The organism is Arthrobacter silviterrae (assembly GCF_011045165.1).
GTDB lineage: Bacteria > Actinomycetota > Actinomycetes > Actinomycetales > Micrococcaceae > Specibacter > Specibacter silviterrae.
In genome coordinates this window covers 1-57,671 of sequence record NZ_JAAKZI010000002.1, presented here as the reverse complement: position 1 = coordinate 57,671, position 57,671 = coordinate 1, and the positions used below count along the sequence as shown (strand labels likewise).

The following is a 57,671-nucleotide window of genomic DNA, read 5'->3' as shown; positions in this document are numbered from 1 at the left end:
CTGGAGGATCCCCATGGCCCTTGAGCCCACCCGCGACGACAAATTTTCCTTCGGCCTCTGGACCGTGGGCTGGGAGGCCCAGGACCAGTTCGGCCAGGCCACCCGCCCCAAGCTGGACACCGTGGAGGCCGTGAACAAGCTCAGCGAGCTGGGCGCCTACGGCCTGACATTCCACGACAACGACCTGTTCCCCTTTGACGCCACGGCCGCGGAGCGCCAGCATGAGATTGACCGGCTCAAGGGCGCCCTCGACGCCACCGGCATGGTGGTCCCCATGATCACCACCAACCTGTTCAGCCACCCCGTGTTCAAGGATGGCGGCTTCACCAGCAACGACAGGGGAGTGCGCCGCTTCGCCCTCCGCAAGGTCATCGAAAACCTGGACCTCGCCGCAGAGCTGGGCGCCGAAACATTTGTCATGTGGGGCGGTCGCGAGGGCAGCGAATACGACGCCGCCAAGGACATCCGCGGCGCCCTGGAGCGGTACCGGGAGGCCGTGAACCTGCTGGGCGACTACGTCACGGACAAGGGCTACAACATCCGCTTCGCCATCGAGCCCAAGCCGAACGAACCCCGCGGCGACATCCTCCTGCCCACCCTGGGCCACGCCCTCGCCTTCATCGAGACGCTGGAACGCCCCGAATTGGTGGGCATCAACCCGGAAACGGGCCACGAGCAGATGGCGGGGCTGAACTTCACCCACGGAATTGCCCAGGCGCTCTACCAGGGCAAGTTGTTCCACATCGACCTCAACGGCCAGCGCTCCATCAAGTTTGACCAGGACCTGGTGTTTGGCCACGGCGACCTGCAAAACGCGTTCTCCCTGGTGGACCTGCTGGAATTCGGCGGCCCCAACGGCGGCCCCTCCTACACCGGTCCCCGCCACTTCGACTACAAGCCCTCCCGCACCGAGGACATCAACGGCGTCTGGGACTCGGCCGCCGCCAACATGCGCACCTACCTGCTGCTCAAGGAGCGCGCCGCGGCGTTCCGCGCCGACCCCGAGGTCCAGGCCGCACTCGCCGCCTCCCGCGTTGCGGAAATCAACCAGCCCACCCTGAACGCCGGGGAAGGCTGGGAGGCGTTCCGTGCCGACACGTCCGCTTATGAGGACTTCGACGCCGACTCCTACTTCGGCGGAAAGGGCTTCGGCTTCGTCAAGCTCCAGCAGCTGTTCATCGAGCACCTCCTCGGCGCGCGCTAACCATGGTGCTCGTTGCCGGCGTCGACTCCTCGACCCAAAGCTGCAAGGTCACCATTGTCGACGCCGGCACGGGCCGCACCGTGCGCACAGGCAAGGCCGCCCACCCGGACGGGACGGAGGTAAACCCGTCGCACTGGTGGTCCGCGCTTCTTGAGGCAGCTGACGACGCCGGTGGGCTGGGTGATGTGGCCGCCGTCGCCATTGCCGGCCAACAGCACGGCCTGGTGCTGCTGGATTCCGGCGGGCGGGTGCTGCGGGACGCCCTGCTGTGGAACGACACCCGTTCCGCGGAGGCGGCCGGCGCCCTCGTGGCCGAACTGGGGCCGGTGGCCCTGGCCCGCCGCTGCGGGTCCGTGCCGGTGGCCTCCTTCACCATCACCAAGTTGCGCTGGGTGCGGGAGAACGAACCGGACATTGCCGCCCGGGTGGCCGCCGTGGCGCTCCCGCACGACTGGCTCACGTGGCGGCTGCGCGGCTTTGGCCCGGCCGGCGAAAGCCCGCTGGGGCCTGAGCTCGAAGAGCTCTCGACGGACCGGTCAGACGCCAGCGGCACCGGCTACTGGCAGCCCGCCGGCGGCAGCTATGACCTGGAACTGTTTGAGGTAGCGCTGGGCCGCCCGGCGCGGGAAGCCGGCCGAACACCGGGCGGCCAGGCAGCGGAAACTGTCATTTTGCCCAGAGTCGCCGCCCCGTCGGAGACCGTGGGGACGGTGGCGGCCGGGCTGCTGGACGGGGTGCCCGCCAACGCCGTAAAAATCGGTGCAGGCGCCGGGGACAACGCCGCCGGTGCGCTGGGGCTCGGCGCCGTCCGGGGAGACGTGGTGGTCTCGATCGGCACCAGCGGCACCGTATTCGCCGTCTCCGACACGCCCCCCAACGACCCCTCGGGCACGGTGGCGGGTTTTGCCGACGCGGCCGGCGCGTTCCTGCCCATCGCCGTCACCCTCAACGCCGCACGCGTGCTCAGCACCACTGCGGCACTGCTCGGCGTTGATTTCGGCGGGCTCGCGGAGCTGGCGATGGCAGCGCAACCCGGCAGTGCCGGCGTCGTGCTGGTGCCTTGGTTTGAGGGGGAACGGACGCCCAACCTGCCGCACGCACAAGCCAGCCTGCACGGACTGAGCATCGCCTCCACCACCCGTGAAAACCTGGCGCGGGCGGCCATCGAGGGCATGCTGTGCGGACTCGCGGACGGGCTCGACGCAGTTGCCGCCACCGGGGTGTCCGCCCAGAGGGTGCTGCTGATTGGCGGGGCCGCGCAAAATCCGGCCGTCCAGGCGGTGGCGGCGCAGGTGTTCGGCGTGCCGGTGGCCGTGCCGCAGCCCGGCGAGTACGTGGCGCGCGGGGCCGCCGCGCAGGCCGCCTGGCTGCTGTCGGGGGAGCGGCCGCAGTGGCCGCTGGCATTCGCCGGCGAGCCGGTGCAGGACGGCCGCCCGGAGGTTCGCCGGCAATACGGGGAGTACCGTCGGCAGGCGGCAGGCGCAGCAAATAATGCGGCCCCGGGAGGTGCGCTGCCGCGGGGCTGAGGCCGGCTTGCACGGAATTGGGAAAATGACTGGAGTAACGGCGCCGGTGTGGGTTAGTGTTGGTAATTGTGAGTTAGATAACGCAGCCCCCGATGACCGCTGATCGCACCGCCCCTGTGGCGTGCTTGATCGCGTCTGTTCCGCCTGCCAATCCACCATTTTGTTAGAAGGCACTTGTGCGTTCATTTCCCTATTCCGGCTCCGGCTCCGTTGACCTCCGCTCCCCGGCCCGCTACCTGTGGTGGCTGGCCCGGGAGGAACGCGGCACGCTGGCGGCCGGCGTGCTGTACGGCTCGGTGTGGACTGCCTGCCAGGCCCTGACGCCCTATGTGCTGGGGAAGGCCGTGGACCAGGGGATCGTGGCGGGCAACTTCTCGCGACTCACCTATTGGGTGGTGCTGCTGGTGGGCCTCACGCTCATCCAGTCCGTGTCCGCCACGCTGCGCCACCGCACGGCCGTGAGCTGCTGGATGCAGGCCGCCTTCCGTTCCGCGCAGCTGGTGGGGCACAAGGTGACCCGCAGCGGCGACGCCCTGCCGCAAAAGTTTTCCACCGGGGAGGTGGTGTCCACGGCGGCCTCGGACGCCATGCGCATCGGCGAAATTTACGACGTCGCAGCCCGGCTGGCCGGCTCCGTCATCGGCTACCTGCTGGTGACGGTGCTGGTCTTCCAGTCGTCATGGCAGCTGGGCCTGGTGGTGCTGCTGGGCGTGCCGTTCTGCGGCGCCATGCTGCTGTTTGTGATCCGCCCGCTGCAGAGACGGCAGAAGGAACAGCGCGAGGCCGCCGGGAAAATGACGGCCCTGGGGGCGGACACCGTGGCCGGGCTGCGGGTGCTGCGCGGCATCGGCGGGGAGCACATCTTCGTGGAGCGCTACCGCGAGCGGTCCCGCGAAACGCAGCTTGCCGGCAACAAGGTGGCGTACTCGCTGGCCGATCTTGACGCCGCCCAGGTGCTGGTGGTGGGCGTGTTCAGCGTGGCGTTCACCTGGATTGGTGCGCTGCAGGCGCTGTCCGGCCAGATTGAAACCGGGCAGCTGGTGGCCCTGTACGGGTACGCCGTTTTCCTCGTTTCGCCCATCCGCACCGCCGCCGACGCAGTGTCCCGCTTCATCCGCGCCCATGTGGGCGCCCGGCGCATCATTGACGTGCTGTCCACCCCGTCCGCCGTGCACGACGGCGGCACCACAGTCCCGGCGCCGGCGGCAGCCAGCGCTTTGGTGGACACGGCAACGGGCGCGGTCATCCAGCCCGGCCGGCTCACGGCCGTGGTCTCCTCCGACCCCGACGATTCGGCCGGGCTGGCCCGGCGGCTGGGGCGCTTTGAGGACGCAGTGCCGCGCGAAGCCACGGTGCGGTGGGGGTCCGCCGTGCTGCACCACGTTCCGCTTGCGGACGTGCGCTCGCGCATCGTGGTCTCCGACGCGGACCCGCAGCTGTTCACCGGCACCCTCCGGGAGGAGCTGGATCCCGCCGGGCGCCACAGCGACACGGAGATCATGGCGGCCATCGAGGTGGCCAGTGCCGACGACGTCTTTGACGGCCTGGAACACGGGCTTGATGACGAGGTCACGGAGAAGGGCCGCGGTTTTTCCGGCGGCCAGCGCCAGCGCCTGGCACTGGCCCGCGCCGTGCTGACCGAGGCGGAGGTGCTGGTGCTCATTGAGCCCACCAGCGCCGTGGACGCGCACACCGAATCCCGCATTGCCGCAGCCCTCCGCGCTTCCCGGGGCGCCGGGGCCAACACCACCGTGGTGGTCACCGCCAGCCCCCTGATGCTCGGCGCCATGGACACCATCCTGTTCCTGGAGGGCGGCGAACTGCGCGCCCAGGGCACCCACCGCGAACTGCTTGACACCGTCCCGGCGTACCGCGGCACGGTGATCCGAGGGCAGGGCATGGACGGGCACGGCGGCTCCGGCCCCCTGCACGACGGCTCCGGCCCCCTGCACGACGGCGGCCCCCTGCACGGCGGCTCCGGCCCCATGCACGACGGCGAAACACTGGGCACCGCCTCAACCCTGGCAACAGATTCAACCTTGGCAACAGAGCCAACCCTGACAACAGAAGGGCAGCGCCCATGACTGGCAACCTGCTTCCCGTGGCCGGGTCCGCCCAGGTGCGGGCCGAGGGCCTGCGGCTGATGCGCCAACACCGCAAGCCGCTCTTCCAGGTGGTGGGCCTTTACGTGGTGGCCGCCGTCGCCGGCCTGGCCGGTCCGTTCCTGCTGGGCCGCCTGGTGGACGCCATCACCCACGGAACCACGGCCGGTTTTGTGGCTGCCGTGGCGCTGGGGCTGGCCGGCTTTGTCCTGGTCCAAACCCTGCTGGCCCGCTGGGCCCGGCGCACGGGCATGGTCCTGGGCGAGAAGGTCTTTGCCCAGCTGCGCGAGGAATTCATGGAGCAGGTGACCAGCCTGCCGCTGTCCACGGTGGAAAAGGCCGGCACTGGCGACCTGGTCACCCGCACCACCAACGACGTCGACTCCGTGTCCCATACCGTCCGCTTCGGCGTGCCCCAGGTGCTGGTGTCCGTGGCCACCATCCTGCTGACCGTTGCGGCGGCCGTGTTCACCAGCCCCGTGCTGGCCCTGGCGCTCCTGGTGGGGGCGCCGCTGCTGGTGCCGGTAACCCGCTGGTACCTCAAGCGCGCCACGCCCGGCTACCTCGCCGAGCGGGAAAGCTACGCGGTGCTCAACGGCGCCATCACCGAAACCATTGAGGGTGCCCGCACGGTTGACGCGCTCAGCCTGGGGCCGCTGCGGCGCACGCGCATTGACTCGGCGCTATGCGGCTGCTTTGAGCGCGAGAGGTACACGCTGGGCCTGCGCAGCGTCTTGTTCCCCGTGGCGGAGCTGTCCTTCTGGCTGCCCGTCGCCGCCGTGCTGCTGTGGGGCGGCTGGCTGGCCGCGGGCGGGGCGGTGACCCCGGGCATGGTGGCCACGGTGGCGCTTTATGCCATGCAGCTGATTGACCCGGTGGACACGCTGATCATGTGGATTGACGAAATCCAGGTGGGGGCGTCCTCGCTGGCCCGCATTGTCGGCATCCGTGACGTTCCCGGTGACCGCACCGCCACGGATGCCGTCCCTGCGGACGACTCATTGGTGGTGGACAAGGTCCGCTACGCCTACCGAGAGGGCCACGACGTGCTGCACGGCGTTGACCTGTCGCTGCGGCCGGGCGAGCGGCTGGCCATGGTGGGTCCGTCCGGCGCGGGCAAGTCCACGCTGGGCCGCCTGATTGCCGGGATCCACCCGCCCACGGGCGGTTCGGTCACCGTGGGCGGGGTGCCCCTGGTGGACCGTCCGCTGGACGAACTCCACGGCGAAGTGGCGCTCGTGACCCAGGAGCACCACGTCTTCGTGGGCACCCTGGCGGACAACCTCCGCCTGGGCAAGTCCGGCGCAACTGACGCCGAACTGGAAACTGCCCTGGCCGACGTCGGCTCCCTGGCCTGGGTGCGCGCCCTCCCCAACGGGCTGGCCACCGAGGTGGGGTCCGGCGCCCACACGCTCACGCCCGGGCAGGCGCAGGAGCTGGCGCTGGCCCGGCTGGTGCTGGCCGACCCCCACACGCTGGTCCTGGACGAGGCCACCTCGCTCATTGACCCTGCTGCCGCCCGCGAGCTGGAGTTTTCGCTCAGCGCCGTGCTGACGGGGCGCACGGTGGTGGCCATTGCGCACCGGCTGCACACGGCCCACGACGCCGACAGGGTGGCCGTGGTCGAAAAGGGCAGGATCACCGAGCTCGGCTCCCACGATGAACTGCTGGCGCAGGACGGGGCCTATGCGGCGCTGTGGAATTCGTGGCGGTCCGACGAATAACCCACCCGTGGTGCCGTGCGGAAAATGGGCGTAACGTTCAAACAGGGGACGATTTGGACCGCACGGCCCGAACCAACACTGTTTTTTATTTGCAGAGGAGCGTTCGTTCAATGCCTGACAAACAGCCACACCACCACGACCACAAGAAGATGGACAAGGGTCACGCCATCAAGGCCAAGCGGGCCGAGAAGAAGGCCCGGGGATCGGCGGACGAGTCCGCGGATCCCGTCTCACACATCATCAAGAAGCACTGATCACCTTAGGATCACCAGCACCAGCCCGGCCGGGTCCATGCAAATGCATGGAATAGCCCAGTGCCGGGCCGTGTTGTGCCAAACATGAAACGCATAGGCTTTCTTTCCTTCGGGCACTACGGCACCGGCCGCGGCTCGCAAACCAACAGTGCCGCCGATTCGCTGCTGCAGGCCATTGACCTGGCCGTTGCCGCCGAGGAGATCGGCATTGACGGCGCGTTCTTCCGCGTCCACCACTTTGCCCGCCAGCAGGCCTCGCCGTTTCCGCTCATGGCCGCCATTGCTGCGCGCACCAGCCGGATTGAAATTGGCACCGGCGTCATCGACATGCGTTATGAAAATCCCCTGTACATGGCCGAACAGGCCGCGGCCACGGACCTGATCAGCGGTGGCAGGCTGCAGCTGGGCGTCAGCCGCGGCTCACCCGAGCCGGCTGCCAACGGCGCGGCGGACTTTGGCTATTTCCCGGACGACGGCGAGAGCACGGCGGACATGGCCCGGCGGCACACCGCCCGGTTCCGTCAGGCCATTTCGGGTACCGGCGTGGCGGAGCCGGGGGAGCACGCCTACATGGGTGGGGAGCGGCTGCTGCGGATTGAGCCGCAGTCGCCCGGGCTGTCCCGGCGCATTTGGTGGGGAGCTGGCTCCCGCGCCACGGCCGTCTGGGCGGCGCAGCAGGGCATGAACCTCATGAGCTCCACGCTGCTGACGGAGGACACGGGTGTGCCGTTTGACCAGCTCCAGGCCGAGCAGATCCAGCTGTTCCGCGACGAATGGGCTGCGCAGGGCCATGACTTCACGCCGCGCGTCTCCGTCAGCCGCAGCGTGATCCCGGTGGTGGACGATGTCGACAGGATGTACTTTGGGCTGCGCTCGCAGGCGGAGAACAAGGACCAGGTGGGCATGATAGACGGCCTGCTGTCGCGCTTTGGCAAGAGCTACATGGGGGATCCGGAAGACATTGCCCGGGACCTGGCCGCGGATGCCGCGGTCCAGGCTGCGGACACGCTCATGCTGACCGTCCCGAACCAGCTGGGTGTGGACTACAACGCCAAGATGCTCGGGAACATCGCCAAGTACATCGCCCCGGCCATCGGGTGGACGCCGAACGCTGGTTGAGCGCGGTGGTCGAGCAGCGAGCTCTGCGAGCGCGTCGAGACCAGGCGCGTCGAGCCCGAGGAACCCCCGTCAGCCCCGCGCCTCGGCGAACCGCGGCGCCATGGATTCCATCTGCTCCATGACCAGCTTGATGGCCTCGGGCTGCTTGTCCGGCGGGTAGCCGTTGCGGACCAGCAGCCGCTTGATGGAGGATCGCAGCTTGGCCCGGACGTCGTCGCGGACGGTCCAGTCGGTGCGGATGTCGCGGCGCATCACGACCACCAACTGGCGGGCGATCTCCGCCAAGACCCCCGTCCCCATGACGTCGACGGCGGATTCATTGTCGGAGACGGCGTCGTAGTAGGCCAGTTCATCCTGGTCCAGGGGCGGGCTGAAGGACTTGCCCCGGTCACTTTCCTTGGATATTTCCTTCGCCATTTCCACCAGCTCCGCAATGACTTCGGCAGAGGTGAGCTGCTGGTTTGTGTACTTGCGCATCAGCTCGGTGATGCGTTCGGAGAAGGCCCGCTGGCGCACAATGTTGTTCCGCGTGGTGGCCACGGATTCCTCGGACACCAGCTTCCGCAAGGCTTCGATGGCCAGTTGCGGGTTCCGGGCGGACTTCGTCTTGGCAATGAACTCGGGCGTGAGGTCGTCCAGCGACGGCTTGGGCATCCCGGCGGCCGAGTAGATGTCCAGCACCTCGCCGGACGAGGTCGCCCCGGCGATCAAGTCGCCCAGCAGCCGCTGGATGTCCTCGGGTATTGGCTGGCCCGAAGCCTGACGGTCGGCGGCATCGAACTTGGCCATGTAGACGCGGATTTCCTCGTACATTTGCACCTCCGGCCGCAACCCGGCGAGTGCGGTGGAGCCGGAGCACAGCGCCCAGGCCCGTGACAGCTGCCCGCTGTAGCGGCGGTACTTGGAGGCCAGGGTTTCCTCGCCGTCCTGCGGTGCGTTTCCCGGTGTTGACGGGGACCGCAGGTAGGAGGTGGCCCCGGTTGCGGCATTGACCCATGCCTTGGGTCCGCCCTTGTTTAACTGCGCTTTCCAGTCATAACCGGACAGCAGCTGCCCCAGCGTCCCCAGCAGCGTCACCGTCATCGCAATGGCTTCGTCAACATTGCGGCCCACCGGCTTGTTGGCCTGGTCGGACTGCGTGTATTCGCCCAGCGCCTTGGCCAGGTTGTCGGCCAGCGGTGCGTAGGCCACCAGCAGCCCGTCCTCCTTGCCCCGGAAGGTCCGGTTCACCCGAGCCAGGGTCTGCATCAGCAGGGCGCCCTTGAGAGGCCGGTCCAGGTAGAGGGTGTGCAGCGGCGGGGCGTCGAAGCCGGTGAGCATCATGTCCTTGACGATCACCAGTTCCAGCTCGTCGTCGGGGTTCTTGAGCCGGGCCTTGATGGCGGCGTTTTGCGAGTCGCGCCGTACGTGCTTCGACACCGGGGGCACATCGCTGGCGTCGCCGGAGTAGACCACCTTGATCTTGCCGCCGTCGAGCTCGCCGGAGTGCCAGTCCGGGCGCAGCTCCACGATCGCCGTGTACAGGTTCGCGCAAATCTCCCGGGTGCCGCCCACGATCATGGCCTTGCCCGGCCCCTCAATGAATTTGTACATCGCGGCCCGCCGGCCCTCCCAGTGCCCCACCAGGTCCGCGGCCAGCGCGGCGATGCGCTGCGGCGCGCCATACACGGCATTGACGACGGCGACGCTCGCCTCGATGCGCGCCCGCTCGGTCAGGTCCAGGCCCACGGTGGCGTCGTCCGCGGCCGCATCCAGCTGCTCCTCGGTGACCGAGCCGGCCAGCCCCACCTTGATCAGGCGCGGCTCGAAATAGACGGGCACGGTGGCGCCGTCGTCCACGGCCCGGGTGAGGTCGTAGATGTCGATGTAGTCGCCAAAGACGTCGCGGGTGTTGCGGTCCTCGAAGGAGATCGGCGTGCCTGTGAACGCGATGAGGGTGGCGTGCGGCAGGGCGTCGCGCAGGTGCCGGGCGTAGCCGTCCAGGTCGTCGTAGTGGCTGCGGTGCGCCTCGTCCACCACCACGATGATGTTCCGCCGGTCGCTCAGCAGCGGGTGGTCGGTGCCCGCCTCCTTTTCGGCCTGGCTGCGGCCAAACTTTTGCAGCGTGGTGAAGTAGATGCCGCCGGTGGTGCGGTTGCCCAGCTCCTCGCGGAGCTCGGAGCGGCGGCGGATCTGGCGGGGCGCCTCCGGCAGCAGCTGGCTCTGCGCGAACGTCTCGTACAGCTGCCCGTCCAGCTCGTTGCGGTCGGTGATGACCACCACCGTCGGGTTTTTCAGCCGGGGGTGGCGGATCACGCGGTTGGTGTACAGCTCCATTTCCATGGACTTGCCGGATCCCTGGGTGTGCCAGACGACGCCGGCCTTCCCGTTCGATTCCACCGCCTGGACCGTGTTTCCCACGGCCTTGGTGACGGCGAAGTACTGGTGCGGCTTGGCGATGCGCTTGCTCAGCCCGTCCGCGTTTTCGTCGAAGGCGGTGAAGTCGTTGAGCAGTTGCAGGAAGCGGTCCTGGTTGTAGAGGCCCTGCAGGGCTGTTTCCATGCCGGTGACGGCTTCCCCGTCCAGGGTGAATCCCGGCGGGACGGGGACGCCGTCGTCGTCCACGTTCCAGGGGGAGAAGTGGTTGAACGGGGTGAAGGGGGTGCCGTATTTGGCTTGGATACCGTCGCTGGCCAGGGTGAAGACGCAGAAGCGGAAGGCCATGGGGAACTCACGCAGGTACGTCTGCAGCTGTGCGTGGGCGGCGGCGAGGTCGGCGTTGGCGCTGCCGGCCTTCTTCAGTTCCACGATGCTGACCGGCATGCCGTTGCAGTAGAGGACCAGGTCGAAGCGGCGCTTGTAGTCCCCGGCCACCAGCGTGACCTGGTTGACGGCGAGCCAGTCGTTGCGGTCCGGGTCGGCGCTGAGCAGGTGGACGGTGGCGTTGACGTCGGTGCCGTCGCTGTCGATGTAGCTGAGGCGGTACCCGTGGACCAGGTACGCGTGGATGCGCTGGTTTTCGGTGATGGCGTCGTTGGATTTGGGGGAGGTGATTTCGGCCAGGGCCTGCTTGAGGTACTGCAGGGGGACCGTGGGGTTGAGCTTCTGCAGGGCGGCGAGAATGCGGGGACGGATCAGCAACTCAGACCATGATTCGCGCTCATCCCGGCCCGGGGCGACCGCCTCGCCGCGCATGGGCTGCCAGCCCAGCGGCTCGGCCAGCTGTTCGAGGGCAAGGCCCTCCCAGTCGGCTTCCGAAAAGCCGGTGCCTGCCACTGCCATGTTTGTTCTCCCCACGTGAGTCTGGACCTGATGTTGACGGTACCAGCAGAGCGTGCAGCCGGTGCCGTTGTGGGCCGGTAGGAGGGGTTATCAGCAGCTTGGATGGCCACCCTAAACTCTAGAGATGCAGTTCCAGTTGGGAAGCCTCTAAGTTCTTGGCGCGCCAGGAACTTAATTGTCAGAGATTCACATAGTCCAATAATCGTTGAATACAAAGGGAAGTTTCGGTATTTTACTAAGTTGTTCAGGTTGTGATGCTAAGGTTTTGGCATGCAGAGCATTGAATTTCCGGACTTCTCCTTCAGCTCTCCGTTGGCTGGAACAATCATCGATCTGGAACGGATGCGCGGAGATCTTGGGGGCGGAACCACCCATCCAGCCGTGTTTCTACAGCTGAAGTCGCTGTTTCAACTGATGGCGAGCATCATGAGCGCGCGCATTGAAGGGAACAGGACATCCATCGTCGATGCTGTCGAGGGAGCCGCAACATACACGGGCATGGGCGACTCAACGGCGGCTGAAGGGGTAAAGGAAATTGTCCAGCTTCAGGAGGCGGCCGCCCTTATTGACCAAGTCGTTGAGCCCGGCAGTCCAATCACGCACGGCCTAGTCAGGGAACTTCACAAGATTGCAGTCTTGGGACTGAAACGAGAAGGCGACCGGACGCCGGGAGCATATCGGACCACTGACGTCACAATCGGCGGATCAGCCCATACTCCTCCGTCGCCGGTTGCGGTGCAGGGCGACATGAGTGAGCTGCTTGATTTTGTGAATCGACCGGTTGAGCGGAGCTATGACCTGCTCAAAGTGGCCATTGCTCATCACCGATTTGTCTGGATACACCCTTTTGGTAATGGAAATGGGCGGGTATGCAGGCTCTTTACATACGCGATCATGGTGTCCCAAGGCTTCACCGACACCACAAAGTATCGGGCGGTCAACCCGACAACTGTCTTCGGTGCGGACCGGTCCTTGTACTATCGAATGCTTGAAGACGCCGATTCCCTGAAGCCGGATGCCATTATCAGGTGGTGCCAATACCTTCTGGAAGGCATGCTCAATGATCTGCAGAAACTGAACAGACTCAGCGATGGGTCGTTTGTCCTGGACCGCCTACTTCGACCGGCCATCAAGCGTGGCGTGGACGCCGGTGCATATTCGATACGCGACGCCAGTGCTCTTGACATAGTGGCAAGGTTGACTGAAGTCAGGGCATCAGATCTAGAATCGGCCATTCCCGGGTCGATACCGGTACGCAGCCAGCACATCCGCAGGCTTGTCGATAAGAGGTTGATCCAACCGGTGGCTGAGGGAAAGCGAAGCTACCGGCTTGTCATGGCACCCGGGCCGCTCACGCCGTTCATCATCCGGCAGCTGGACGAGCTGGGTTTCCTCCCGAGCATTCTCCAGGATAACTTCGGAGGCATTCCCTAAAGGCTTGCTTGCGCTCTCGCCAGCAGTCACCCGCCGCGCAGTTCCGCCTCCAAGAGTTCGATGCTCGGCAGGCTGGATTTGAACTCCTCCGGCAGGAGAACGGCCTTGAAATTGCTGATGGCCTGTCCGGAACATTCGTGCAGCCGGATTTCGATTTGATGGACCAGCACGTTGCGGGACCAGCCATGTTCGACGACGGCCGCTGCGTACCAGAGGCGGGTATCGGGATCGCTGAGCTTCTGCATAAGCGCAATGTGGTGGTACCACGGCAATTGTGAAAGCTGCGCTTTCACAATTGCCGCAATGTCCCACTTTGGGGCGAACGAGCTTCTCCAACAACATGACGTTGTATCCTCATGGCAAAGTTGCAACAGCCTTTTGCAACTTCTTGAAGATCGGGCCAGGCCTCGGCAAACGACTTCATATAACGTAGGTATCGCGATGAGTATCCGCGTGCCTCAGGAAACTTTTCCTTAAGATCGGCAGCAAGCCGCAAGACCATCTTGGCACCCCAGCCCTCAGCAGCCATTTCCCGAACCAGAAGTTCCTTGCCCGCCGCCAGCCGGCCACCTGCCCCATGTGAAAGCATGGTGGGATGGCCAAGAAAACGACCCGCCCCAAATCAAAAACCGCCCACCGCAACGTGACGTCGGTCGGCGAACTGCGCGCATCCCGCGCCGTGGACGCCATCACGCCGGCGTTTGTTGATTGGTGCCGGGAGGCGGAGAACGTTCCTGCCGAAGACGCGCTGGTGTTGCTGGGTCCCGTCAAGCGTCTTGTTGCCGCCTATTTCCACGCATCGCCCGCAGCGGCGGCCACCAATTTTGAACCGGCCCCGTTCGGGCTCGCCATGGAGGCGGTCCTGTCCGAGCCCGACGACGAAGAAGACTGGGCCGGCTTCGCCTTCCACGCCGTTCACGTGTATCTGGAATTCCTCAGCGCAACGGACGCCTGGACCGGGACGGATGAGGACTTCGAGGCCGTGGATGACCTGTTTCACATGAAGGAGGAAAGGGTGCTGCCGCAAGTCACTCTCCCGATCCTGACGGAGCAGGAGGAACTGGCCGGCCTCGAAGGGACCGTGCTGGCCCAGAGGATGGAAGCGCTGCTGACGTGGATCGGCTCGGGCAAGGATGTCACGTCCACGGGTGCACTGCGCCTGAAGGACATCGAGGCGGCCGCAGCCGCCGTCGGGGTGGCGGCCAGGGGTGCCAAAGCCAACGCCAAGCGCGAGCAGCTGCCGTTCTTCAGCCTTGAACACGCACCGCCGGGCCATGTCCGCACGGTCAAGTCCATGCGGGAGCTCCCGCTGCTGGACAAGTTCTGGGTGGCCCTGGATGCAAGCGGGCTCGTCGATATCGGCTCCACCAAGGTCTGGCCCACCCCGCTCGCCGAGGAATTCCTGGTGCCCGGCCACCCCGGTCGTCTAGCCGTGCTGCGCGATTTCACCACCAAGTTCCTGGCCGTCGCCATCGTGGGCGAGGTGGAATGGGCACCGTGGGTTCCGGAGGCGGCCATGGCGCAGGCCTCGGTCCTCTTTGCGGCGTGTGCCAACGCGCCGGTTCCGGCCGCGGCCCTGTTTGACCCGGACAATCTGGAGGCCCTGGACGTCAATGAGTTCGGTGCCAGGCTCCTGCAGGAGCGGATGGCCGAGCTGGCCGAGCTGGGCCTGGTCACCATGGAAGGAATCATTGCCGTGCCGCCCGCCGTGGCGCCGTCGATTCTCGCCGTCGTGCATGCCGGTTTCCCTAACGACGACTCCTGGCCTGCGGAGCAGGCGCCCGAGCCGAAGATCGCCAAGCGCAAGCGGCGGAAATCCGGTGCCCCTGCCCGGCTGTTGCAGCTGAAGGTCATGCTCAAGGGGTCCAAGCCGCCCATCTGGCGCCGCCTGGTGCTGCGTTCCGACCTCACGCTGGACCAGATGCACCAGGTCCTGCAGCTGTCATTCGGGTGGATGGATTCGCACCTCCACGAATTCCAGGTGGGCGGCTACGGCGGGACGGCGTATGGGCCGGTGGGGCCCGAGTTCGACTTCGGCGACCCGATGCCCATCGACGAGTCGGCCGTGAAGATTGGCGAGCTGCTCTCGGCCGAGAAGGACGCCATCACCTACGTCTATGACTTTGGCGACGACTGGCAGCACACGGTCACCTTGGAGAAGGTCCTTCCGTACGACGGCGGTGTCCCCGCCGTCCGCTGTACCGGCGGCCGGGGTGCCGGGCCGGCCGAGGACAGCGGCGGCGTGTGGGGTTGGGAGTCCATGGTGGAAGCGGTCAACGATCCCAGCCATGAGCAGCATGACGAATACCGGGACTGGCTGGGCCTGGCCGCCGGGGAATTGCTGGATCCCAAGGCCTTTGACCCAGGTGAGGTGAACGTTAGGCTGCTCGCTTCGTTCTGACTGAAGTTGAGAACCCCTCCTTTCGACGGCCGCCTTGGCTGCCGGTGCATCCGGTGCCGGGGCGGTGTACGACTATTGGAAGCGCAAGAGCTCGACGCGCGCAAGTGCATCGCTTGTGGCGACATCCAGCATGGGGTGATCCCACCCTTCTTCAACAGCAACCTGCCGGACGCCGGGCAGTTCCTGGGTGAGAATGTCGAGTGTGCGCTTGATAGTCCTTTTGGCAACAGGCCGCCGCATGCCCCATGAAACCGCCTCCCGTTCAAGGTGAACGCCCCGAAGGTCGTCGAGAAATGCCTCGTCACCAATGCGCAGTGCCAATTCCCGGTCGTGGTCGGACCAAACGGCTGTTGGGACCACGTCATAGGCAGGTGTCAGCCCGATCTTCCCATCACGATGTAAGAGCGCCAGGTTCCTTGCATGCATGTCGCAATTGCCGATCGCGGCGTTGATGGTCACCAGTTCCAATAGCTCAATGAGGGACTGGGCTGGTGTCGTTGCATGGCTGGCGAGCAACGCTGCCGTGTCGATAAGCCGAGGCGGGGTGCTGTCGTCCCGCTGGTATTTTTCCTTGATTCCGAGGGCTTGGGCGAAATCCTCTTGGTGAATGCGTTGGACGTCCCCGGCGGCGTTGATTTCACGATCAAATCGCTTGACCAGAATTGCAGGCCGGCCAGAAATGTTGATCACGCGCGCACCGGCTGCATTGGCGGATACCCCTGCAGCGTGGGCCGCTCTAATGAGCCGCAGTCCCCAGGTCTCCAACTGGGCTATGCCTGGCCAGCGTTCCTGTCCTTTTTCGGTTAGCCGTGCCGGTTTGAGGATGTGTGTTGATGGTTGCCCATTGAGGGGTAAGCCAATACGGCCGCCGTCGACGACGACAACGAGCTTGCCTTGCAGGCCGCCCAAACTTGAACGCACTCCCGGGGTAACTGAGACTCCCAGCGGCGCCGAGGGGAGGTCGGCGACGGCGTCTGCAAGCTCAGTCTCGTTCAACCATCGGATGGTGCCGTTGCGGGCGGCTGCCTCCGACTCGGCGTCAAGCACTTGTATGGCCCCGGCGCAGTCCATGCCGTATGCGCGCAGCAGGCCATAGGAGTCGTCCGTGGCGACTCGGGCCTTATCTGCCAGCAGGGCCCTGATGTGGTCTTCTGGGAGCAAGCCGTCAATGAAGGCGCGGGTCATCGTTGCGGGGTACCTGTCGCCTGAGACCGGCAGCCGGACGGAGAGGAGAGGAAATCCCAACCCCCACCTCTCGATGGCCTCAGGCGTGTACGTGAGCGATGCGCCCCCACCGGGGCCGTCGGACGTTAGCGCAGCAACATGGACGCCGTTCAGCCAGACATTCAGAAAGTCATCCACGGCTGGTCCTCTTGACCCTGGTGCCCCTGGTTGTGCCTTGTTGGGATTCCTGGTTGTGGCGAATTTCGCGGGCCACTTTCTCTTCCCGGGCGAGCAGGAAGATGTCGAGCCCCAAGGCTTCCGACACTTCGAAAAGGAGCCTGGCGTTGCCGAATACTCCATTCTCCATGGCGCTGATCCTCGCCCTGGAAATGCCGAGCTGGTCGGAGAGGCCCGACTGTGACAATCCAAGGCTGATCCGCCGCGCGCGTAGTGAGGCGCCCACTCTTGTGGTTGTCGGCGTGCTCGTCATTGCAACCCTTTCGACGCCGTGGTTATGTACCTGATATTGGTACATAACCACCGTATCCAGATAATGTACTTGAAAACAGGTTCATTAGATGTAGAATTGATTAATGTAACAGAATCAAGTGCATTAGTCCTTTTTAGTGCTGGAAGTTATGGACAATGTGGCTGCCTGCCCACCGTCCAAGAAGTGACGATGCGTCCAGATGGCTTGCTCCCGGGATGCTTCGACCGTAGCCCAGTTGTAGGGTGCGGACCAGAATGTCCACACGGGGTGGCGCGTAAAAACTGCGTATGAGACAGCCGGCCTGACCCAACGCGAGCCTTCTGCCCTGACGGATATTTCGCAACGACCCCATTCCTGGATCGTGTCCGGCGACAGTGTGGCAAAGACCCGTGAATTGGTGGCTATTGCCCGTGCCACTAGTATTTCTGTTTCTGAGCTGACCGGATCCGGCGCAGCTGATCGGGTGCCTAATTACGGAGGTTGGCGATGTCGAAACACCGCCAACCTCGGGCTTAGATTGCCGCGGAGACGATCGACTCCAAGTCCTTGACGCGCAGCTTGCCTGACATCAGCTGGGGGAGCAAGGCGTCACGGGTTGCGGCGAGCTTGGTATTTTCCAAGAGGGCCATGCGAGCGGAATCATGCAAGGGTCTCGCCTGTTCAGTGAAGCCGGTTATGACGGAGTCGGCGGCAAGTCTAACTTTGAACTTCTTGAAGTTTCCTCGGCTGAGCTCCAGGAATGTGGCTCCATTCGCCAGCGAAATGAACTCGTCAACACGGCTCCGCATTTCATGGAAAATCCAATAGTCCAATGCTGGGTCGTTGGGCTGCACGACAATAAATCCCTGGTTGACCGCGGTAGGCAATTGCGCAATGGCAAACGCTCCGATAGTAGCCCGCGACGTCATGAGAATCGAGCCTTTCGGGTACAAAGGCGACGCGCATGCGGATAGGCCGTCGGCTGAAATAGTTCGCGACGTCGCCTCCAAATATGGGCCTTGAAGAGCGGTCAGATCGGTCGGGGTAGCCCACGGAATATCGCCATCCCAGTATTCCGGCGTCTTTGTGCTTGGTGTCCCGCCACCTGAGACTTGTGCCAAATCGGCGAAGGTCAGGTTGGACCATTCAGCCTCTTTGAGCGCTCTTTGGTAGAGTGACGCCGCCAACAGTTCAGCTGTCGCAGCGATTCTGGTGTTGGCGGCGATCTTGTCGTCGAGGGCGCCCAGGACTTCTGCGATGGCTTGCTGTTCGGCGTAGCATGGTGCCGGAATCTGAACTTTCTTCAAGGAAGGCTGTCTGATACCCAGTACGGTGGTACCCGTTGCGCGGCCTTGCAAATCAGCTTTGACGGCGGCGGTTTGGAACGCGTAATACAAGAATCTGCTATCCAAAATGCCGGGTTTTCCGCGGAGACCGAACACGCGTTGGGCTAGTACCAAAGGATCATCGGTGGGGACCAATGCGGCACGCCCCAACGGTGCTTCACTAGTCAGGACGACATCATTCCGCTTGGTGGGTTCAGGCATCCACTGCTGCCACGTCTCATGCGATACCCTTCTGGCGGAAGCGAGGTCAAGGACGCCAGGGCTAACTGTCATTCCGGAAACTGTTGGGACCCCGTCAGTCTCGTAGGGTGGGTTCTTCCCCCTATTGTCGATCAGAGCTTCAAGCGAAGCCCCAAGTTCTAAAGCTGTCCAGTCGCTCATGAAACCCTCCCCAGCTGCTCACGGACGACTGCGGCCAGACGGTCGGACTCGTCGAATTGGGCGAAGAGTTCGGCGGACAAGCGGGCGATCTTTTCTTCGATCGGCTCGCCGTCGTCCTCTACTTCTGCGGCGCCGACGTAACGGCCGGGGGTCAGGGCGTAGTCGGCGGCCTTGATCTCGGCGAGAGTGGCTGAGTAGCAGAAGCCCTGGATGTCGGCGTACGGGGTTTCGGGGAGGTCTGGGTCTCGACGCGCTCGCAGAGCTCGCTGCTCGACCACCGGGGTTTCGGCGGGCTCGACCACCGGGGTTTCGACAGGCTCAACCACCGGTGTCCCTCGCCAGGCGTGGAAAGTGTCCGCGATCAGTGCGATGTCCTCATCACTCAGAGCACGCTCGGCCCTGTCCACCATGTGGCCCAGGTTCCTGGCGTCGATGAACAGCACCTGTCCGGTCCTGTCCACGGAACCGTGCGCACCCACGGTCTTGTCCTTCGCGAAGAACCAGGTGCACACGGGGATGCCCGTGGAGCGGAACAGCTGCGTGGGGAGCGCGATCATGCAGGACACCAGATCAGCCTCAACGAGCTGCGCCCGGATTTCGCCCTCTCCGCCGGAATTCGAAGACATGGACCCGTTCGCCATGACCACGCCCGCCGAACCGCCCGGAGCCAACTTGGAAATGATGTGCTGGATCCACGCGTAGTTCGCGTTCCCGGACGGCGGAACGCCATACTTCCAGCGGGGATCGGACTCAGACCGGGCCCAGTCCTTGATGTTGAATGGCGGGTTCGCCATAATGAAGTCCGCCTGCATGTCCGGGTGCTGGTCCCGGGCAAAGGTGTCTCCCCAGCGCGAGGCCAGGTTGCCGTTGAGCCCGTGGATGGCCAGGTTCATCTTGGCCATCCGCCAGGTGCGCTCATTCAGCTCCTGCCCATAGACGGAGATTTCGGAGCCCTCCCGGTGGTGGGCCTCCAGGAACTTCTCGGCCTGGACAAACATGCCGCCGGAACCGCAGCAGGGGTCGTACACACGGCCGTGGTCCGGGCGGAGCACCTGCACCAGCACCCGCACCACGCCGGCCGGGGTGTAGAACTCGCCGCCCCTCTTGCCTTCGGCACGGGCAAACTTCTCCAGGAAGTATTCATACACCTCGCCCAGCAGGTCGCGGGCCTTCGTGGCGCCGTTGCCCGTGAACTTGGCGGAGTTGAACAGGTCCAGCAGCTCGCCCAGGCGGCGTTGGTCCACATTGTCCCTATTGAAGATCATGGGCAGGGTGGCGGCCAGCGTGGGGTTGGCACCCATGATGTACGCCATGGCGTCGTCGATCAGCTCGCCAATGCCCTTGGCGTGCTCGTCCAGGGTGGCCTGCGTTCCCTTGGCGTTCTGCGCCAGGTACGGCCAGCGGGCACGCGGCGGGACCCAAAACACGCCCCGTCCCGTGTATTCGTCGGCGTCGTCGATCAGCTGGCCCACCTGCTCCTCGTTCAGGCCGTCCGCCGCCAGCTCCGCGCGGATCTGCTCGCGCCGCTCGTCAAAGGCATCCGAGACATACTTGAGGAACACCAGGCCCAGAATGACGTCCTTGTATTGGGACGCGTCCATGGAGCCACGCAGCTTGTCTGCGGCCTTCCACAGGGTGTCCTTGAGTTCCTTCATGGTGGACGGGGCGGCATCCACTTTTTTCGCGGTGCTTTTCTTCGGTGCCATTGCTCAGCTTCCTTTGTGGGTCGTTTCGATCGTAGCGTCCACGGCCAGCCCGCCGGCGCTGACGCCGTCGCGCAGGAGCGTGGTGAGTTCTGTGAGGCGTTCCAGCCGGAGCCGGGCCGCGGTGCGTTCCTGCTCCAGCAGGGCCAGCACGGGCCGCAGTTCCTGCGCCGTGGCGTGCGGCACCAGCCGGAGCAGCCAGTGCCGCCAGTCCCTGGACCGGGCCGCATTGATGTCCGCTGCGAGCAGTTCCGGCATGAGCCCGCCCGGATCCGCCGCGCTGATGCGCAGCACCCGCGCCGGATATTCGACGACGGCCCCGCCGTCAGCGTCAACCATCGCCGACGGTGCCGGCGCCGTAACAAAGACGACGTCGCCGGGCTCGGTCAGCCGCGCATTGGGGTGGGAGGCTGCCAGGACCAGGCGGTCAATCCGCCGTGTCGGCGCACCACCGCGTCCCTTCCCCTCGCCGTGCCCAAGGTCCGTTGGGCCGAGAACCCGGGCGCCGCCGTCGTCCGCCAGGGGCAGGCCGGCGGCCAGGCGCACGCCCTTGACATAGCGCAGGTGGCCCTGGGCCAGCAGTTCCTCGACGGAGGCGGCGCCCGGCGTGCCGTGGCCCAGCGACACCCGGACGGCCAGGGGCGACGGGGCGGCGGCTGGATCGTTGAGCTGCGCGACAAGGCTGTCCACCCTGACTGCCTGCTCGGCCGCGGTGGGGTCGCTGCGGGGGCCGGCGCCGTTCCGCACCAGGGCGCCGCGGCGGGCCAGCAGGCGAGAGGTGGGCACAACGCGGGCAAAGCGCATGGAATGGGCGCGGATCAGGCCCGCCGTCCCGAGGGACACGGCGAGGTCGCCCACCAGGTCCTGGACCACGGCGGCCGTCAGTGGGGTGTCGGTGAGGTCGGCGACCATGGTCCAGCGCTCGGCGATCGGCACCGACGCGTGGGCGGGCCCCAGCACCCACAGGGCCAGGGCCTGGCGCGTCTTGGCGGGGACCAGGCCGGCGGGCAGGCGGACCACGGCGCGCACCCGGCCCGAGCGCAGCAGGTCCGAGCGCACTTCGGCTGCCCTGGGGTTGTCCAGGGCGTCCGTGAGCACTGAGGCGGGGGCCATGACCACACCGCGCTGCGAGTCATCCATCTGCAGCACGGTGTTCTCGATGTCAGCCAGGATGTCCTGGGGCGCGAGTCCGGGGGCGCCGGGCGGCGGATAGGCGGCCACGTGGACGGCGGGCTCCCCGACGGTGAACTGGCCGCTTTTCGGCACGACCAGCGGCCTGCGGCGCGCTCCGTGGACCAGCAGCCGGCGGAGGGCAGTGCGGGATGCCGGGTCGCGGCCGTCGCGGGTCAGGACCACCGGGTCCGCGTCCTCGGGCAGCAGGTCCAGCACCGCCACGAGCACGTCGCTGCCGCCGGCTGTGGCGTCGACGAAGACGGGCCGCCCGCCTGCGCTGTCCCGAGCCAGTTCCGCGGCGGTCCGTGCTGCCAGCGCGACGGCGGCGTCCGCGAGGGCCGTTTCCGCCTGGCCGCGCAGGCCCGCCCGGAAACGGTCACCCAGGAGCTGCTCCAGCGCGGCGGCAGGGGAGTAGGCGGCGTCGACCAGCTGGTCGGCCTGGGCGGCAGCAGCCGCGGCGCTCTGGCCCAGGCCCTCGATTTCCGAGTAGAGAAACTCGTCATCCGGGTCTACTTCGTCGGCGGCGTCCAGCAAGTCCGCGGTGCCGAGCCCTTGCAGGGGGCCGCCCGTCAGCCGGCGCAGCGTGATGAGGGCGGACTGGGCGGCAAAGGCCGCCTCCGGATCCGTCCGGGCGGAGTCCGCCCGGGCAAACGCGGCCATGTCCGCCGCCGCCTGCGGGTTGTTGCCGTGCTGGGTTGCGTCCAGCCAGGTGCCGACTTCCAGGGCATCGAAAAGCTGCTGGCCGCGCAGAACGCGGACCGGGTCCGGGAACGGTGCGGGCGTGTTCGCGCTGCGGGTGCGCCACATGGACACCACGGGGCGCTTTACCCGGGCCAGGGCCGCAATTTCCGCCAAGGAGATGCGCAACGCCGTTCCTTGATTGTCCACGCGCCCTCCCTTCGATCCGCACTATGGCCGCGTCTACAGCTTAGGCGGCAATTCACACCCTGTGAACAACTTGTTGATAAGTCCCCTTATCAGCAGCATTTGTGATTATGCCCTTGGAAAAGGATTGGCTGGTTCCTGTCAATGCAGGACAACGACTCAAGGGGGAACCATCGTGAAGCCCACCAGGCCAATCGAAGCACCGGGCGCCGACGGCGGCCGGCTGATCTTCAGCAGCTACGGGCACATGCTGGGCCTGGCCGACGGCGTCCTGTTTGGCGGGAGACGGCCACCGTGCAAGCGGGGACCGGCAGCAGCACAGGGGAAAGTGCCTGCCGCAGATTCGGGGCGCAGCCCCGTGCAGTGCCCGGACGGGCCTGTGCCTGGCCGCTGAACCGCATCCACGTGGGGTGGCCGTCCATTGGGGGAGCGGCCGCCCCACACCCTCATTCACCACTCATCATTCACAGCCTTGTAGGGGACCAACCATGAACCACACCACCAGCCTTCAACCGGGCGGCCCGGTGCCGCCCACCAAAGCCGGCCCGGCAGCGAAGGGCGCCACCCGGCGCCCATGGAAACTGAAGGTGCTCGCGGGCGGTGCGGCCGCCGTCGTGCTTCTCGGCGCGGGCACCTGGTTCGGCAGCACGCTGCCAGATCCCACAGCCAGTGACGCCTATGTCCAGCTTTCGCAGGCCAAAACTGGTGTGGACGAGGCCCTCGGCAACTCACGGGCTGCATTCCGCACGCTGGACGGCAAGTACGCCACCCTGCAAAGCCAAATCAAGGCTCGCGAGGACGCGGTATCTGAGCGGGAGGCTGCTTTTGGCGCCGCGGAAAAGAAGCTCGGCGAGGCCGAAGCGGCGGTAAAAAAGCGCGAGGCCGCCGTCAGCGGGGCAGAGGCAAAAAAGGCGCAGAACACTGTTGGCGACGGCACCTGGACCGTGGGCCGGAACATCGATCCGGGCACGTACGTGGCCACGGCCGACGTCGGCTCAACCTGCTACTGGGGCATCTACGCCAGCGGGAGCAACGGCGCCGACATCATCCAAAACGACCTACCCGGGGGCGGGCGCCCATCCGTGACGCTCAGCGCCGGGCAGGACTTCAAGAGCTCCCGCTGCGGGAGCTGGACCAAGCAGTAGGCCATGGCCACTGCACCGCCGCATCGCGGCAACCACAACACTCACGACGCGGCGGGACCCGCCGCGTCCCCGAAAGGAAATGACAATGACCCACACCATCAATCCGGGGACCCCGTCCCTGCAACCCATTCCGCTGCCCCTGCCCGGGGTCGGCAACAAGTCCTTCATGACCACCTGGGTCCTGGCCCTGCTGCTGGGCGGCCTCGGCATCGACAGGTTCTACCTGGGCAAGGTGGGCACCGGAATCCTCAAGCTCGTGACCCTGGGCGGCTTCGGCATCTGGGCGCTGGTGGACCTCATCATCACGCTCGCCGGAAAGCAGCGGGACAAGCAGGGGTTCCTGCTGGCCGGCTACGCGAAACACAAGGTGCTCGCCTGGATTGTCACCGCCGTGCTGATCGTGGTGGGCGCCGTGTCCGGAGGGGCCGCTGGTTCCGGGTCCGGAACGACTCTGCCTGAGGCGGCGCCGGCTGTCTCTCCGGCTGCTGCTCCTTCGGCAGCGGCACCAGCACCGGCGGCACCTGCACCGGCAGCGAAGCCCGCTGCGCCCGCGCCTGTCAAGGCTCCCGCGCCAGCCGCGAAGACGTGGACCACCGTGGCAACCCTGAGCGGAACCGCGGGGGCGTCCAGCCAGGTCTTCGAACTGACAGGCGCCGAGGCCCAGCTGAGCTACGACTTCAAGGGCGGGGCGGACTCGGTTATTGCCGCCGTGTACCTCGAACCCGAGGGGAAGGACATCACCAAAGATGGCGCATTCCCCCTGGTCATGCTCAGCAAGGCAGAGTCAAGTGTGACCGCCCTCCACAAGTCGGCGGGGAAGTACTACCTCGACGTCACTGCGGCAAACATTGACTCCTGGACCGTCACGGTCCAAGAGAAGCGGTAGCTGCCGCGGCACGCAAAAGTCCGGGAGCCGGCGTCGTACTTAATGCGCGACGCCGGCTCCCGGCCTGCCGTTGGACCGCCGGGCGTCAGTCCTGGCCGCGGAGCCTGTCCATGTCGCGGCGGTCCTTTTTGGTTGGGCGGCCGGTGCCGCGGTCCCGCTGGGGCAGGCCGAGGGCGGGCAGCACCGGGCGCGGGGGAGTGTGGTCGGTGAAGCAGTGCGACGCCGCCTCCGGCCCGACGCGCTTATTGATGAGCTGACGGACCTCCAGGATCCGCTCCCAACCGGACTCCCGGACGCGGATGGTGTCGCCCGGGACCACGGTGTGGGCCGCCTTGGCGTTGACGTCATTGAGTTTCACGTGCCCGGCGCGGCACGCCGCCGTCGCCACGGAGCGCGTCTTGTACACGCGGATGGACCACAGCCAGGCGTCAATGCGCACGGATGCCGGCGCGTTCTTCGGGATGCTCATGATGGATTCGAGTCTAGCGCCGTGCGTTGGTGGCGCCCGCCGCCTATTTGTTTCGCCGAGCGGACACTTAACGTGGATGTTCGCGCGGAACATCCACGTTAAATGCCCGTTCGGCGGTGAGTAGAGGGTGGGTGGGGTGGCGGGGGAGGGGCGGGTCAGTCCTGGTTGCTGAAGGCGGCGTCGAAGGAGAGTTCTGACGGGGCGAAGTTGTACTTCTTCAGCGCGGCCAGGGCTTCGGGGGCGCCCTGCAGGCGGTCCATGCCGGCGTCCTCCCACTCCACGGAGATTGGGCCGTCGTAGCCAATGGCCGTCAGCGCGCGGAATGCCGATTCCCAGGGCACGTCGCCGCGCCCGGCGGAGACAAAGTCCCAGCCGCGGCGGGGGTCGCCCCACGGCAGGTGCGATCCCATGACGGTGTTGCGCCCGGTCATGCGCAGCTTCGTGTCCTTGCAGTCCACATGGTAGATGCGGTCCTTGAAGTCCCAGATGAAGGAGACCGGGTCGATGCCCTGCCACATGAAGTGGCTCGGGTCCCAGTTCAGTCCGAACGCCGGGCGGTGGCCGATGGCTTCCAGGGTGCGCACGGTGGTCCAGTAGTCGTAGGCGATTTCGGAGGGGTGGACCTCGTGGGCGAAGCGCACCCCGCATTCGTCAAAAACGTCCAGAATGGGGTTCCAGCGGTCGGCGAAGTCCTGGTAGCCGGCGTCGATCACGGATTCCGGGACGGGCGGGAACATGGCAACGTACTGCCAGATCGAGGAGCCCGTGAACCCGACCACCGTCTTGACGCCCAGGGCCTGGGCGAGCTTTGCGGTGAGTTTCATTTCCTCCGCGGCACGCTGGCGCACGCCTTCCGGGTCGCCGTCGCCCCACACCTTGGAGCCCACGATGGCCTGGTGGCGGAAGTCGATGGGGTTGTCGCACACGGCCTGGCCCTTGAGATGGTTCGAGATGGCCCACACCTTGAGGCCGTACTTCTCCAGGGTGGCGAGCTTGCCGGCCACGTAGCCGGGCTCGTCCCAGCGCCACGGGTCCAGGTGGTCGCCGGAACAGGCGATCTCCAAGCCGTCATAGCCCCATCCGGAGGCCAGCCGGGCCACTTCCTCGAAGGGGAGGTCGGCCCACTGGCCGGTGAACAGGGTGTACGGGCGGGGCATGTTTAACTCCTTGTTGGCAGGGACGACGGGGTTTCGGCGGGTTCGGGTCTCGACGCGCTCGCAGGGCTCGCTGCTCGACCACCGGGCCCGGAGCTCGCTGCTCGACCACCGGGTTCGGGTCTCGACGCGCTCGCAGGGCTCGCTGCTCGACCACCGGCAGCCCGGCCACCGGGCCCAACCACGGGGAGGGTGGCGCCGCCGGCGGCGGAGGAGGCCTCGATGGCGGCCAAGACCTGCTGCACGCCGAGCCCTTCCTCGAACGACGGCGAGGGATCGGTTCCATTGCGGATGGCCAGCAGGAAGTCGCGGAGCTGGTGGGTGAAGCTGTGCTCCCAGCCAATCACGTGTCCCTGCGGCCACCAGCCCACCATGTAGGGGTGTTCCGGTTCGGTGACCAGGATGCGGCGGAAGCCCTGCACCTCGATGGGCTCGGTGCCGTCCAGGAAGAACAGTTCGTTGGGGTTTTCCAAATTGAACGTCAGGGACCCGCTGGTGCCATAAACCTCCACCCGCAGCGCATTCTTTTGCCCCAGTGCCACACGCGACACGTCAACGCTGGCCACGGCGCCGCCGGCCAGGGAAAGCGTGGCCCAGGCGGCGTCGTCGACGGTGACCGCTTCCGGGCCGTCCGGGCCCGGCCGCTCGGAGGTGAAGGTGTGCAGGCGCCCGCTCACCTCGGTGACGGTGTCGTCCAGCAGGAACTGGACCTGGTCGATGGCGTGGGAGGCGATGTCCCCCAGCGCTCCGGAGCCGGCCGTTTCCTTGCGCAGGCGCCAGGTCATGGGGGAGTCAGGGTCCGCCAGCCAGTCCTGCAGGTAGGAGGCGCGGACCTGGCGGATGGTGCCGAGCCTGCCCTCCGCGATGAGCTGGCGCGCCAGGGCCAGCGCGGGCACGCGGCGGTAGTTGAAGCCCACCATGGACCGCACCCCGGCGCTTCTGGCGGCCTGGGCGGCACGGACCATGGCCTCGGATTCCGCCAGCGAATTCGCCAGCGGCTTTTCCACCAGCACGTGCTTCCCTGCAGCCAGGGCCGCCGTCGCGATTTCCGCGTGCAGCCAGCCCGGGGCGCAAATGTCCACGATGTCGATGTCGTCCCGCTCCAGCACCGAGCGCCAGTCCGTGGCGGACTCGCTCCAGCCGTACTTCGCCGCAGCCGTGGCCACGGCCTCGGCGTGCCGGCCCACCAGGACCTTTTGTTCAAAGGCGGGCACGTCGAAGTGGTTGGCCACGGTGCGCCAGGCGTTGGAGTGCGCCTGGCCCATGAAGGCGTAGCCAATCACCGCGACGCCGAGGGGCCGGGCGCTGGCCAGGGTCTGGGGGGAGTTCATGTGTTCGGATTCCTAGAGGGTTGCTTCGGTGGGGTTCCAGTCCGCCGGCAGCGGTGCCGAGGCCGGGGCCGTGCTGTCGACGGCGACAAATTCGCCGCTTTCCACGGATTCGGCAATCGAGACCATGGCGTCCAGCACGTGGAAGGCGAGTTCGCCCGGGACCCGGTGCGGCACGCCGGCGCGGATGGAGCGGGCCAGGTCCAGCACGCCCATGCCGCGACCGTTGGCCGGGCCTGTGGCGGCAATGGTGGTCCAGCCGTCCTCGCCGCGCTTGCACAGCTGGATGTCGCCGTCGAAATTGTTGGGGTCCGGCAGCGAGATGGTCCCCTCGGTGCCGGTGATCTCGACAAATCCCATGCGGGTCTTGGGGGATTCAAAACTGAAGACGCTGTGTGATGACGCACCCGAGGTGAACTTGGCGATGGCGCTGACATGGGTGGGGACCTCGACGTCGAACACCTCGCCTTCCTTGGGCCCGGAACCAATGGTGCGGGTGGGGAAGGCGGTATTGCCGACGGCGGCCACGGCGGCGATGGGCCCGAAGGTCTGGACCAGCGCCGTGAGGTAGTACGGTGCCATGTCAAAGAGCGGGCCGGCACCCTTTTGGAAGAGGAACGCGGGGTTTGGATGCCAGGATTCCGGGCCGGGGGACTGGAACATGGTCAGGGCCGTCAGGGGGGTGCCGATTTCGCCGGCGTCGATCAGGCGGCGGGCGGTCTGCAGCCCCGCACCCAGGAAGGTGTCTGGCGCGCAGCCAAGGCGAACGCCGGCGGCCTGGGCTTCCTTGAGCAGCCCCAGCCCGCTTTCGCGGTCCAGCGAAAACGGCTTCTCGGTCCACACGTGCTTGCCCGCCTTGACGGCGGCCGTGGCCACTTCCACATGGGCGGCGGGGATGGTCAGGTTGACGATGATTTCCACGCCCGGGTGGTTCAGCGCCACGTTGACGCCGCCGGAGGCTTCGATGCCGTATTCGGCGGCGCGGGCCGCGGCGGCCTCCTCGAAGAGGTCGGCAATGACCAGCACCTTCACGTCCGGGAAGGTGGTGAGGTTGTCCAGGTACTGCTTGCTGATGTTTCCAGCGCCAATGACGGCGACGCCGACGGGTCCGGTTTTTGCCACGGGGATCAGGCCTTTCCGCGGTTCAGGAAGGCAAGGCTCTGGGCGATGCCATCAAAAATGTCCCCGGCGTAGTCGTCAAACTCCAGCACGCCGACTTCCAGTGACTTTGCGGCACCAATGACGTCCCAGACGGGCACCGCGCCCTGGCCGGCGGGCAGCTGGGCCTTGGTGTCCGTGGTCAGGGGGCCGTCCTTGATGTGGATGTACTTCACGCGCTCGCCCAGGCTGGTCAGGACGTCCACGGCATTGGCGCCGCCCACGGAGACCCAGTAAGTGTCCACCTCCAGCACCAGTTCCGGATCCAGTAGCGTTGCAAAGTATTCCAATGCAGTGGTGCCGTTGATCTTGGACTCCAGCTCCCAGGCATGGTTGTGGTAGCCCACGCGGATGCCGTATTGGGCGCCCTTCTTGGCGGCGGCGTTGAGCCCGGCCGCCGTCTTATGGATTTCCTCGGCGCTCTGCCACTGTTCGGCCGGGATGAACGGATCGATCACCGTGGTCATGCCCAGCTTCTTGGCGGCGGCGAAGATTTCATCCTGGTCGTCCTTCAACAGCGGGGCGTGGCCGGAAGGGGCCGTGATGCCGTTGACTGCGAAGGCTTCGGCGAGGGCGTCGGCGGTGGCCACAAAGTTGTACGGCTCCACCTTGGTAAAGCCAAGTTCAGCCACGCGGGCAATGGTGCCGGGCAAGTCTTCCTCAAGCGGTTTGCGCACGGTGTAAAGCTGCAGGGAATACGTCACTGGGGTCTCCTGAGAAGGCTGAAAGAGTGTTCCACTTCAACTTAGGGGAACTTTTGACGAGCGTCAAGCAAAAGTTGGGCACCAAATCACATTGACAAGAATTGTGACAGATAGAAGCCCGTGTGTTATTTATTGGGGATGGCGAAGTCACCCGCAATTCCCCGCACAGCACCCACCGCGCCGAACGGCGGCCCGAACAGTGCGGCCAATGCGGCCGGGGTGGGCTCCGCGCGGGCCGGCGAGGTGTTCCAGCTGTTGCGTGACGGCCACGCCAGGACACGGGCCGAATTGGCGGCCATCACCGGCCTGGCCCGTTCCACGGTGGCCGCGCGGATCGACGCCCTGGCCTCCTCCGGGCTGATCGGTCCGGCAGGTGAGGCCGTCTCCTCCGGTGGGCGGCCGCCGTCGCGCTTTGCCTTTCAGCCCACCGCCCGCGTGATCCTGGCCGTCGACGTAGGCGCCACGCACGTGCTCATTGGCCTGACGGACCTCAGCGGCAAGGTGCTCAGCGAGCTGCGCGAATCCATTGACATTTCCACGGGACCGGTGCCCGTTCTTGACGCCGTCCTGGACCACTGCGGGCAGCTGCTGGCGCAGGCGGGACGGCATGAACGCGAGCTGGTGGGCATTGGCATAGGCCTGCCCGGACCGGTGGAACATTCCACGGGCAAGCCGGCCAGCCCGCCCATCATGCCCGGCTGGGACGGTTTTGACGTTCCCGCATATGTCCAGCGCCGCTTCGACACCGACGTGCTGGTGGACAATGACGTGAACATCATGGCCCTGGGCGAGAGGGCGGTGTACTGGCCCGACGCCGAGAACCTCCTGTTCATCAAGGTCGCCACGGGCATCGGTGCTGGCATTGTCAGCGGCGGCCTGTTGCAGCGCGGCGCGGACGGCACGGCCGGAGACATTGGCCACGTGCGGGTGCCGCGCGGGGGCGAGGTGCTGTGCCGGTGCGGCAATTACGGCTGCCTGGAAGCCATGGCGTCCGGCCCCGCCGTGGCTGCAGCCCTCGCTGCCAGCGGCGTGCCGGCGGCCACCGGGGAGGACGTTTTGGAGCTGGCCCGCCGCGGAAACCTGGCCGCCATCCAGGCCATGCGCCAGGCCGGCCGCGATGTGGGGGACGTGCTGGCGGCCTGCGTCAACCTGCTCAACCCGTCCGTGATTGTCATTGGCGGCGGGCTGTCCTCCGCCGGCGAATACCTGATGGCAGGTGTCCGCGAAGTGGTGTACCAGCGCTCCCTGCCCCTGGCCACGGCGCGGCTGCGCATTGTCCAGTCCATGGCGGCCGACCACGCGGGCGTCCTGGGTGCCGGGCGCATGGTGATTGACCATGTGCTGGCACCGGACGGCGTGGAGCGCCTGGTGGCGGAGCACCAGCAGGCATGAGCGGGGCCGGGGGAGGCCGGGAAACGGGCACGGACGGCGCCGGCCGGGAAACCGGCGCCGGCGGAGGCGCCGGCAAGGTGACCATTGCCGGCCTGGCTGCCCGGCTGGGCCTGTCCAAGGCGTCGGTTTCCTACGCCCTCAACGGCCAGCCCGGCGTCAGCGGCCCCACCCGTGCCCGCGTGCTTGCCTTGGCGGCCGAGCTGGGCTGGTATCCCAGTTCCAGCGCCCGCGCCCTGTCCCAGTCCCGCAGCGATGCCGTGGGGATAGTGCTGGCCAGGTCCCCCGAAGAGGTGGGCTCGGAATCGTTTTACATGAACGTGCTGGCCGGCATTGAGGCTGTCCTGAGCGACCATGACCTGAACCTGGTGCTGCGCATGGTGACCCCGGAAGCCGACCCCGGAACCCGCCGGGACCTGGCCGTCTACCGGCGGTGGGCCGGGGAGGGCCGCGTGGGCGGCGTCATTGTCTTTGACCATGTGGCGGATGATCCCCGCCTGCAGCTGCTGGCCGCCCTGCGCCTGCCGCACGTGCTGGTGGGCGCCGCCGGGGATGCCGCCCGCACAGCCTATGGCGCCAACACCACGGTGGACCAGGGGCGGGATGCGGCCACCGTGGTTGACGCCCTGCACCGCCTGGGCCACCGCCATTTCGCCTATGTTTCCGGCCCCATGGCCCTCACCCACGAGACCGCCCGCTGGGCTGGGCTCCTGGCCGCGGCCGGCCGGCTGGGGATGACGGCCGTGACCAGTGCCTCCGACTACACCGCGGACGACGGCGGGAAGGCCACTACCGCTGTCATCGCCGGCTTGGCCGTGGGGTCCCCGGAGTTTCCGACGGCCGTGGTCTATGGCAATGACCTCATGGCAGTGGGCGGGCTCCAGGCGCTGAAGCGGCTCGGCGTGCCGGTCCCGGCCCACGTGTCCGCGCTGAGCTGGGACGATTCGCTCCTGTGCCAGCTCAGCTCGCCCGGCGTCGCGGCACTGGCACGCAACACCATGGAGCTGGGCCGCCGCTCCGCCGCCCTGCTTTTGGATGTCATGGATGGTCACAGGGCTGCCGATGTTGCCATGCCGGCAGGCGCGCTGATGGCCCGCGAAAGCCTCGGCCCGGCGCCCCAGTAGGCCTGCCGGCACCGCCTGCGGATCATAACAAAGCGGTAACGATGCCGCAGCGCTGAACCGGTTCAGTTAAGCTGGTCACACGGCAGGTGGCCCATTTTTCATCCCAAAAACCGCGTGATTGCAAGGTTTTTGGCCGAGCTGCTACCGAATTTTCGCGCCCCGGCAGCCGAGATTTGATGACTGCAATCCAATAGCCTTAAAAATGATTCATTACTTTTGATTGACGATCGACATAAGTTCATCTAGGTTTGGTCTCACGTAGGGGAACGGGTTCGCCCGGGACGCTCAGATCACGAAAAATCGGGAATCGCACGACAATGACAAGGAAGTCGCGACAGTGAAAATTCGTACTTTTGCCGCAGCAGCGGCAATCGCAGCCCTTGCAATAACCGCAACAGGCTGCAGCGGTGGCACCAGCAATTCCGGCGCCACGAATGGCGGGGGAAAGACCCTCACCTACTGGGCCAGCAACCAGGGCACCAGCCTTGACAACGACAAGCAGGTGCTCACGCCGGAGCTGCAGAAATTCCAGGACCAGACGGGCATCAAGGTCAACCTTGAAGTGATCGGCTGGAATGACCTGCAGACCCGCATCCAGACCGCCGTCACCTCCGGCCAGTCACCCGATGTGCTCAACATCGGCAACACCTGGGCGGCTTCCCTGCAGTCCACCGGCGCCTTCATGCCGTTCGACTCCGCAGCCTTTGACGCGATTGGCGGCAAGGCCAAGTTCGTCAAGACGGCCATGGACACCGGCGGCGTCCCCGGACAGGACCCCACCTCCGTCCCCCTGTACGGACTGGCCTACGGGCTGTACTACAACAAGGCCATGTTCAAGGATGCCGGCCTGACCCCTCCCACCACCTGGGAAGAGATGGTGGCCGACGCCAAGAAGCTGACCGCCGGCAGCGTCCACGGCATGACCCTGGCGGCAGGAAGCTACACGGAAAATTCCCACTTCGCGTTCATCAATGCAGCCCAGAACGGTGCTGAATTCTTTGGCCCCGACGGCAAGCCCACCTTCACCTCCGATGGAATCGTCAACGGCATTGCCCGCTACCTGGACCTGATGCAGGCGGACAAGGTGGTCAACCCCTCCAACGCCCAGTACGACAACGGCACCCAGGCCATCAACGACTTCGCCAACGGCAAGGCGGCCATGGTGCTGAGCCAGAACAACGCCAACAGCTCCATTGCCTCGCAGGGCATGAAGGATGACGCCTACGGCGTGGTCGCCTTCCCGGCGCCGGCCGGCGGGCAGCAGATTGCCACGATGGTGGCGGGGATCAACATGTCCATCTTCAAGAACACGAAGAACAAGGACGCCGCCCTCCAGTTCGTGAAGTTCATGACCAGCGAAGCCACGCAGGCCTCCCTGGACAAGTCCTTCGCCGCACTCCCCGTCCTCCAGGGAGTGACCCCGAGCTTCACCACCAATGCGGAGCAGGCCAAGACCTTTGAGGACATCTACTCCAACAAGTCCAAGCCCCTCCCGCTGGTGGCGGCCGAGGACCAGTTTGAGAGCACTGTCGGCAAGGCCATGAACCAGATGTTCGCCAAGGTTGCTTCCGGCGGCACCGTCAGCAAGGCAGACATCAAGGCGGCCCTGACCACCGCGCAGCAGGCAGTCGAGGCCGCCGGCTAACCGTCAGTTGTCCAGCCCAACCAGGCGGTGAAGGGGCGGGGCCCGCGCAGCCGGCCCCGCCCCTTCACCGACCAAGTCCTTCCCAGAAAGGTGAGTGTCCGCAGTGTCTGCAACCACCACCACCCGAAAGTCCGGGGCGTCAGCCAAGGCGCCTCGCGGCGAGAACCGCAAAGGCCGCCGCGCCGGCTGGTGGCTGCCTTATGCGCTGCTTGCCCCCGCCGTCATTTTTGAGCTGGTCATCCACGTCATTCCCATGGTGACCGGGATCTGGATGAGCTTCCTCAAGCTCACCAAGATGTTCATTTCCAACTGGGGCAACGCCCCGGTCACCGGCCTGAAGAACTACCAGATCGCACTCGACTTCAATTCCGCCGTCGGCTCCGGGCTCCTGAAGTCCTTCCTGATCACGGCCGCATTCACCATCCTGGTGGTCGGCATTTCGTGGGGGCTCGGCATGGCCGCCGCCGTCGCCCTGCAAAAATCCTTCTTCGGCCGCGGCTTCTTCCGCACCCTGTTCCTGATTCCCTACGCCCTTCCCATGTACGCCGGCGTCATTGCCTGGAAATTCATGCTGCAGAAGGACAACGGGGCCATCAACCACTTCTTCTTCGACAACCTGGGCCTGCCCGGCGACAGGCCATTCTGGCTGATCGGCAACAACGCGTTCTGGGCGGTGGTCATCGTGGCCATCTGGCGCATGTGGCCGTTTGCCTTCCTCATGCTAATGGCCGGGCTGCAGTCGATCCCCAACGACGTCTACGAGGCGTCCGCCGTGGACGGCGCCAAGCCGCTGCGCCAGTGGTCGGCGATCACGCTGCCCATGCTGCGCCCCGTCAACATGGTGCTGCTGCTGGTCATGTTCCTGTGGACCTTCAACGACTTCAACACCCCGTTTGTGCTGTTTGGCGGCTCCAACCCGCCGGCCGGGGACCTGATCTCCTTCCACATCTACAACGCGTCGTTCCTGACGTGGAACTTCGGTTCCGGTGCGGCCATGTCCGTGCTGCTCCTGCTGTTCCTGCTGGTCGTCAGCGGAATCTACCTTCTCATCATGAACCGGAGGAAAGACCGTGCATGAAACCACCAGCGCCAAGGCGTTCAGAATCACCACCATCACGCTGCTGAGCATCTTCACGATCGTCCCCATCTGGGTCATGGTCATCTCCGGCCTGAAACCGTTGAAGGATGTCCAGGGAGCGTTCTCCTGGTGGCCCAGCACGCTGACCATCCAGCCCTACATCGACATGTGGCAGACGGTGCCGCTGGCCAGCTACTTCCTCAACTCGGTCATCGTCTCCAGCGTGGCCACCGTGCTCTCGCTGATCATCGCCATCTTCGCCTCCTATGCGATCTCCCGCTACAACTTCCGCGGCCGCACCATCTTCTCCACCACTGTCCTGTCCACCCAGATGCTGCCCGGCGTGCTGTTCCTGCTGCCGCTGTTCCTGATCTTCGTCAACATCAACACCAACTTCGGCCTGCAGCTGGTGGGCACCCGGACCGGGCTGATCATCACGTACCTGACGTTCTCGCTGCCGTTCTCCATCTGGATGCTGGCCGGCTACTTTGACGGCATCCCGCGCGAGCTGGACGAGGCCGCAAAGGTGGATGGCTGCGGGCCGATGCGCGCACTCATCCGGGTCATCCTGCCCGCCGCCCGGCCCGGCCTGGTCGCCGTGGCCATCTACAGCTTCATGACCAGCTGGGGCGAGGTCCTCTTCGCCTCGGTCATGACCACCGACGCCAACCGGACCCTGGCCGTGGGCCTGCAGCTCTACTCGACGCAGACCAATGTGTACTGGAACCAGATCATGGCCGCCTCCGTGGTGGTCAGCATCCCGATCGTGATCGGCTTCCTGCTCCTGCAAAAGAACTTCGTGGCAGGTTTGACGGCGGGCGCCGTCAAGTAGCGGCCCCTTTCAAGACGGACGACGGCGGCACCCGGGCGAGTTGCAAAACCCGCCCTGGTGCCGCCGTCGTACTTAAACAACAGGACGGAACACCAGCATGAAGAGCAATTTTGCCGTGGTCGGCGCGGCCGAAGGCGCTCGGCACCCTGCGGGCAGTGCTGTGCACCTATCCGCTGAAGTACATGGCGTCCGTGCGGGGGCGGATCAATCCCAGGGACACCCACAAGCTCTATGCGGCTCTGGCTGACCAGCCAGCGCGCGGAGGCGGTGGAGGTGCTTGGGCGCAGCTGAGATTCGAGATAACCACGTCCCAGCCCTAGCCGCTGGTAGTCTCCAGCCATGAAACAGATTCGAGTAGGACTGGTCGGTTCCGGCGGGATCACCCATGTACATGTGCCTGCCTGGCTGGAACTCGGTGCAACAGTCACCGTTTTCTCCCTCGAGGGCGCGGAGGAGCTGGCGGCCCAGTACGGACTGTCCGTGGCGGCATCGCTGCAGGAACTGCTGGCCGGCGCCGACATTGTCGACATCTGCACCCCGACCACCAGCCACCGCAGCATCGCGGTGGCCGCGGCGGCAGCAGGCAAGGACATCGTGTGTGAAAAGCCCGTTGGCCGCACAGTGGTGGACGGGAAGGCCATTCTGGGCGCGGTCCGCGAGGCCGGTGTGCAGCTCTACCCCGGGCATGTGGTCCGGTACTTTCCGGCCTACGCCGCAGCTAAGGAAGCGGTCGACGGCGGCAGGGTGGGCACTCCCGCCGTGCTCAGGTTCAACCGTGGCGGCGCCGGCCCGGCCAGCCCCTGGTTTTACGATGTGGAACAGTCGGGGGGCATCATCATGGACCAGATGATCCACGACCTCGACCAGGCCCGCTGGCTGGCCGGCGACATCACCGCCGTCTATGCGGTGCAAAACACGGCAGGCGCCGACGGCGCTGGGGACGGGGAGCCGGCGCGCATTGTCAGCGCCCACGTGACCCTCACCCATGTAGCCGGTGCGATCTCCCACATCCAGGGCGTGTGGGGGCCTCCGGGGATGGATTTCCGCACATCCTTTGACATTGCCGGGGACTCCGGCGCCCTGCGTTTCGACTCTGCCGCAGACACCTCGGTGGTCAGGAACCTGCCGGCCGGGGTGGCGGATTCCTACCTGCCTCCCGCCGGGGTTGAGGAAAGCCCGTACCTGACCGAAATTCGCGAGTTCGCTGACGCCTTTGCCGGCGGCGCGGCCCCGCGGGTGTCGCTGGAGGACGGCATCATTGCCGTGGCAATCGCCGAAGCGGCGCTGGAATCCCTCCGCACCGGGCAATCCGTCCCCTTCTCAACCACCCACGTCCTCACCAGCGAAGAGGTGCCTTCATGACCGCCCCCATCCGCCCCGGCCGGCTGCGGGTGGCCGTGCTGTCCTTCGCCCACACGCACGCCGCCAGCTACATCCGGCACCTTGCCGGGCGCGCCGACGTCGAACTTTTGACAGCGGACCCTGACAGCGCCCAGTCTCCGGAGGGGGAGCTCAGGGGTGCCGCGTTTGCCGCAGCCCACGGCGCCGCCTATGCCGACAGCTACCAGGAGGTGCTGGACTGGCGGCCCGACGCTGTGGTCATCTGCAGCGAGAACTCCAAGCATGCCGGGCTGGTCCAGCAGTTTGCGGCTGCCGGGGCGCACGTTTTGTGCGAGAAGCCGCTGGCCACCAGCGTGGCGGATGCGGAGCTTGCCCTGGAGGCGGCCGCCGCGGCGGGGGTCAGGCTGATGACAGCCTTCCCCGTCCGGTTTTCACCGGCCTACCAGGAACTAAGGGGCATGGTCCGGGCCGGTGAGCTGGGCGACATTGTGTCCGTGGTGGGTACCAACAACGGCTGGATGCCCTCCGACAGGGCCTGGTTCACCGATCCCGAACTGGCGGGCGGCGGCGCCCTGGTGGACCATGTGGTCCACTGCGCGGACCTGCTCGATGACCTGCTGGGCGTCCCAGCCCAGCGCATCCACGCCGTGTCCAACCGCATCCTCCACGCCCAGCGCGGGGTCACCGTGGAGACCGGGGGGCTCGTCACCATCACGTATCAGGGCGGGGTCATAGCCACCATTGACTGTTCGTGGAGCCAGCCGGCCAGTGCGCCCACCTGGGGCGGGCTGACATTCACCGTGACGGGCACCAAGGGTTCGGTCAGGATCGACCCCTTCGCGTCCCACGTGGGCGGCTTTGACGCGCTGGGTGCGGCCTGGCTGCCCTACGGGGCCGATCTCGATTCGCTCATGATCGACGAGTTCATCTCCGCCATCCAGGCAGGGCGCCAGCCGCAGCCCGACGGCGGCAGCGGCCTGCGGACGCTGGAAATCGTCAAGGCCGCGCAGGCGTCCGTTGCAAGCGGGCAGCCCGTCCACTGCTGAGCGGGCCCGGCGGTGCGGGCCCGGCGATGCTAGCTGGTACAGCCGTGCTAGATGGGCCGCCGTCGGCTAGATGGCGCAGCCGTCGGGGCCGCACACCTCGCCGTTGGCATCCCCGGAGGAAACCATGGCCAGCGGGTGGGCTTCCTGCCAGGCCTCGTCGAGGGCCTGCGTGAACAGGGCTGATGGTTGGGCGCCGGAGATCCCGTACTTCCTGTCAATGACGAAGAACGGCACCCCGCTCACGCCCAGTGCGCGGGCCTCGGCGAAGTCGTGGCGGACGTCGTCGGCGTATTTGTCCGTGTCCAGGGCATCGTTGATGTCAGCCTCGGCCAGGCCGGCGGCGGAACCGGCACGCACCAGGAACTCGCGGCTGCCTATGTCTTCGCCGTGCTCAAAGTGGGCCGACAGCAGGGCTTCCTTGACGGCGTCGGCCTTGCCCTGGGTGGCTGCGAGGTGGATGAGCTGGTGGGCGTTGAAGCTGTTGGCGACCACCACGTCGTCGAACTTGTAGTCCAGGCCCTCACCCTTGGCCTGCTCGGTGACGTGGGCAAACATGCCCTTCACCTGCGCCGGGTCCATGCCCTTGCGCTCGGCCAGGTAGCTGATCTCGGTGCCGTCGTAGTGCTCGGGGAGGGTGGGGTCCAGCTGGTAGCTGCGCCACTGCACCTCCACGGAATCCTTGTGGGCAAAATCGTTCAGGGCAGTTTCAAAACGGCGTTTGCCGATGTAGCACCACGGGCACGCAACATCGGACCAGATCTCAATCTTCATACTCTCGGCAACGGGCAGCGGGTGCCGCTTTATTCCACGGCACAAGACGCGCCAACAGGCACTTAACGTGGATGTTCTTCAAAAACATCCACGTTAAGTGCCCGTTGGGGGGATTAAGGCTGTCCATCGGGGCCCGACCGTCGGGCCTGCAGTGGCGACGCGTCCGATGGAACAACCAAACTTATGCGGCGGCGAGCACCCGGGTCTCGGCGGGCTGCTGCTCCGGGGCTGCGTGCAGGTACTTCGCGTAGGCCGTGAGCGTCAGGAAGGTGGGGAATTCCTCGCCCAGGGCAACGGTCTCGAAGATCTCCAGGGCGTCGTCAAAGCGGTCCGCGTCAAAGCGCGGCATCTTGGCGAATTCCTCCTCCAGCATTTCCCTCACCCAGTCAAAGGTGATGAGCTCGCCCGTGTCCGTGATGGCCTGGCTGTGGATCCACTGCCAGATCTGCGAACGGGAAATTTCGGCGGTGGCGGCGTCTTCCATGAGGTTGTTCAGGGCGACGGCGCCGTGGCCGCGCAGCCACGACTCGATGTACTGGATGCCCACCCAGATGTTGTCGCGGATGCCCTGTTCGGTGATGGTGCCCTGGGTGCCGGCAACGTCCAGCAGCGCGTGGTCGTCCAGTTCCACGTCCTCGCGGAGCCGGGAGATCTGGTTCGGGTTCCAGCCCAGCATGTCGTCAAAGACCTCCATGGCCACGGGGACCAGGTCCGGGTGCGCCACCCAGGAACCGTCAAAGCCGTCATTGGCCTCACGGGTCTTGTCCGCCCGGGTTTTCCGCATGGCGTTGGCGTTGGCCTCGGGATCGCGGCGGTTCGGGACAAAGGCGGACATGCCGCCAATGGCCATGGCGCCGCGGCGGTGGCAGGCACGCACCAGCTGTTCGGTGTAGGCGCGCATGAATGGTGCCGTCATGGTGATCTGGTTGCGGTCCGGCAGCACGAAGCGGGGGCCGCGGGTGCGGAAGTTCTTGATCACCGAGAACAGGTAGTCCCAGCGGCCCGCGTTCAGGCCGGCGGCGTGGTCGCGCAGTTCGTAGAGGATTTCCTCCATCTCAAAGGCGGCCGTGATGGTCTCGATCAGGACGGTGGCGCGGATGGTGCCCTGCGGGATGCCGAGCAGGTCCTGGGCCTGGATGAAGATGTCATTCCAGAGCCGTGCCTCCAGGTGGTTTTCAATCTTCGGCAGGTAAAAGTACGGGCCCTTGCCCTGGGCGATCAGCCGGCGGGCGTTGTGGAAGAAGAACAGGCCGAAGTCGACGATTCCGCCAGCCAGGGGCCGGCCATTGATGAGCAGGTGCTTCTCCGGCAGGTGCCAGCCGCGGGGACGGACCACGATGGTGGGCAGTTCCTCGGCAGGTGCGAGCCGGTAGTCCTTGCCTTCGGCACTGGTGAAGTCAATGCGGCGCTCCAGGGCGTCGATCAGGTTCAGCTGGCCGCGGATCACGTTTCCCCACGTGGGCGTGGAGGCGTCCTCCATGTCCGCCAGCCAGACCTTCGCGCCGGAGTTCAGGGCGTTGATGGTCATCTTGCGGTCGACGGGGCCGGTGATCTCCACGCGGCGGTCCTCCAGGCCAGGGGCCGGAGGGGCCACGCGCCAGTTCGGGTCCTCGCGGATGCCGGACGTTTCACGCAGGTAGCGGGGGTCGGTGCCGCTGAGGATCTGGCGGCGTCGCACCTGGCGGGCTGCAAGCAGCTCGTGGCGGCGCGCTGTCGTGGTCCGGTTGAGCGCTGCGATGAAGTCCAGGGCCTCGGGGGTCAGGATTTCTTCCTGGCGGTGGATGGGGGGAGCGGTGAGGGTAATGCCGTTGAACGTGATTCCGTTCAGGCTGTTCGTCGAGTTCATGGGAGTCTCCTGGGCAAAAAGTGCGGGGAAGTGTTAGTGGAACTGCTGGGCTTCGGTGGAGCCGGCCAATGCGAGGGTGCCGCTGTTCGGGTTCAGGGCTGTCGCGACCAGGTCGAAGTAGCCTGTGCCCACTTCGCGCTGGTGCTTGGTTGCGGTGTAGCCGCGGTCTTCTGCGCCAAATTCGCGCTCCTGCAGTTCGACGTAGGAGCTCATGCCGTTGCGGGCGTAACCATGGGCAAGGTCAAACATCGAGTAGTTCAGGGAATGGAAACCAGCCAGGGTGATGAACTGGAATGTGTACCCCATGGCGCCGAGTTCGCGTTGGAACTTGGCAATGGTGCTGTCGTCGAGGTGCTTCTTCCAATTGAACGACGGCGAGCAGTTGTAGGCGAGCATCTGGTCGGGAAATTCGGACTTGACGCCTTCGGCAAACTTCTTAGCGTGCTCCAGGTCGGGGGTGCCGGTTTCCATCCAGATGAGGTCGGAGTACGGGGCGTAGGCGCGGGCCCTGGCAATGGAGGGCGCCAGGCCGTTCTGGACGTGGTAGAAACCTTCGGCCGTGCGTTCCCCGGTGAGGAACGGCTTGTCCCGGTCGTCGACGTCGGAGGTGATCAGGGTGGCTGCCTCGGCATCGGTGCGGGCAATGATGACGGACGGGACGCCGGCCACGTCGGCGGCCAGGCGGGCGGCGTTCAGGGTGCGGACGTGCTGGGCGGTGGGGATCAAGACCTTCCCGCCCAGGTGGCCGCACTTCTTCTCGCTGGCCAGCTGGTCTTCCCAGTGCACTCCCGAAGCGCCGGCGACGATCATGGACTTCATGAGCTCGTAGGCGTTCAGCGGCCCGCCAAAGCCGGCTTCGGCGTCGGCCACGATCGGCACCAGCCAGTCCTCAACGCTCTGGAGGCCTTCGGAAAACTCAATCTGGTCGGCGCGCAGGAGTGCGTTGTTGATGCGGCGGACCACCTTGGGCACCGAGTCCACGGGGTACAGGGACTGGTCGGGGTAGGTGTTGCCGTTGGAGTTGGCGTCGGCGGCGACCTGCCAGCCGGAGAGGTAAACAGCCTTCAGGCCGGCCTTCACCTGCTGGACCGCCTGGTTGCCGGTGAGGGCGCCAAGTGCGTTTGTGTAGGCGCCCGGCGTGGCGTTGCGCAGCTGGTCCCACAGCTTCTCAGAGCCGCGGCGGGCCAGCGTGTGGTCCTCCTGGACCCGGCCGCGCAGCTTGATGACTTCTTCCGCGGAGTAGGTGCGCTCCAGGCCGTCCCAGCGGGGGTTGGCGGACCACTCGAGTTCGAGGGCGGCGACGGCCTCGGCGTTGCTCTGCTCCGGCGTCTTTGCGGGTTCAAATGCTGCGGTCATGGGGGTCGCTCCTTTGCGGTTGGTGGCCGGTCCCGGTTGTCTGTGTTCGAGCTGCTCTAGTTCCGGGGTCGGTGTTCCTTCTTTGTGATTTCCACTATTCCGGTGTTTTCAAGGGGTAGCTAGGGGCAGATGGTGGAAAGATTTGCACTTCTTCCGCTATTCTCAAGAAATGAACAATGAAGGCTGGAACCTTGCCCCCGCCCGCAGCGCCAAGGAAGCGGACGACGGCGGCGAACTGGACGTGATTGCCCTGGGCCGGCGGGTGCGCCACCTGCGCAAAAAGCTCGGCATGACCCTGGACGATTTGAGCGCGAAGGTGGGGGCTGCGCCGTCGCAGCTTTCCCTCATCGAGAACGGCAAGCGGGAGCCCAAGCTGACGCTCCTGCAGCACCTGGCCGGGGCACTCGGCGTCGGGCTTGAACAGCTGCTCGGGGCCGAGCCGCCCAGCCGCCGGGCAGCCCTGGAAATCGAGCTGGAAAGGGCTCAGCGCGGGCCGCTGTACCAGTCGCTGGGACTGCCCAAAGTCCGCGTCAGCTCGCGGCTTTCCACGGAAGTGCTGGAGTCTCTGGTGGGGCTGCAGAACGAACTGGAACGCCGGCTCGACGAGCAGTCCGCCACGCCGGAGGAAGCCCGCCGCGCCAACAACGTGCTGCGCCTGGAAATGCGCGACCGGAACAACTACTACCCGGAGATTGAAGTGCAGGCGCAGGAGCTGCTCAAGGCCGTGGGCCACGACCGCGGGCCGCTGTCCCACCACGTGGCCGCCGACATTGCCGAGCACGTTGGATTTGACCTGCACTACGTGGGCGACCTGCCGCATTCCACCCGTTCCGTGACGGACTTGAAGAACCGCCGAATTTACCTCACGCAGGGCCAGCGCTCCGACCATGACCCCCGGTCCGTGCTGCTGCAGGCCTTGGGGCACTACCTTTTGGGCCACCAGACCCCGCGCGACTATTCGGACTTTCTGCGCCAGCGCGTCTACACCAACTACTTTGCCGCGTCCCTGCTGATGCCTGAACGGGCCACCGTGGACTTCCTGAAGGAGGCCAAGGCCGCGAAGGAGCTGGCCATCGAGGACATCCGCGACGCCTTCGCCGTGTCCTATGAGACGGCCGCCCACCGCTTCACGAACCTGGCCACCGAGCACCTGGGCATCACCACGCACTTCCAAAAAGTCCACGAGTCCGGGATCATCCACAAGGCCTACGAGAACGACGGCGTCAACTTTCCCGCCGACCACACCGGAGCCATCGAGGGCCAGGCCGTGTGCCGGTTCTGGACCTCCCGCGCCGTTTTCGACGTGCCCGACAAGTTCCGTGCGTTCAACCAGTACACGGACACCGCCGTCGGAACCTACTGGTGCACGGCGCGGACCGAACGCCACTCCTCGGGGGAGTATTCGCTGAGCATCGGCGTGCCATATGCCCACGTCAAGTGGTTCCGGGGCCGGGACACCACGGAGCGCTCGCAGTCGCGGTGCCCGGACCCGGCGTGCTGCCGCCGGCCGCCGGCAGCATTGTTCGCCGAATGGGCCGGCAACGCGTGGCCGTCCACCCGCGCCAACTCGCACCTTTTGGCCGCCATGCCGCAGGGAGCATTTCCCGGCGTGGACGAAACCGAGGTGTACAAGTTCCTGGCGGCACACGAGGGCCGGTAGGCCGCCGTCGGGCCGGATTGCCGTCCGCGGGGCTCTGCGGCAGGGGGCGCTGGTTGCCCAATCTTCGCCGGACGTTCATGTCCAGGCCGGCAAACGGGACACTGCTGCGACGTAGCGTGAAGGCGTAAGCAGCACCACCGGCCCACAGCAGTGAGGAATTACCATGACCAGCACCCAATTCCCCGTCATCCTGACCACCGAGGGCGCTGCCGCCAGCAACGAAGACGTTGTTGGCGACAATGTGTCCGTGGTGAACGCCATGTACCGTGCGCTGCTCAATTCCGAGGAAATCGCCCCCAACGCGCTCCGCAGCTACTTCGTGGACTTTTACCTGGCTCAGGCGCTCGACGGCGGCTTTGCCCAGTATGTCTTCATGTCCCCGGACCGCTCTGAACTGGACGTCTACATCCGCGAGGGCCTGGAAGCCATGGGAGCCACGCGGCACCTGGAACTCTTCAACCGCACCGCCGAGCTCTTCGATTCGCTCTCCGAGGACGACGCCGAGACCTACCTCGACGGCGACCTCGACGAGGTGGGCGGCCGCTCCGGGGACGTCGACGCCATCGAAGCCTTGGACGGCGAATTTGAGGAACTGCTCGAAACCGAGGACGTGACGGGCCTGAACGCAGCGTGGCTCCGGGGCCAGGAAGGCCTGCTGGTGCTCAGCGAAGCGGAACTGGAAGAGCACATCTCGGCCCGCGTGGCCCAGGTCCCGAACCTGGGGGAGCGCCAGGCCGAGGCGGCCGAGGACGCACCCGAGTTTGAGCTCATCATCCGTGAACTCTGCGCGATGGCCGGCTACAAGCTCGAAAAGATCACCATGGGCGACCCCAACTTTGAGTTTGACGGCCGCACCATCCTGGCCTGGCACTTCACCACTGACCACGGCGACTTCGCCATGATTGAAGAGGACGACGAGGCGTTCATGATCAACCCGGAGACCGAGGAAATCATTGCCGCCGTGGAGTTCGAGGACGACGACGAGCTTATCGAGGCGTAGCCCGGCCGCCCCGGCGGCCCGGCCCCGCTAAAGCATTGGGGGCCCGGCCGCCGGAGCAAGGGGTTGCCCCGGCCGCCGGGGCAAGGGGTTGCTGTGCCGGTGACGTAAAGTCAGGGCCATGAAAGAACTCAAATGGACAGCCACCGCCCCTGCCAAAACTGCGTGGTCGGCGATGCCCTTTGCTCCCGGCCTCTACAAGTGTTACCTGACGGGCGGGCTGCCCAAGAACGTGGAATGGCCCGCTGAATTGAAGCCGTTGAAGCGTGGTGACCTGCTGTACGTGGGCAAGGCGACGAATTTGCGGAGCCGGGCCAAGCACCACGACGTGCAAACGTCCAAGTCCACGTTCCGCCGTTCCCTGGCGGCCGTTCTGGGACTTCAGGCCCAGTGGCACGGAAGATCCGCCCACCCGAGGCTGACCGATCCAGACGAGGAACTGCTCAGTGCCTGGATGGTCAGCAACCTGGGCACATCCTTTTGTGTGGTTCAGGACTTGGACAGCGTTGCCGGTCTCGAGGAAGAGCTGCGAACCGAACTCCTCCCGCCCTTCAACCGCGACGGCCGCACACCCGAACAGCTGCACGTCTCGGCCGTCGCGGCAATCGCGCACCGCAACGCCCTGCGCGACAAGGGCTGAACGCCCGCCCCTTGTCCCTCCCTGAACGCCCGCCCCTTGGCCCGCCCCTTGACCCGCCCCTTGACCGCTGCCGCGAAGCGCACCATGCTGGCAAGTACCGGCTGGCCGCCGGCAGCCGACGGAGGGGGCAGCATGGGCGAGGAAGCCGCAACGCGCAGCTTTACAGGCAAAACCGCCATCGTGACGGGCGCCAGCCGGGGGATAGGGCTGGCCATCGCCCAGCGCCTGGCGGCAGGCGGGGCCCGGGTGTGCATCACCGCCCGCCACCCCGAACCGCTGGAAGGGGCGCTCGCCTCCCTCGGGCCGGGCTCCCTGGCCCTGGAGGGGCACGCGGATGACCCAAGCCACCGCGCGGAGGTGCTGGACGCCGTCGTGCGTGAATTTGGCGGGCTGGACATCCTGGTCAACAACGCAGGCATCAACCCGGCCTACGGGCCCTTGGAGACCGTGGACCTGGCCGCTGCGCGCAAAATCTTCGACGTGAACGTCCTCGCCACGCTTGCCTGGACCCAGGCCGTGCTGGTGCATGCCGGGCTGGACTTCCGGGCCCGGCGCGGCAACGTGGTGAACCTGTCTTCCATCAGCGGGGAGGTGCCGGCGCCGGGGATCGGGCTTTACGGGATCAGCAAGGCCGCCGTGGCCCACCTCACGCGCACCCTCGCCGTGGAGCTGGCACCGGAAATCCGGGTCAACGCCGTGGCCCCGGCCGTGGTCAAGACCCAGTTTGCCCGCGCGCTGTATGAGGGGCGCGAGGCCGAGGTGGCCGCCGCCTACCCCCTCCAGCGCCTGGGCACGCCCGACGACGTCGCCGCCGCGGTCTGCTTCCTCGCCTCCGCCGACGCCTCCTGGGTCACCGGCCAGGTGCTGGTGCTCGACGGCGGCCTGCTCAATGCCGGCGGACTCGGCTGACCCTTTCCACCCCTTGCAACCAGGAGCACACAGTGACCACATCCGTTCCGCACGGTCTTTATCCGGCCGAGGTTGAGGAGCTGCGCCTGCGCACCCGGGACTTCATCCGCGGCACCGTGATGGCCGCGGAACCGCGCCCCGGCCAGGCGCTGAACCTGGCCGTCCGGCGCGAACTCGGGGAGGCGGCCAAGGCGGCCGGCGTCTACGCCCCGCACGTTGCCAAGGAATATGGCGGGCAGGGGCTGGCCGTGCAGCACTGGTCCCCGGTGTTTCAGGAGGCAGGCTATTCCCCGATCGGCCCCGCCGTGCTCAATTGCATGGCGCCGGATGAGGGGAACATGCACATGCTGGCGCTGATCGGCACGGCGCAGCAGAAGCGCGACTTCCTGGCCCCTCTGGCCGCCGGGGAAACCACCTCCTGCTTTGCCATGTCCGAGCCCCATCCCGGCGCCGGCTCCGACCCTGAAGCACTGACCACTGCGGCGGTCCGCAGCGGCCGGGGGTGGGTCATCAACGGGCACAAGCGCTTCACCAGCGGGGCCACCTTTGCCGCGTTTGCCATCGTCATGGCCCGGACCGCTGCCGACGGCGCCGGCGCTGCGGGGGCCGCGGGCGCGGGGGCCGCGGGCGCCGCACCGGCCGGCGCCACCATGTTTCTGGTGCCGATGAACACGCCCGGGGTCCGGCTGGGCACGCCCATCCACACCATGGACAAGTACCTGCCCGGCGGCCACCCGCATGTGATGTTCGACGACGTCCGCGTGCCTGATACCGCCGTCCTCGGCGAGGCGGGCCTCGGCTTCAAATACGCACAGCTCCGCCTGGGCCCGGCCCGGCTCACGCACTGCATGCGCTGGCTGGGGCTGGCCCGCCGCGCCCAGGACATTGCCCTGGACCGGGCCAACACCCGCGAAATCTTTGGCGCGCACATCTCGCAACTGGGCATCGCGCAGGAAATGATTGCGCAGTCGGAGCTGGACATCGAAACCTCGGATGCGATCATCGGCAAGTGCGCAGCCCTGCTGGGCGTGGATGCGAAGGCCGGCTCGGCGCTGTCCTCCGTGGCCAAGGTGCACTGCTCAGAAGCCGTCTACCGGGTCATTGACCGCGCCGTGCAGCTGTGCGGCGGCGACGGAGTTTCCGACGGGCTGCCGCTGGCCCAGTACCTGAACGAGGTTCGCCCGTTCCGGATCTATGACGGCTCCACGGAAACCCACAAATGGGCCATTGCCCGCCGGGCGGCCTCGGCACGGCGCCGCGCCGTGGACGCCGGGGAACCGTTTCTGGGCACGGCCCAGCTGCACGAAGGGGAACGCTGATGGATGGCATGGTGGACGTGGTTAGGACCCAGGCCGAGGCGGACGCGCTGGAGATTCCGCCGCTGTTGATTGTGGACCGGGCCGAGGAATTCCTCGATGCGTCAGGCATCGGGACCGGTCCTCTGCACTGGCACCGCATTGGCGGGGGACAGTCCAACGTGAGCTTCCGGATCAGGCGCAAGGGGGCCGACGTCGTGCTTCGGCGCGGTCCGCGCCCGCCGCTGCCCCCGTCCACGCACGACATGGTCCGCGAGGCACGGATCCAGCACGTCCTGGCGCCGCTGGGGGTGCCGGTGCCGAAGATTCTGGCCGTCTGCGCGGATCCCAATGTGCTGGGCGTGCCGTTTTACGTCATGAAGTTCCTCGACGGCGTGGTGGTCACCGACAGCATCCCGGCCCACCTGGACGCCCCTGCGCAGCGGCGTGCCACCGGCGAGGCCGCGGCGGACATGCTGGTGCGGCTGCATTCGGTGGACATTTCCCATGGGGCCGTTGCGGACATTGGGCGCCCTGACGGCTACCTGCAACGCCAGGTGAAGCGCTTCGCCGGGCTGTGGGAGCTGGGTGCCACGCGTCCGCTGCCCCGGGTGGGTGAGCTGGCCGAATGGCTCGAGGCGAACCGGCCGGACACGCAGCGCACCGCCCTGATCCACGGCGACTACAGGATCGGGAACCTCATGTTTGCCAAGTCCGGACCTGCCCGGATACAGGCGGTGCTGGACTGGGAAATGGCCACGCTGGGGGACCCTCTCGCGGACCTGGGCTACCTGACTGCGACGTACGCGCAGGCCGGCTCGCCCGGGACGTTCATGGAGCTGACTTCCGTCACGGCCCAGCCCGGCTACCCCACGCGGGATGAGCTGGCGCTGCGGTACAACCAGCATTATGGCCTGGACCTCTCCGCCCTGCCCTGGTACCAGGTGCTGGCGCTGTGGAAGGCCGCCATTTTCAGCGAGGCCATCTACACACGGTGGCAGCGGGGCGAGCGCGACGACGGCGGGCAGGGGCTCGGTGCCGTGCTGGAGCAGGGCGTGCCGCAGCTTTTGGAGGTGGCGATGGGGTTTGCCGGGCGGATGCCGTAGGGCCTTGGCTAGGGCCGTTTGCTAGGGCCGTTGGCTACGGCGTTGGCTAGGCCGAGACCCTGGGAGTGGCCTGTTTGCGCTGCCGCAGGGCCAGCACCGCCACCAGCGCGGCGATGGCCACGGCCCAGCCGATGCTCACCGTGCCGGTGCCCCAGTCCAGGCCGCCGCGTGCGTGGGAGACGCCCATCCAGTCGGCGAATGACGCCCCCAGGGGGCGCGTGATCACGTAGGCGGCCCAGAATGCGGGGATCGCCTTGAGCCCGAACTTCCAATAGGCCAGGGCCGGGACGGCAATGGCCGCGGCAAACAGCACGCCGGAGCCCAGGTAGCCAAGCTTCAGGGTGACGGCCGTGAGGTCGCCCGCCGCCGTCCCCAGGGCAAAGGTGGCCAGGACGGCGGCCCAATAGAACAGTTCGCGCCGGGGCGTATGGATGCTGTGGATGGACAGCGTCTTTTCCGTTCGCTGCCACAGGATGAACACGGCGGCCAGCACCGCGGCGTAGAAAATGGAGGAGGCCACGTAGGGAATGCCCAGGCCCACGTGCAGCACGTCCGCCGCCATGGTGCCGAAGACGCTGACCATGGCCACGGCCAGCCAATACACCCAGGGAATGTGGCGCTTCACGGCAAATTGCAGCACCAGGGCTGCGGCGAAACAGGCCGCTCCGATGCCCACGGCAATGACGGGATCGAGGGTGTGGGCCAGGTAGTCGCTGGTGGTTTCGCCCATGCCGGTGGTCAGCACCTTGATGATCCAGAAGAGCGCCGTGACCTCCGGAACCTTGGACACCACGCTGCGGACGGCTGCCGGCCGCGCGGTTTCGGGCACAAGTCTTTCCCTGGAATATTCCTCTAGCATGCCTGAATTCTCCCGTGCCCGTCTGGGAGCTTCCGGGGAACGGGAATCTCCGTTTCCGCCCAGGATGCCGAAACGGCGAATTGAGCCTGAATTAGCAGGATCGAATGTCCGTCTCGGCATCCGCCGCCGGCCGCGCCCCCGTCCCTTGCGTGAGCTGGCGCACACAATTAGGCTTAGTGTGCGTTATTAGAACTAGGTGTTCAAATAACGAATAGTTAATTAGCGGTGGTGAACGCGCCGCCCACACAGACGAAAGGAGTGTGCCGTGCAGTTTCACCACCACGGATACGTTTCCGGTGACCCGCGCATCCAGGCCGCGGCAGGGACGGGGATCGGCCGCCCCGCCGAGCTTCCGGACGAGGTGGACGTGCTGATCGTCGGATCGGGACCTGCAGGCATGCTCGCGGCGGCCCAGCTTGCCCAGTTCCCGGACATCACCACCCGCATCATCGAGCGCCGCGACGGCCGCCTGGTGATCGGCCAGGCGGACGGCATCCAGGCCCGGAGCGTGGAAACGTTCCAGGCCTTTGGCTTTGCCGAGCGGATCATTGCCGAGGCCTACCGGATCACCGAGATGGCATTCTGGCGCCCCGACACCAATAATCCGCACAACATTGTCCGCGGCGGCCGTGCCGTGGACGACACCACCGGCATCAGCGAATTCCCCCACCTCATCGTCAACCAGGCGCGCGTCCTGGACTACTTTGCCGAGGTCGCGGCCCATGCGCCCACCCGGCTGGTCCCCGACTATGGCTGGGAATTCCAGACCCTGGAGGTGGCTGACGACGGCGACCATCCAGTCACGGTCTCCCTGGTCCGCAGCGCCGGCCCCGATCAAGGCGCGGAGCGCACCATCCGCGCCAAGTACGTGGTGGGTTGCGACGGCGCCCGCAGCAAGGTCCGCGACGCGATCGGCTGCACCATGGCCGGCGACAAGGCCAACCACGCCTGGGGCGTCATGGACGTCCTGGCCCGCACCGACTTCCCCGACATCCGCACCAAGTGCGCCATCCAGTCGCACGACGGCGGCTCCATCCTGCTGATCCCGCGCGAGGGCGGGCACCTCTTCCGCATGTACGTGGACCTGGGCGTGGTCCCGGAAAATGACAACGGAGCCGTCCGCAACACCTCCATGGACCAGATCATCGCCAACGCCAACCGGATCCTCCACCCCTACACCCTGGATGTGCGCAACGTTGCCTGGCACAGCGTGTACGAGGTGGGCCACCGCCTCACCAACAGGTTCGACGACGTCGTCCCCGGCCAGGTGGGCCTCCGCACGCCCCGCGTCTTCATCACCGGCGACGCCTGCCACACCCACAGCGCCAAGGCCGGGCAGGGCATGAACGTTTCACTCCAGGACGGCTTCAACATCGCCTGGAAACTGGGCCACGTCCTGGAGGGCCGCAGCCCCGAGTCCCTGCTGTCCACCTACTCGGCCGAGCGCCAGGTGGTGGCCAGGAACCTCATCGACTTCGACAGGACCTGGTCCACCATGATGGCCAAGAAGCCGGAGGAATTTGAGGACCCCGCCGAACTCGAGGACTTCTACGTGCGCACCGCGGAGTTCCCTGCAGGCTTCATGACCGAGTATGCGCCGTCGCTGATCACTGGCGCCGCCACCCACCAGGGCCTTGCCGCCGGCTTCCCGCTGGGCAAGCGCTTCAAGTCCGCCATGGCCTCCCGCGTCTGCGACACGAACCCGATCCACCTGGGCCACCATGCCACGGCGGACGGCCGCTGGCGCATCTACGTCTTCGCCGACCCGGCCCCGGCCGGTGATCCCGGGCCCGTGGCGGACCTCGCAGAGTGGCTCTCCGGCTCGCCGGACTCACCGCTCGCGGCCACGCCGAACGGGCTCGACGCCGACGCCTGGTTTGACGTGAAGGTCATCTACCAGCAGCCGCATGAAGACATTGACATCAACAAGGTTCCGGAAGTCTTCAAGCCGCTGGTGGGGCCGTTCGGGCTGGTCGACTATGAAAAGGTTTACGGGACAGTCCCGGGCGAGGACATCTTTGACGCCCGCGGGCTCAGCCGCGACGGCGTCGTCGTCGTCGTCCGCCCGGACCAGTACGTGGCGAACATCCTGCCGCTCACTGCCACGGCGGAGCTGGGCGAGTACTTCGCGCGGATCCACTCGGGCGCGCGCGTCTGACACCGGTGGTTGGGCCTGCCGCCGGTGGTTGAGCTTGTCGAAACCAGGGCCTGACTCTCAGTAGCTGGCCATGGGTCCGGTGCCCGTGGCCGGGACGTAGCGGGCGGCGAGGCCTTCACTCCCGCGTGCCAGCAGGGCAACGTCCGCGCCGACCAGGACGAAGTCCACGCCGGCCTCCATGTAGTGCCGGGCCGTGGCCTCGGCAAAGGCGTTGACGCCCACCGGCTTGCCGGCCGCCTTGGCCGCGGCAATGCAGTGCTCGACGGCGGCCACGATGTCGGGGTGTTCCTGCTGTCCCAGCAGGCCCTTGGACGCGGCGAGGTCCGCGGGGCCCAGGAAGATGGCGTCGATGCCGTCCACGGCAAGGATCTCTTCCACGTTTTCAACGGCCTGGGCGGATTCAATCTGCACCATCACGGTGATGGTCTCCGATGCCCCTGCCACGTAGCCGGGGATGCGGTTCCAGCGCGAGGACCGTGCCAGCGCGGATCCCACGCCCCTGACACCGCGCGGAGGGTAGTGGACGGCGGAGACGGCCGCCTCCGCCTCGGCAACCGTGTGGACCATGGGGATGAGGAGGGACTGCACACCCAGATCCAAGTACTGCTTGATCAGCACTGTGTCGTTGGCGGGCGGGCGCACCACGGCCGTGACGGGATAGCTGCGCACGGCCTGGAGCTGGGCCAGGATTCCCTCAAGCCCGTTGGGGCTGTGCTCGCCGTCGATCAGCACCGCATCCAGTCCCGCCCCCGCGCAAATCTCGGCCATGAGGGCGCTGCCGGAGCACACCCACATGCCAACCAGCGGTCGGGTGGCGGCGGCGAGGGCGTCCTTCAGTGACGGGTCGGGAGTTACTTGAAGTGGCATGTGATGGTCCCCAGCTTTCCGTAGTCGGCAAAAACGGTGTCCCCTGCATTGACCCACAGGGGGCGGGTGAAGGAGCCCGCGAGGATCAGTTCCCCGGCCCTGAGTGAATCGCCGTGGGGGGCGATCTTGTTGGCCAGCCAGGACACGCCCTGTGCCGGGTGGTTCAGCACGCCGGCGGCCACGCCGGTCTCCTCGATGGTTTCGTTCTTGAACAGGATGGCAGCCACCCAGCGCAGGTCGACGTCGTCCGGGCGCACCGGGGTGCCTCCCACCACCATGGCGCCCATGGCCGCGTTGTCGCTGATGGTGTCCACAATGGTGCGGCCCTCCATCTCAATGCGGGAGTCCAGGATTTCCAGTGCCGGCACCACGTATTCGGTGGCGCGCAGGACGTCGAAGAGCGTGGCGTCCGGGCCGCTGATGTCCTTCTTGAGCAGGAACGCCAGCTCCACCTCGATTCGCGGGTGCGAATACTGCTTCCACTCCACGGTGGCGCCGTTGTCCAGGATCATGTCCTTGAAGATGACCCCGTAGTCCGGCTCCGTGATGCCCGTGGCGTACTGCATGGCCTTGGACGTCAGGCCGATCTTGTGCCCTCCCAGCACCCGCCCGGCCGCTTCGCCGCGGTCCCTCCACAGCTGTTGCACCCGGTAGGAATCCTCCACGGTCATCTCCGGGTACCGGGCCGTCAGCCGCGGCACCGGCACCCGGCTGCGGGCTGCCTCCACAAGCTCGTCGGCAATGCGAGCGATGGTTTCATCATCAAGCATGGTGTGTCCCCTTCGGTGCGAGTTAGAGTTGCGAACCCATTTTGAAGCCGCGCTCTTCGCCCGGCTCGCGGGTGTAGGAGAAGCCGTCGGCGCCGACGGTGACGGCCATTTCGGAGGATTCGGTGCGCTTGACTACTGCCTGCGGCTTCCCGTCGAGGTCCAGGACCAGGGAGGCCTCCGTGTACCAGGAGGGGACCACGGGGTTGCCCCACCAGTCGCGGCGCTGGTTGTCGTGCACGTCCCAGGTGACGATGGGGTTGTCCGGGTCGCCGGTGTAGTAGTCCTGGGTGTAGATCTCAATCCGGTGGTCGTCGGGGTCCAGGATGTACAGGTAGAAGGCGTTGGACACGCCGTGGCGGCCGGGCCCGCGTTCGATCCGGTCGGAGATGCGCAGGGCGCCCATCTTGTCGCAGATAGCGATGATGTTGGCCTTTTCGTGGGTGGCGAAGGCTAGGTGGTGCATGCGGGGTCCGTCGCCGCCGGTCAGGGCGGTGTCGTGGACGGTCTGCTTGCGGTGCATCCAGGCCGCGTAGGTGACGCCGTCGGAGTCCTTGATGTCCTCGGAGACGCGGAAGCCCAGGTCCTCGAGGTACTTGCGGCCCTTGGGGACGTCGGGGGTGACTTGGTTGAAGTGGTCCAGGCGGACCAGCTCGCCGGCGCTGTAGAGATCATAGCGGCGGGTCAGGCGCTCCACGTGGGTGGTCTCGTAAAAGAATTCATAGGGGAAGCCCAGGGGGTCCTCCACGCGGACGGCGTCGCCGATGCCCTTGACGAATCCGTCCCTGCGGCGTTCCGTGCGGCAGCCCAGCTCCCGGTAGTAGGCCTCGGCGGCGTCCACCTCCGCCGGGGACTTGACCCGAAACGCGGCCACGGCGACGGCGGCCACGGGGCCTTTGCGGAGCACCAGGTTGTGGTGGATGAATTCCTCCAGCGAGCGGAGGTAGATGGTGTTTTCATCCTCCTCGGTGACGTGCAGGCCCAGCACGTCCACGTAAAACGCGCGGGATTTGGCCAGGTCGGTGACCACCAGTTCCATGTAGGCGCTGCGGACAATGTCCGGGGCCGGAAGCGCTGGGGTGGGGATGAAGTCAGTCATTGGGTTACTCCTCGTTGAGCATGGTGGCTAGTGGGCGGCGGGGGCGCCGAATTTGGGGGTGTGGACCGGGCCCAGCGTGATGTGGACGGCCTGCTGGTCGGTGTAGAAGTCGATCGAGCGGAAGCCTCCCTCGTGGCCCAGGCCCGAGGCCTTGACCCCGCCGAACGGGGTGCGCAGGTCGCGGACATTGTGGCTGTTCAGCCACACCATGCCGGCCTCCACGTTCTGGGCGAAGTTGTGCGCGCGGGTCAGGTCCTGCGTCCAGATATAGGCGGCCAGGCCGTACTTGACGCCGTTCGCCAGGGCCAGCGCCTCGCCGTCGTTCTCGAAAGGCGTGATGGCCACGACGGGGCCGAAGATCTCCTCCTGGAAGATCCGCGCTTCAGGGGCGACGTCGGCGAACACGGTGGGTGCCACGTAGTTGCCGGTCTCCAGGCCCTCGGGGCGGCCGCCGCCGGCCAGCAGGCGGCCCTCGGTCTTGCCGATTTCCACGTAGGACATGACCTTGGCGTAGTGCTCCGGGTGGACCAGCGCGCCCACTTCCGTGCGGGGGTCGTGGGGGTCGCCCACCACAATGTTCCTGGCCCGGGCGGCATACTTTTCACAGAACTCGTCGTAGATGCTCCGCTCGACCAGGATGCGGGAGCCGGCGGTGCACCGTTCGCCGTTGAGGGAGAAGACGCCGAACAGGGCGGAGTCGATCGCGGCGTCGAGGTCGGCGTCGGCGAAGACCACGCAGGGGCTCTTGCCGCCCAGTTCCATGGACAGGCCCTTCAGGCTCGTGGCGGCGTTGCGGAAGATGGTCTGGCCCGTGGTGGTTTCGCCCGTGAAGGAGATTAGCGGCACGTCCGGGTGCTTGACCAGGGCGTCGCCGGCATCCTCGCCCAGGCCGTTGACCAGGTTGAAGACGCCCCTGGGGAGGCCTGCTTCCTCGAAGATTCCGGCCCAGAGCGAGGCCGAAAGCGGGGTGAACTCGGCCGGCTTCAGGACAACGGTGCAGCCGGAAGCCAGGGCGGGGGCCAGCTTCCAGGACTCGAGCATGAACGGGGTGTTCCACGGGGTGATGAGCCCGGCCACGCCGATCGGCTTGCGGTTGACGTAGTTGATCTGGGCACCCGGGACCTTCATGGCGTCGTCGAACTGGGCCACGATCAAGTCCGCGAAGAAGCGGAAGTTCTCCGCCGCCCGCAGCGCCTGGCCGCGCGCCTGGGTGATCGGCAGGCCGGAGTCGAAGGTCTCCAGCTCGGCCAGGCGGGCTTCCTGGGATTCGACGGCGTCGGCGATCCTGTTCAGGACACGGGCGCGTTCGCGCGGCTTCATGCGCGGCCACGGGCCTTCGTTGAAGGCCTTCGTCGCGGCAGCCACGGCGAGGTCGATGTCCGCCTTTTGACCGGCGGCGGCCGTGGCGTAGTTGCTGTTGGAGACCGGGTCCAGCACGTCGAAGGTCTCCCCGCCCGCGGAATCGACGAAGCTTCCGTCAATGTAGTGCTGGATGTGGGAGGGCAGGTTGTCCGGAAGGTAGTGCTCAGCCATGGGAAAAGTCCATTTCTTCAGGTGTTCGGTGGGTGCCTCTAGTAGGTGGTTGCCAGCGGGGGCCGGGCTGGTTTTTCGGGCCCGCTGCGCGCCAGGTAGGCGTTCAGGGTGGCCGCCCGGTGGGCGCGGGCGGCGTGTTCCACGGTGTCCGCATCGGCACCGGCTTCCAGGAGCTGCAGCAGCGCCTCGTGTTCGTTGACCGAATCGCTGGCGCGGCCTGGGACGTAGCTGAAGGTGGAGGAGCGCAGGGCCTGCAGGCGGTTCCAGCCGCGGTGGACCAGATCCAGGATGTGCGGGTTGGGGCAGTTTTCAAACAGGATGCTGTGGAATTCCAGGTTCAGCGCCGTAAAGCGGACGGGGTCGAAGTGCTCCAGGCTCTCCCGCATCTGGGCGTTGACGGCGCGGGCCCGGGCAATGTCCGCCGGCGTGATGAGAGGGGCGGACAGTGCCGTGGCGGCACCCTCGACAATGCCGAGGGTCTGCATCGTGTAGAGGTATTCGGTGGGGTCAATCCCGGCCACCGTGGCGCCCACGTTGCGTTCAAAGGTGACAAAATTTTCGGCCTCGAGCCGGCGGATGGCCTCCCGCACGGGGACCACGCTGAAGCCGAGGTCCCCGGCCAGCTTGGCCAGCACCAGCCGGTAGCCGGGCGTGTATTCGCCGCCAAGGATTTTTTCCTTGATGGCCGCATAGGCCCGCTCGGACTTGCTGGCGGCCTCCGTGCCGGCCTCGCTGCTCATGGCTGGGCCGCCGGGTTCGGGTGCGTCTGCGCCCACTGCGCAAACTGCGCCTTCCATGCAGCGTTCATGGGATAGAGGCCCTCCACGCTGTGGCCTTCGGCCACCATCGCGGCGATGAACGTTTCCTCGTGTTCCTGGGCGATGGCGCCGTCCGCGACTTCCTCCGCCAACGACGGCGGGATCACCAGCAGGCCGTCCGCGTCGCCGACGATGATGTCACCGGGCTGGACGGTGGCGCCGCCGCAGGAGATGGTCAGATCGGTGTCCCACGGGATGTGCCTGCGGCCCAGGACGGCCGGGTGGGCGCCGGTGAAGAAGGTGGGCATGTCCAGGGCGGCCACGGCGGCCACGTCGCGCACGCCGCCATCGGTCACGATGGCTGCGGCGCCGTTGATTTGCGCGCGCAGGGCCAGGATGTCCCCGACTGTGCCGGTGCCGGGCTCCCCGCGCGCCTCCATGACCAGGACGTCGCCGTCGTGCAGGTCATTGATGATGCGTTTCTGGGCGTTGAAGCCGCCGCCGTGGGTCTTGAAGAGGTCCTCCCGGTTGGGCACGAAGCGCAGGGTGCGGGCGGTGCCGGCGATCCGCAGCTCGGGACGGGTGGACTTGAGGCCGTCGATGCTGACGTTGTTGAGCCCGCGCTTGCGCAGTTGGGCGCTGAGCGTGGCGGTGCCGACGCTGGTCAGCTTGCGCTTGAGTTCCGCGCTGAGGCCCGTTGGTGCCAGTCCGGCCGCTTCGGGTGAACCCCAGGCGTCCACGCGGTCGGTGTCGGTGGCCTTCGGCTGGTTGCCGAAGTCCGCCAGTTCGCTGCTTCCCTGCACGACGGCGGTGCGCAGCCGCCCCGTGGACAGCCCTGCCGCGGGGTCGTCGACTTCGACTTCGATGACGTCGCCGGGGACGGCGACGGAGGACCCGGCGGGGGTGCCGGTGAGGATGACGTCGCCCGGTTCCAGCGTCATGAGCTGGGAGAGGTCCGCCACGAGCTGGCTGAAGGGGAAGATCAGGCCGGCCGAGGTGTCGCTCTGGACAAGTTCGCCGTTGAGCCAGGTGCGCACGCGCAGGGAGGAGGGGTCGACGTCGGCCGCCGGGATGAGTGCCGGGCCGAACGGGGTGAAGCCGTCGCCGGACTTGGAGCGGACGTTGGAGCCCTTGTCCGCGTACTTGAGGTCGTACACGCCCAGGTCGTTGCTGGCGGTGACGTAGCCGACGTGCCGCCACGCGTCCCCGGGGCTGACCCGCCGGGCCGCGGTGCCGATGACCAGGGCAATTTCGCCCTCATAGGCCAGGAGTTCACAGCCGGCCGGGCGCTCAATGTCCGCACCGCTGGGGCTCAGCGATGACGAAGCCTTCAGGAAGTACGACGGCTTGGCGGGGGTGCGTCCGCGCTGGTCCGCCCTGGACTGGTACGCCACGTGGACTGCGACAACCTTGCCGGCCTGCTTGAAGGTGGCTGCGGTGACTTGTTCCACGGGACACTCCTGGGTGGTTGTCGTGCGGAACCCGGCAGTTCCGGCTATCAGGTACGAAATCATATACGATCACCGTAACTGTGTTGTCCGCGTCACGTCAAGGTCTGGGGGCGGTGAAATTTGGGGGGCTGTTTTGGCTCGCGACGGCTAGCCG

48 protein-coding genes are annotated in these 57,671 nt (G+C 66.4%); 25 read left to right on the top strand and 23 right to left on the bottom strand.

Annotation, left to right across the window (positions count from 1 at the left end):
- Positions 1–13 precede the first annotated feature (13 nt).
- The 6 genes from xylA (at position 14) to G6N77_RS01630 (ending at position 7,929) form a co-directional block, all read left to right on the top strand.
- Entirely contained in the window at positions 14–1,204 is a 1,191-nt protein-coding gene (xylA, locus tag G6N77_RS01655; RefSeq protein ID WP_165180273.1) for a xylose isomerase, read from the top strand.
- Between the two features lie 2 nt (positions 1,205–1,206).
- Complete coding sequence (xylB, locus tag G6N77_RS01650) at positions 1,207–2,730, top strand: xylulokinase (RefSeq protein ID WP_165180272.1); 1,524 nt, start codon at positions 1,207–1,209, stop codon at positions 2,728–2,730.
- Between the two features lie 176 nt (positions 2,731–2,906).
- A complete protein-coding gene (locus G6N77_RS01645; protein ID WP_165180271.1) occupies positions 2,907–4,814 on the top strand; it encodes an ABC transporter ATP-binding protein in 1,908 nt (635 codons plus the stop codon).
- Positions 4,811–6,556, top strand: coding sequence for an ABC transporter ATP-binding protein (locus G6N77_RS01640; RefSeq protein ID WP_165180270.1), 1,746 nt, complete (start codon positions 4,811–4,813; stop codon positions 6,554–6,556). Before G6N77_RS01645 ends, G6N77_RS01640 begins: the two co-directional genes overlap by 4 nt.
- 110 nt (positions 6,557–6,666) lie before the next feature.
- On the top strand, positions 6,667–6,810 hold the full coding sequence (locus G6N77_RS01635; protein ID WP_165180269.1) for a hypothetical protein: 144 nt from the start codon (positions 6,667–6,669) through the stop codon (positions 6,808–6,810).
- A gap of 84 nt (positions 6,811–6,894) precedes the next feature.
- Entirely contained in the window at positions 6,895–7,929 is a 1,035-nt protein-coding gene (locus G6N77_RS01630) for an LLM class flavin-dependent oxidoreductase (protein ID WP_165180268.1), read from the top strand.
- Positions 7,930–7,998: 69 nt separating this feature from the next.
- Here G6N77_RS01630 and G6N77_RS01625 read toward each other — a convergent pair whose 3' ends face one another.
- Complete coding sequence (locus G6N77_RS01625) at positions 7,999–11,190, bottom strand: type I restriction endonuclease subunit R (RefSeq protein ID WP_165180267.1); 3,192 nt, start codon at positions 11,188–11,190, stop codon at positions 7,999–8,001.
- Positions 11,191–11,460: 270 nt separating this feature from the next.
- Between G6N77_RS01625 and G6N77_RS01620 the strand changes: the two genes are divergently transcribed.
- Positions 11,461–12,624, top strand: coding sequence for a Fic family protein (locus G6N77_RS01620; RefSeq protein ID WP_165180266.1), 1,164 nt, complete (start codon positions 11,461–11,463; stop codon positions 12,622–12,624).
- 26 nt (positions 12,625–12,650) lie between these two features.
- On the opposite strand, the gene G6N77_RS20085 is transcribed toward G6N77_RS01620, so the two are convergent.
- Entirely contained in the window at positions 12,651–12,917 is a 267-nt protein-coding gene (locus G6N77_RS20085) for a DUF1016 N-terminal domain-containing protein (protein ID WP_306987240.1), read from the bottom strand.
- Entirely contained in the window at positions 12,914–13,126 is a 213-nt protein-coding gene (locus G6N77_RS20080) for a DUF1016 N-terminal domain-containing protein (RefSeq protein WP_276609752.1), read from the bottom strand. Before G6N77_RS20080 ends, G6N77_RS20085 begins: the two co-directional genes overlap by 4 nt.
- 93 nt (positions 13,127–13,219) lie before the next feature.
- On the opposite strand from G6N77_RS20080, the gene G6N77_RS01610 reads away from it, so the two are divergent.
- A complete protein-coding gene (locus G6N77_RS01610; RefSeq protein ID WP_165180265.1) occupies positions 13,220–15,025 on the top strand; it encodes a plasmid pRiA4b ORF-3 family protein in 1,806 nt (601 codons plus the stop codon).
- Positions 15,026–15,097: 72 nt separating this feature from the next.
- Here the strand turns inward: G6N77_RS01610 and G6N77_RS01605 are convergent, their stop codons facing one another.
- The 5 genes from G6N77_RS01605 to G6N77_RS01585 all read right to left on the bottom strand — a co-directional run bounded on the left by G6N77_RS01605 (position 15,098) and on the right by G6N77_RS01585 (position 22,149).
- Entirely contained in the window at positions 15,098–16,387 is a 1,290-nt protein-coding gene (locus G6N77_RS01605; protein WP_165180264.1) for a HipA domain-containing protein, read from the bottom strand.
- On the bottom strand, positions 16,380–16,679 hold the full coding sequence (locus G6N77_RS01600) for a helix-turn-helix domain-containing protein (protein ID WP_240901613.1): 300 nt from the start codon (positions 16,677–16,679) through the stop codon (positions 16,380–16,382). The genes G6N77_RS01605 and G6N77_RS01600 overlap by 8 nt, the downstream gene beginning before the upstream one ends.
- Before the next feature lie 512 nt (positions 16,680–17,191).
- Positions 17,192–18,205 carry a restriction endonuclease subunit S gene (locus G6N77_RS01595; protein WP_165180262.1) on the bottom strand — a complete coding sequence of 338 codons (1,014 nt, stop codon included), beginning with the start codon at positions 18,203–18,205 and terminating at the stop codon, positions 17,192–17,194.
- A 176-nt stretch (positions 18,206–18,381) separates the two neighbouring features.
- Complete coding sequence (locus tag G6N77_RS01590; protein ID WP_165180261.1) at positions 18,382–20,091, bottom strand: class I SAM-dependent DNA methyltransferase; 1,710 nt, start codon at positions 20,089–20,091, stop codon at positions 18,382–18,384.
- A 3-nt stretch (positions 20,092–20,094) separates the two neighbouring features.
- Positions 20,095–22,149, bottom strand: coding sequence for a hypothetical protein (locus tag G6N77_RS01585; protein ID WP_306987245.1), 2,055 nt, complete (start codon positions 22,147–22,149; stop codon positions 20,095–20,097).
- A 172-nt stretch (positions 22,150–22,321) separates the two neighbouring features.
- On the opposite strand from G6N77_RS01585, the gene G6N77_RS01580 reads away from it, so the two are divergent.
- The 3 genes from G6N77_RS01580 to G6N77_RS19720 all read left to right on the top strand — a co-directional run bounded on the left by G6N77_RS01580 (position 22,322) and on the right by G6N77_RS19720 (position 24,177).
- The gene (locus G6N77_RS01580) at positions 22,322–22,540 is read left to right on the top strand and encodes a hypothetical protein (protein WP_165180260.1); all 219 of its coding nucleotides are present in this window, start codon (positions 22,322–22,324) and stop codon (positions 22,538–22,540) included.
- Positions 22,541–22,634: 94 nt separating this feature from the next.
- Positions 22,635–23,291, top strand: a complete 657-nt coding sequence (locus G6N77_RS01575) for a coiled-coil domain-containing protein (RefSeq protein ID WP_165180259.1) — start codon at positions 22,635–22,637, stop codon at positions 23,289–23,291.
- An 85-nt stretch (positions 23,292–23,376) separates the two neighbouring features.
- Complete coding sequence (locus G6N77_RS19720; protein WP_240901594.1) at positions 23,377–24,177, top strand: TM2 domain-containing protein; 801 nt, start codon at positions 23,377–23,379, stop codon at positions 24,175–24,177.
- Between the two features lie 85 nt (positions 24,178–24,262).
- Here the strand turns inward: G6N77_RS19720 and G6N77_RS01565 are convergent, their stop codons facing one another.
- The 5 genes from G6N77_RS01565 to G6N77_RS01545 all read right to left on the bottom strand — a co-directional run bounded on the left by G6N77_RS01565 (position 24,263) and on the right by G6N77_RS01545 (position 28,990).
- Positions 24,263–24,646, bottom strand: coding sequence for an RNA-binding S4 domain-containing protein (locus tag G6N77_RS01565; protein WP_205677898.1), 384 nt, complete (start codon positions 24,644–24,646; stop codon positions 24,263–24,265).
- Between the two features lie 155 nt (positions 24,647–24,801).
- Entirely contained in the window at positions 24,802–25,803 is a 1,002-nt protein-coding gene (locus G6N77_RS01560) for a sugar phosphate isomerase/epimerase family protein (protein ID WP_165180258.1), read from the bottom strand.
- A 2-nt stretch (positions 25,804–25,805) separates the two neighbouring features.
- Positions 25,806–27,131 (bottom strand): Gfo/Idh/MocA family protein, encoded by a 1,326-nt coding sequence (locus G6N77_RS01555; RefSeq protein WP_165180257.1) that lies wholly within the window; start codon positions 27,129–27,131, stop codon positions 25,806–25,808.
- Between the two features lie 12 nt (positions 27,132–27,143).
- Complete coding sequence (locus tag G6N77_RS01550) at positions 27,144–28,250, bottom strand: Gfo/Idh/MocA family protein (protein ID WP_306987249.1); 1,107 nt, start codon at positions 28,248–28,250, stop codon at positions 27,144–27,146.
- Positions 28,251–28,255: 5 nt separating this feature from the next.
- A complete protein-coding gene (locus tag G6N77_RS01545) occupies positions 28,256–28,990 on the bottom strand; it encodes a sugar phosphate isomerase/epimerase family protein (protein WP_165180256.1) in 735 nt (244 codons plus the stop codon).
- 138 nt (positions 28,991–29,128) lie between these two features.
- Between G6N77_RS01545 and G6N77_RS01540 the strand changes: the two genes are divergently transcribed.
- The 7 genes from G6N77_RS01540 to G6N77_RS01510 all read left to right on the top strand — a co-directional run bounded on the left by G6N77_RS01540 (position 29,129) and on the right by G6N77_RS01510 (position 37,445).
- Entirely contained in the window at positions 29,129–30,382 is a 1,254-nt protein-coding gene (locus tag G6N77_RS01540; RefSeq protein ID WP_165180255.1) for an ROK family transcriptional regulator, read from the top strand.
- Positions 30,379–31,503: a LacI family DNA-binding transcriptional regulator gene (locus G6N77_RS01535; protein ID WP_165180254.1), complete on the top strand. Its 1,125-nt coding sequence runs from the start codon at positions 30,379–30,381 to the stop codon at positions 31,501–31,503. Before G6N77_RS01540 ends, G6N77_RS01535 begins: the two co-directional genes overlap by 4 nt.
- A 337-nt stretch (positions 31,504–31,840) precedes the next feature.
- Positions 31,841–33,148: an ABC transporter substrate-binding protein gene (locus G6N77_RS01530; RefSeq protein WP_165180253.1), complete on the top strand. Its 1,308-nt coding sequence runs from the start codon at positions 31,841–31,843 to the stop codon at positions 33,146–33,148.
- Positions 33,149–33,251: 103 nt separating this feature from the next.
- Positions 33,252–34,226 carry a carbohydrate ABC transporter permease gene (locus tag G6N77_RS20260; protein ID WP_306987252.1) on the top strand — a complete coding sequence of 325 codons (975 nt, stop codon included), beginning with the start codon at positions 33,252–33,254 and terminating at the stop codon, positions 34,224–34,226.
- The gene (locus G6N77_RS01520; protein WP_165180251.1) at positions 34,219–35,058 is read left to right on the top strand and encodes a carbohydrate ABC transporter permease; all 840 of its coding nucleotides are present in this window, start codon (positions 34,219–34,221) and stop codon (positions 35,056–35,058) included. Before G6N77_RS20260 ends, G6N77_RS01520 begins: the two co-directional genes overlap by 8 nt.
- Before the next feature lie 339 nt (positions 35,059–35,397).
- On the top strand, positions 35,398–36,420 hold the full coding sequence (locus tag G6N77_RS01515) for a Gfo/Idh/MocA family protein (protein ID WP_165180250.1): 1,023 nt from the start codon (positions 35,398–35,400) through the stop codon (positions 36,418–36,420).
- Positions 36,417–37,445 carry a Gfo/Idh/MocA family protein gene (locus tag G6N77_RS01510; protein ID WP_165180249.1) on the top strand — a complete coding sequence of 343 codons (1,029 nt, stop codon included), beginning with the start codon at positions 36,417–36,419 and terminating at the stop codon, positions 37,443–37,445. Before G6N77_RS01515 ends, G6N77_RS01510 begins: the two co-directional genes overlap by 4 nt.
- A 66-nt stretch (positions 37,446–37,511) precedes the next feature.
- Here G6N77_RS01510 and G6N77_RS01505 read toward each other — a convergent pair whose 3' ends face one another.
- The 3 genes from G6N77_RS01505 to aceA form a co-directional block, all read right to left on the bottom strand.
- Entirely contained in the window at positions 37,512–38,216 is a 705-nt protein-coding gene (locus G6N77_RS01505) for a DsbA family oxidoreductase (RefSeq protein WP_165180248.1), read from the bottom strand.
- Between the two features lie 181 nt (positions 38,217–38,397).
- Positions 38,398–40,062: a malate synthase A gene (gene aceB / locus G6N77_RS01500; protein WP_165180247.1), complete on the bottom strand. Its 1,665-nt coding sequence runs from the start codon at positions 40,060–40,062 to the stop codon at positions 38,398–38,400.
- 33 nt (positions 40,063–40,095) lie between these two features.
- On the bottom strand, positions 40,096–41,418 hold the full coding sequence (aceA, locus tag G6N77_RS01495) for an isocitrate lyase (RefSeq protein ID WP_165180246.1): 1,323 nt from the start codon (positions 41,416–41,418) through the stop codon (positions 40,096–40,098).
- Positions 41,419–41,560: 142 nt separating this feature from the next.
- On the opposite strand from aceA, the gene G6N77_RS01490 reads away from it, so the two are divergent.
- From G6N77_RS01490 to G6N77_RS01465, 6 genes are all read left to right on the top strand, one after another.
- A complete protein-coding gene (locus G6N77_RS01490; RefSeq protein ID WP_165180245.1) occupies positions 41,561–43,078 on the top strand; it encodes a helix-turn-helix transcriptional regulator in 1,518 nt (505 codons plus the stop codon).
- A gap of 163 nt (positions 43,079–43,241) precedes the next feature.
- The gene (locus G6N77_RS01485; RefSeq protein ID WP_165180244.1) at positions 43,242–44,078 is read left to right on the top strand and encodes a DMP19 family protein; all 837 of its coding nucleotides are present in this window, start codon (positions 43,242–43,244) and stop codon (positions 44,076–44,078) included.
- 118 nt (positions 44,079–44,196) lie between these two features.
- Positions 44,197–44,715: a GIY-YIG nuclease family protein gene (locus G6N77_RS01480; RefSeq protein ID WP_165180243.1), complete on the top strand. Its 519-nt coding sequence runs from the start codon at positions 44,197–44,199 to the stop codon at positions 44,713–44,715.
- A gap of 48 nt (positions 44,716–44,763) precedes the next feature.
- Positions 44,764–45,624: an SDR family oxidoreductase gene (locus tag G6N77_RS01475; RefSeq protein ID WP_370875230.1), complete on the top strand. Its 861-nt coding sequence runs from the start codon at positions 44,764–44,766 to the stop codon at positions 45,622–45,624.
- A gap of 32 nt (positions 45,625–45,656) precedes the next feature.
- On the top strand, positions 45,657–46,943 hold the full coding sequence (locus G6N77_RS01470; protein WP_306987255.1) for an acyl-CoA dehydrogenase family protein: 1,287 nt from the start codon (positions 45,657–45,659) through the stop codon (positions 46,941–46,943).
- Positions 46,943–48,025, top strand: coding sequence for a phosphotransferase family protein (locus G6N77_RS01465; protein WP_240901593.1), 1,083 nt, complete (start codon positions 46,943–46,945; stop codon positions 48,023–48,025). The genes G6N77_RS01470 and G6N77_RS01465 overlap by 1 nt, the downstream gene beginning before the upstream one ends.
- Positions 48,026–48,071: 46 nt before the next feature.
- On the opposite strand, the gene G6N77_RS01460 is transcribed toward G6N77_RS01465, so the two are convergent.
- On the bottom strand, positions 48,072–48,854 hold the full coding sequence (locus G6N77_RS01460) for a COG4705 family protein (protein WP_306987256.1): 783 nt from the start codon (positions 48,852–48,854) through the stop codon (positions 48,072–48,074).
- Between the two features lie 295 nt (positions 48,855–49,149).
- Here G6N77_RS01460 and G6N77_RS01455 point away from each other — a divergent pair, with 295 nt between their 5' ends.
- A complete protein-coding gene (locus tag G6N77_RS01455) occupies positions 49,150–51,042 on the top strand; it encodes an FAD-binding monooxygenase (RefSeq protein WP_165180241.1) in 1,893 nt (630 codons plus the stop codon).
- A 57-nt stretch (positions 51,043–51,099) separates the two neighbouring features.
- On the opposite strand, the gene G6N77_RS01450 is transcribed toward G6N77_RS01455, so the two are convergent.
- The 6 genes from G6N77_RS01450 to G6N77_RS01425 are packed head-to-tail and all read right to left on the bottom strand — an operon-like array spanning position 51,100 to position 57,517.
- Complete coding sequence (locus G6N77_RS01450; protein ID WP_205677896.1) at positions 51,100–51,909, bottom strand: HpcH/HpaI aldolase family protein; 810 nt, start codon at positions 51,907–51,909, stop codon at positions 51,100–51,102.
- Positions 51,894–52,679 (bottom strand): 2-oxo-hept-4-ene-1,7-dioate hydratase, encoded by a 786-nt coding sequence (gene hpaH, locus G6N77_RS01445; protein WP_165180240.1) that lies wholly within the window; start codon positions 52,677–52,679, stop codon positions 51,894–51,896. Before hpaH ends, G6N77_RS01450 begins: the two co-directional genes overlap by 16 nt.
- Positions 52,680–52,701: 22 nt before the next feature.
- Positions 52,702–53,775 carry a 3,4-dihydroxyphenylacetate 2,3-dioxygenase gene (hpaD, locus tag G6N77_RS01440; protein ID WP_165180239.1) on the bottom strand — a complete coding sequence of 358 codons (1,074 nt, stop codon included), beginning with the start codon at positions 53,773–53,775 and terminating at the stop codon, positions 52,702–52,704.
- Positions 53,776–53,802: 27 nt separating this feature from the next.
- Positions 53,803–55,308 carry a 5-carboxymethyl-2-hydroxymuconate semialdehyde dehydrogenase gene (gene hpaE, locus G6N77_RS01435; RefSeq protein ID WP_165180238.1) on the bottom strand — a complete coding sequence of 502 codons (1,506 nt, stop codon included), beginning with the start codon at positions 55,306–55,308 and terminating at the stop codon, positions 53,803–53,805.
- 38 nt (positions 55,309–55,346) lie between these two features.
- Entirely contained in the window at positions 55,347–56,048 is a 702-nt protein-coding gene (locus tag G6N77_RS01430) for a GntR family transcriptional regulator (protein WP_165180461.1), read from the bottom strand.
- The gene (locus tag G6N77_RS01425; RefSeq protein ID WP_306987258.1) at positions 56,045–57,517 is read right to left on the bottom strand and encodes a fumarylacetoacetate hydrolase family protein; all 1,473 of its coding nucleotides are present in this window, start codon (positions 57,515–57,517) and stop codon (positions 56,045–56,047) included. Before G6N77_RS01425 ends, G6N77_RS01430 begins: the two co-directional genes overlap by 4 nt.
- Between the last annotated feature and the right edge of the window lie 154 nt (positions 57,518–57,671).

Bases quoted from the DNA above. Each gene is read 5' to 3' on its own strand.
- aceB (WP_165180247.1), bottom strand. From the start codon at position 40,062: ATGAACTCGACGAACAGCCTGAACGGAATCACGTTCAACGGCATTACC.
- G6N77_RS01480 (WP_165180243.1), top strand. From the start codon at position 44,197: ATGAAAGAACTCAAATGGACAGCCACCGCCCCTGCCAAAACTGCGTGG.
- G6N77_RS01465 (WP_240901593.1), top strand. From the start codon at position 46,943: ATGGATGGCATGGTGGACGTGGTTAGGACCCAGGCCGAGGCGGACGCG.
- hpaE (WP_165180238.1), bottom strand. From the start codon at position 55,308: ATGGCTGAGCACTACCTTCCGGACAACCTGCCCTCCCACATCCAGCAC.
- G6N77_RS01635 (WP_165180269.1), top strand. From the start codon at position 6,667: ATGCCTGACAAACAGCCACACCACCACGACCACAAGAAGATGGACAAG.
- G6N77_RS01560 (WP_165180258.1), bottom strand. From the start codon at position 25,803: ATGCCCCGCCCGTACACCCTGTTCACCGGCCAGTGGGCCGACCTCCCC.
- aceA (WP_165180246.1), bottom strand. From the start codon at position 41,418: ATGACCGCAGCATTTGAACCCGCAAAGACGCCGGAGCAGAGCAACGCC.
- G6N77_RS01555 (WP_165180257.1), bottom strand. From the start codon at position 27,131: ATGAACTCCCCCCAGACCCTGGCCAGCGCCCGGCCCCTCGGCGTCGCG.
- G6N77_RS01575 (WP_165180259.1), top strand. From the start codon at position 22,635: ATGAACCACACCACCAGCCTTCAACCGGGCGGCCCGGTGCCGCCCACC.
- G6N77_RS01515 (WP_165180250.1), top strand. From the start codon at position 35,398: ATGAAACAGATTCGAGTAGGACTGGTCGGTTCCGGCGGGATCACCCAT.
- G6N77_RS01485 (WP_165180244.1), top strand. From the start codon at position 43,242: ATGACCAGCACCCAATTCCCCGTCATCCTGACCACCGAGGGCGCTGCC.
- G6N77_RS01610 (WP_165180265.1), top strand. From the start codon at position 13,220: ATGGCCAAGAAAACGACCCGCCCCAAATCAAAAACCGCCCACCGCAAC.
- xylA (WP_165180273.1), top strand. From the start codon at position 14: ATGGCCCTTGAGCCCACCCGCGACGACAAATTTTCCTTCGGCCTCTGG.
- hpaD (WP_165180239.1), bottom strand. From the start codon at position 53,775: ATGACTGACTTCATCCCCACCCCAGCGCTTCCGGCCCCGGACATTGTC.
- G6N77_RS01600 (WP_240901613.1), bottom strand. From the start codon at position 16,679: ATGACGAGCACGCCGACAACCACAAGAGTGGGCGCCTCACTACGCGCG.
- G6N77_RS19720 (WP_240901594.1), top strand. From the start codon at position 23,377: ATGACCCACACCATCAATCCGGGGACCCCGTCCCTGCAACCCATTCCG.
- xylB (WP_165180272.1), top strand. From the start codon at position 1,207: ATGGTGCTCGTTGCCGGCGTCGACTCCTCGACCCAAAGCTGCAAGGTC.
- G6N77_RS01590 (WP_165180261.1), bottom strand. From the start codon at position 20,091: ATGGCACCGAAGAAAAGCACCGCGAAAAAAGTGGATGCCGCCCCGTCC.
- G6N77_RS01510 (WP_165180249.1), top strand. From the start codon at position 36,417: ATGACCGCCCCCATCCGCCCCGGCCGGCTGCGGGTGGCCGTGCTGTCC.
- G6N77_RS01430 (WP_165180461.1), bottom strand. From the start codon at position 56,048: ATGAGCAGCGAGGCCGGCACGGAGGCCGCCAGCAAGTCCGAGCGGGCC.
- G6N77_RS01535 (WP_165180254.1), top strand. From the start codon at position 30,379: ATGAGCGGGGCCGGGGGAGGCCGGGAAACGGGCACGGACGGCGCCGGC.
- G6N77_RS01450 (WP_205677896.1), bottom strand. From the start codon at position 51,909: ATGCCACTTCAAGTAACTCCCGACCCGTCACTGAAGGACGCCCTCGCC.
- G6N77_RS20080 (WP_276609752.1), bottom strand. From the start codon at position 13,126: ATGGTCTTGCGGCTTGCTGCCGATCTTAAGGAAAAGTTTCCTGAGGCA.
- G6N77_RS01540 (WP_165180255.1), top strand. From the start codon at position 29,129: ATGGCGAAGTCACCCGCAATTCCCCGCACAGCACCCACCGCGCCGAAC.
- G6N77_RS01630 (WP_165180268.1), top strand. From the start codon at position 6,895: ATGAAACGCATAGGCTTTCTTTCCTTCGGGCACTACGGCACCGGCCGC.
- G6N77_RS01640 (WP_165180270.1), top strand. From the start codon at position 4,811: ATGACTGGCAACCTGCTTCCCGTGGCCGGGTCCGCCCAGGTGCGGGCC.
- hpaH (WP_165180240.1), bottom strand. From the start codon at position 52,679: ATGCTTGATGATGAAACCATCGCTCGCATTGCCGACGAGCTTGTGGAG.
- G6N77_RS01620 (WP_165180266.1), top strand. From the start codon at position 11,461: ATGCAGAGCATTGAATTTCCGGACTTCTCCTTCAGCTCTCCGTTGGCT.
- G6N77_RS01595 (WP_165180262.1), bottom strand. From the start codon at position 18,205: ATGCCTGAACCCACCAAGCGGAATGATGTCGTCCTGACTAGTGAAGCA.
- G6N77_RS01565 (WP_205677898.1), bottom strand. From the start codon at position 24,646: ATGAGCATCCCGAAGAACGCGCCGGCATCCGTGCGCATTGACGCCTGG.
- G6N77_RS01625 (WP_165180267.1), bottom strand. From the start codon at position 11,190: ATGGCAGTGGCAGGCACCGGCTTTTCGGAAGCCGACTGGGAGGGCCTT.
- G6N77_RS01505 (WP_165180248.1), bottom strand. From the start codon at position 38,216: ATGAAGATTGAGATCTGGTCCGATGTTGCGTGCCCGTGGTGCTACATC.